General features: G+C 75.1%; 53 protein-coding genes and 2 tRNA genes (3 of these 55 only partly in view). 32 read left to right on the top strand and 23 right to left on the bottom strand.

What is annotated here, in order from left to right; genetic code table 11:
* Positions 1-22, top strand: partial view of a DUF222 domain-containing protein gene (locus tag ACQP04_RS09300; protein WP_433508336.1) — the end only. The gene continues 1,199 nt to the left of window position 1, outside the view; the window shows 22 of its 1,221 coding nt (coding positions 1,200-1,221); its start codon lies off the left edge, out of view; the stop codon is at positions 20-22.
* On the opposite strand, the gene ACQP04_RS09295 is transcribed toward ACQP04_RS09300, so the two are convergent.
* Positions 1-288: the 5' portion of a hypothetical protein gene (locus tag ACQP04_RS09295; RefSeq protein WP_433506651.1), read on the bottom strand. The gene continues 36 nt to the left of window position 1, outside the view; the window shows 288 of its 324 coding nt (coding positions 1-288); the start codon lies at positions 286-288; its stop codon lies off the left edge, out of view. The two genes, ACQP04_RS09300 and ACQP04_RS09295, sit on opposite strands and share 58 nt — an antisense overlap.
* Positions 289-785: 497 nt before the next feature.
* On the opposite strand from ACQP04_RS09295, the gene ACQP04_RS09290 reads away from it, so the two are divergent.
* Complete coding sequence (locus ACQP04_RS09290; protein WP_433506650.1) at positions 786-1,619, top strand: DUF427 domain-containing protein; 834 nt, start codon at positions 786-788, stop codon at positions 1,617-1,619.
* 19 nt (positions 1,620-1,638) lie between these two features.
* Here ACQP04_RS09290 and ACQP04_RS09285 read toward each other — a convergent pair whose 3' ends face one another.
* Positions 1,639-2,232 carry a hypothetical protein gene (locus ACQP04_RS09285; RefSeq protein ID WP_433506649.1) on the bottom strand — a complete coding sequence of 198 codons (594 nt, stop codon included), beginning with the start codon at positions 2,230-2,232 and terminating at the stop codon, positions 1,639-1,641.
* Positions 2,233-2,447: 215 nt separating this feature from the next.
* Between ACQP04_RS09285 and ACQP04_RS09280 the strand changes: the two genes are divergently transcribed.
* Entirely contained in the window at positions 2,448-3,365 is a 918-nt protein-coding gene (locus ACQP04_RS09280; protein ID WP_433506648.1) for an ABC transporter substrate-binding protein, read from the top strand.
* A 2-nt stretch (positions 3,366-3,367) separates the two neighbouring features.
* On the opposite strand, the gene ACQP04_RS09275 is transcribed toward ACQP04_RS09280, so the two are convergent.
* Complete coding sequence (locus tag ACQP04_RS09275) at positions 3,368-4,477, bottom strand: alpha/beta hydrolase (protein WP_433506647.1); 1,110 nt, start codon at positions 4,475-4,477, stop codon at positions 3,368-3,370.
* 50 nt (positions 4,478-4,527) lie between these two features.
* Positions 4,528-5,526: a CobW family GTP-binding protein gene (locus ACQP04_RS09270; RefSeq protein ID WP_433506646.1), complete on the bottom strand. Its 999-nt coding sequence runs from the start codon at positions 5,524-5,526 to the stop codon at positions 4,528-4,530.
* Between the two features lie 61 nt (positions 5,527-5,587).
* Between ACQP04_RS09270 and ACQP04_RS09265 the strand changes: the two genes are divergently transcribed.
* A complete protein-coding gene (locus ACQP04_RS09265; RefSeq protein WP_433506645.1) occupies positions 5,588-6,031 on the top strand; it encodes an SRPBCC family protein in 444 nt (147 codons plus the stop codon).
* Positions 6,032-6,077: 46 nt separating this feature from the next.
* Positions 6,078-7,034: a carbohydrate kinase family protein gene (locus ACQP04_RS09260; protein ID WP_433506644.1), complete on the top strand. Its 957-nt coding sequence runs from the start codon at positions 6,078-6,080 to the stop codon at positions 7,032-7,034.
* A gap of 120 nt (positions 7,035-7,154) precedes the next feature.
* On the opposite strand, the gene ACQP04_RS09255 is transcribed toward ACQP04_RS09260, so the two are convergent.
* Complete coding sequence (locus tag ACQP04_RS09255) at positions 7,155-8,108, bottom strand: glycoside hydrolase family 16 protein (RefSeq protein ID WP_433506643.1); 954 nt, start codon at positions 8,106-8,108, stop codon at positions 7,155-7,157.
* A 198-nt stretch (positions 8,109-8,306) separates the two neighbouring features.
* On the opposite strand from ACQP04_RS09255, the gene ACQP04_RS09250 reads away from it, so the two are divergent.
* On the top strand, positions 8,307-8,708 hold the full coding sequence (locus tag ACQP04_RS09250) for a cupin domain-containing protein (protein ID WP_433506642.1): 402 nt from the start codon (positions 8,307-8,309) through the stop codon (positions 8,706-8,708).
* 13 nt (positions 8,709-8,721) lie between these two features.
* Here ACQP04_RS09250 and ACQP04_RS09245 read toward each other — a convergent pair whose 3' ends face one another.
* The 7 genes from ACQP04_RS09245 to ACQP04_RS09215 all read right to left on the bottom strand — a co-directional run bounded on the left by ACQP04_RS09245 (position 8,722) and on the right by ACQP04_RS09215 (position 17,828).
* On the bottom strand, positions 8,722-9,741 hold the full coding sequence (locus ACQP04_RS09245; RefSeq protein WP_433506641.1) for a PHP domain-containing protein: 1,020 nt from the start codon (positions 9,739-9,741) through the stop codon (positions 8,722-8,724).
* Between the two features lie 64 nt (positions 9,742-9,805).
* Complete coding sequence (locus ACQP04_RS09240) at positions 9,806-11,344, bottom strand: CHAD domain-containing protein (RefSeq protein ID WP_433506640.1); 1,539 nt, start codon at positions 11,342-11,344, stop codon at positions 9,806-9,808.
* A gap of 65 nt (positions 11,345-11,409) precedes the next feature.
* Positions 11,410-12,840 carry an AMP-binding protein gene (locus ACQP04_RS09235; protein ID WP_433506639.1) on the bottom strand — a complete coding sequence of 477 codons (1,431 nt, stop codon included), beginning with the start codon at positions 12,838-12,840 and terminating at the stop codon, positions 11,410-11,412.
* 4 nt (positions 12,841-12,844) lie between these two features.
* Positions 12,845-14,242, bottom strand: a complete 1,398-nt coding sequence (locus tag ACQP04_RS09230) for an FAD-binding oxidoreductase (protein WP_433508335.1) — start codon at positions 14,240-14,242, stop codon at positions 12,845-12,847.
* 132 nt (positions 14,243-14,374) lie between these two features.
* Positions 14,375-15,316 (bottom strand): NAD(P)/FAD-dependent oxidoreductase, encoded by a 942-nt coding sequence (locus ACQP04_RS09225; protein WP_433506638.1) that lies wholly within the window; start codon positions 15,314-15,316, stop codon positions 14,375-14,377.
* A gap of 91 nt (positions 15,317-15,407) precedes the next feature.
* Positions 15,408-16,355 carry an o-succinylbenzoate synthase gene (locus ACQP04_RS09220; RefSeq protein ID WP_433506637.1) on the bottom strand — a complete coding sequence of 316 codons (948 nt, stop codon included), beginning with the start codon at positions 16,353-16,355 and terminating at the stop codon, positions 15,408-15,410.
* Between the two features lie 15 nt (positions 16,356-16,370).
* Positions 16,371-17,828 (bottom strand): flavin-containing monooxygenase, encoded by a 1,458-nt coding sequence (locus ACQP04_RS09215; protein ID WP_433506636.1) that lies wholly within the window; start codon positions 17,826-17,828, stop codon positions 16,371-16,373.
* A 74-nt stretch (positions 17,829-17,902) separates the two neighbouring features.
* On the opposite strand from ACQP04_RS09215, the gene ACQP04_RS09210 reads away from it, so the two are divergent.
* Positions 17,903-18,511 carry a TetR/AcrR family transcriptional regulator gene (locus ACQP04_RS09210; protein WP_433506635.1) on the top strand — a complete coding sequence of 203 codons (609 nt, stop codon included), beginning with the start codon at positions 17,903-17,905 and terminating at the stop codon, positions 18,509-18,511.
* A 24-nt stretch (positions 18,512-18,535) separates the two neighbouring features.
* The gene (locus ACQP04_RS09205; RefSeq protein WP_433506634.1) at positions 18,536-19,279 is read left to right on the top strand and encodes a siderophore-interacting protein; all 744 of its coding nucleotides are present in this window, start codon (positions 18,536-18,538) and stop codon (positions 19,277-19,279) included.
* 36 nt (positions 19,280-19,315) lie between these two features.
* Here ACQP04_RS09205 and ACQP04_RS09200 read toward each other — a convergent pair whose 3' ends face one another.
* The gene (locus ACQP04_RS09200) at positions 19,316-20,854 is read right to left on the bottom strand and encodes an acetyl-CoA acetyltransferase (protein ID WP_433506633.1); all 1,539 of its coding nucleotides are present in this window, start codon (positions 20,852-20,854) and stop codon (positions 19,316-19,318) included.
* A gap of 529 nt (positions 20,855-21,383) precedes the next feature.
* Here ACQP04_RS09200 and ACQP04_RS09195 point away from each other — a divergent pair.
* The 9 genes from ACQP04_RS09195 to ACQP04_RS09155 all read left to right on the top strand — a co-directional run bounded on the left by ACQP04_RS09195 (position 21,384) and on the right by ACQP04_RS09155 (position 33,817).
* Complete coding sequence (locus tag ACQP04_RS09195) at positions 21,384-22,121, top strand: response regulator transcription factor (RefSeq protein ID WP_433506632.1); 738 nt, start codon at positions 21,384-21,386, stop codon at positions 22,119-22,121.
* A gap of 10 nt (positions 22,122-22,131) precedes the next feature.
* Positions 22,132-23,625, top strand: a complete 1,494-nt coding sequence (locus tag ACQP04_RS09190; protein WP_433506631.1) for a sensor histidine kinase — start codon at positions 22,132-22,134, stop codon at positions 23,623-23,625.
* The gene (locus ACQP04_RS09185) at positions 23,622-24,764 is read left to right on the top strand and encodes a hypothetical protein (RefSeq protein WP_433506630.1); all 1,143 of its coding nucleotides are present in this window, start codon (positions 23,622-23,624) and stop codon (positions 24,762-24,764) included. Before ACQP04_RS09190 ends, ACQP04_RS09185 begins: the two co-directional genes overlap by 4 nt.
* Before the next feature lie 130 nt (positions 24,765-24,894).
* Positions 24,895-26,469 carry an AMP-binding protein gene (locus ACQP04_RS09180; RefSeq protein ID WP_433506629.1) on the top strand — a complete coding sequence of 525 codons (1,575 nt, stop codon included), beginning with the start codon at positions 24,895-24,897 and terminating at the stop codon, positions 26,467-26,469.
* Between the two features lie 192 nt (positions 26,470-26,661).
* The gene (locus ACQP04_RS09175) at positions 26,662-27,945 is read left to right on the top strand and encodes a glycosyltransferase (protein ID WP_433506628.1); all 1,284 of its coding nucleotides are present in this window, start codon (positions 26,662-26,664) and stop codon (positions 27,943-27,945) included.
* Positions 27,946-27,971: 26 nt separating this feature from the next.
* Positions 27,972-30,101, top strand: coding sequence for an ArnT family glycosyltransferase (locus tag ACQP04_RS09170; RefSeq protein ID WP_433506627.1), 2,130 nt, complete (start codon positions 27,972-27,974; stop codon positions 30,099-30,101).
* 92 nt (positions 30,102-30,193) lie between these two features.
* Positions 30,194-31,822 (top strand): AMP-binding protein, encoded by a 1,629-nt coding sequence (locus tag ACQP04_RS09165; RefSeq protein WP_433506626.1) that lies wholly within the window; start codon positions 30,194-30,196, stop codon positions 31,820-31,822.
* A 56-nt stretch (positions 31,823-31,878) separates the two neighbouring features.
* Positions 31,879-32,757 (top strand): sucrase ferredoxin, encoded by an 879-nt coding sequence (locus tag ACQP04_RS09160; protein ID WP_433506625.1) that lies wholly within the window; start codon positions 31,879-31,881, stop codon positions 32,755-32,757.
* Positions 32,758-32,875: 118 nt separating this feature from the next.
* Positions 32,876-33,817 carry an acyl-CoA dehydrogenase family protein gene (locus tag ACQP04_RS09155; protein WP_433506624.1) on the top strand — a complete coding sequence of 314 codons (942 nt, stop codon included), beginning with the start codon at positions 32,876-32,878 and terminating at the stop codon, positions 33,815-33,817.
* Positions 33,818-34,070: 253 nt separating this feature from the next.
* Here the strand turns inward: ACQP04_RS09155 and ACQP04_RS09150 are convergent, their stop codons facing one another.
* On the bottom strand, positions 34,071-34,895 hold the full coding sequence (locus ACQP04_RS09150) for an HAD family hydrolase (protein ID WP_433506623.1): 825 nt from the start codon (positions 34,893-34,895) through the stop codon (positions 34,071-34,073).
* A gap of 98 nt (positions 34,896-34,993) precedes the next feature.
* Here ACQP04_RS09150 and ACQP04_RS09145 point away from each other — a divergent pair, with 98 nt between their 5' ends.
* Both ACQP04_RS09145 and ACQP04_RS09140 read left to right on the top strand, forming a co-directional pair.
* Positions 34,994-35,503 (top strand): PH domain-containing protein, encoded by a 510-nt coding sequence (locus tag ACQP04_RS09145; protein ID WP_433506622.1) that lies wholly within the window; start codon positions 34,994-34,996, stop codon positions 35,501-35,503.
* The gene (locus ACQP04_RS09140) at positions 35,500-37,023 is read left to right on the top strand and encodes a PH domain-containing protein (protein WP_433506621.1); all 1,524 of its coding nucleotides are present in this window, start codon (positions 35,500-35,502) and stop codon (positions 37,021-37,023) included. Before ACQP04_RS09145 ends, ACQP04_RS09140 begins: the two co-directional genes overlap by 4 nt.
* On the opposite strand, the gene ACQP04_RS09135 is transcribed toward ACQP04_RS09140, so the two are convergent.
* From ACQP04_RS09135 to ACQP04_RS09125, 3 genes are read right to left on the bottom strand one after another with little or no spacing between them, the layout of a single operon-like run.
* Positions 37,020-37,250, bottom strand: a complete 231-nt coding sequence (locus ACQP04_RS09135; protein WP_433506620.1) for a helix-turn-helix domain-containing protein — start codon at positions 37,248-37,250, stop codon at positions 37,020-37,022. The genes ACQP04_RS09140 and ACQP04_RS09135 overlap by 4 nt on opposite strands.
* On the bottom strand, positions 37,250-37,729 hold the full coding sequence (locus ACQP04_RS09130) for a DUF2975 domain-containing protein (protein ID WP_433506619.1): 480 nt from the start codon (positions 37,727-37,729) through the stop codon (positions 37,250-37,252). The genes ACQP04_RS09135 and ACQP04_RS09130 overlap by 1 nt, the downstream gene beginning before the upstream one ends.
* Before the next feature lie 56 nt (positions 37,730-37,785).
* A complete protein-coding gene (locus tag ACQP04_RS09125; RefSeq protein WP_433506618.1) occupies positions 37,786-39,330 on the bottom strand; it encodes a helicase HerA-like domain-containing protein in 1,545 nt (514 codons plus the stop codon).
* Positions 39,331-39,390: 60 nt separating this feature from the next.
* Between ACQP04_RS09125 and orn the strand changes: the two genes are divergently transcribed.
* From orn to ACQP04_RS09100, 5 genes are all read left to right on the top strand, one after another.
* A complete protein-coding gene (gene orn / locus ACQP04_RS09120; protein ID WP_037045533.1) occupies positions 39,391-39,993 on the top strand; it encodes an oligoribonuclease in 603 nt (200 codons plus the stop codon).
* Positions 39,994-40,056: 63 nt separating this feature from the next.
* Positions 40,057-40,129, top strand: a tRNA-His gene (locus ACQP04_RS09115).
* Positions 40,130-40,231: 102 nt separating this feature from the next.
* A tRNA-Lys gene (locus tag ACQP04_RS09110) sits at positions 40,232-40,304 on the top strand.
* A 117-nt stretch (positions 40,305-40,421) separates the two neighbouring features.
* The gene (locus ACQP04_RS09105) at positions 40,422-41,243 is read left to right on the top strand and encodes a DUF5602 domain-containing protein (protein ID WP_433506617.1); all 822 of its coding nucleotides are present in this window, start codon (positions 40,422-40,424) and stop codon (positions 41,241-41,243) included.
* Between the two features lie 140 nt (positions 41,244-41,383).
* Positions 41,384-41,566, top strand: coding sequence for a hypothetical protein (locus tag ACQP04_RS09100; RefSeq protein WP_433506616.1), 183 nt, complete (start codon positions 41,384-41,386; stop codon positions 41,564-41,566).
* A 3-nt stretch (positions 41,567-41,569) separates the two neighbouring features.
* Here ACQP04_RS09100 and ACQP04_RS09095 read toward each other — a convergent pair whose 3' ends face one another.
* A complete protein-coding gene (locus tag ACQP04_RS09095) occupies positions 41,570-42,790 on the bottom strand; it encodes a low temperature requirement protein A (RefSeq protein ID WP_433506615.1) in 1,221 nt (406 codons plus the stop codon).
* A gap of 97 nt (positions 42,791-42,887) precedes the next feature.
* Between ACQP04_RS09095 and ACQP04_RS09090 the strand changes: the two genes are divergently transcribed.
* The 3 genes from ACQP04_RS09090 to ACQP04_RS09080 are packed head-to-tail and all read left to right on the top strand — an operon-like array spanning position 42,888 to position 45,556.
* On the top strand, positions 42,888-43,331 hold the full coding sequence (locus tag ACQP04_RS09090) for a nitroreductase family deazaflavin-dependent oxidoreductase (protein ID WP_433506614.1): 444 nt from the start codon (positions 42,888-42,890) through the stop codon (positions 43,329-43,331).
* Positions 43,328-44,539 (top strand): FAD-dependent oxidoreductase, encoded by a 1,212-nt coding sequence (locus ACQP04_RS09085; protein ID WP_433506613.1) that lies wholly within the window; start codon positions 43,328-43,330, stop codon positions 44,537-44,539. Before ACQP04_RS09090 ends, ACQP04_RS09085 begins: the two co-directional genes overlap by 4 nt.
* Before the next feature lie 36 nt (positions 44,540-44,575).
* The gene (locus ACQP04_RS09080; RefSeq protein WP_433506612.1) at positions 44,576-45,556 is read left to right on the top strand and encodes an asparaginase; all 981 of its coding nucleotides are present in this window, start codon (positions 44,576-44,578) and stop codon (positions 45,554-45,556) included.
* Here ACQP04_RS09080 and ACQP04_RS09075 read toward each other — a convergent pair.
* Positions 45,490-46,182 (bottom strand): DedA family protein, encoded by a 693-nt coding sequence (locus tag ACQP04_RS09075; RefSeq protein ID WP_433508334.1) that lies wholly within the window; start codon positions 46,180-46,182, stop codon positions 45,490-45,492. The two genes, ACQP04_RS09080 and ACQP04_RS09075, sit on opposite strands and share 67 nt — an antisense overlap.
* A gap of 155 nt (positions 46,183-46,337) precedes the next feature.
* Between ACQP04_RS09075 and ACQP04_RS09070 the strand changes: the two genes are divergently transcribed.
* Genes ACQP04_RS09070 through ACQP04_RS09060 form a run of 3 tightly spaced genes read left to right on the top strand, consistent with a single transcriptional unit; the run spans position 46,338 to position 49,334 of the window.
* Positions 46,338-47,468, top strand: coding sequence for a PQQ-dependent sugar dehydrogenase (locus ACQP04_RS09070; protein WP_433506611.1), 1,131 nt, complete (start codon positions 46,338-46,340; stop codon positions 47,466-47,468).
* A gap of 18 nt (positions 47,469-47,486) precedes the next feature.
* Positions 47,487-48,998, top strand: a complete 1,512-nt coding sequence (locus ACQP04_RS09065) for a carboxylesterase/lipase family protein (protein ID WP_433506610.1) — start codon at positions 47,487-47,489, stop codon at positions 48,996-48,998.
* A 24-nt stretch (positions 48,999-49,022) separates the two neighbouring features.
* The gene (locus tag ACQP04_RS09060; protein WP_433506609.1) at positions 49,023-49,334 is read left to right on the top strand and encodes a putative quinol monooxygenase; all 312 of its coding nucleotides are present in this window, start codon (positions 49,023-49,025) and stop codon (positions 49,332-49,334) included.
* A gap of 6 nt (positions 49,335-49,340) precedes the next feature.
* Here ACQP04_RS09060 and ACQP04_RS09055 read toward each other — a convergent pair whose 3' ends face one another.
* The 3 genes from ACQP04_RS09055 to ACQP04_RS09045 form a co-directional block, all read right to left on the bottom strand.
* Positions 49,341-49,622 (bottom strand): hypothetical protein, encoded by a 282-nt coding sequence (locus ACQP04_RS09055; RefSeq protein ID WP_433506608.1) that lies wholly within the window; start codon positions 49,620-49,622, stop codon positions 49,341-49,343.
* A 139-nt stretch (positions 49,623-49,761) separates the two neighbouring features.
* Entirely contained in the window at positions 49,762-50,790 is a 1,029-nt protein-coding gene (locus ACQP04_RS09050; protein WP_433506607.1) for a TerC family protein, read from the bottom strand.
* Between the two features lie 116 nt (positions 50,791-50,906).
* Complete coding sequence (locus ACQP04_RS09045; RefSeq protein ID WP_433506606.1) at positions 50,907-51,899, bottom strand: hypothetical protein; 993 nt, start codon at positions 51,897-51,899, stop codon at positions 50,907-50,909.
* A 173-nt stretch (positions 51,900-52,072) separates the two neighbouring features.
* Here ACQP04_RS09045 and ACQP04_RS09040 point away from each other — a divergent pair, with 173 nt between their 5' ends.
* Positions 52,073-54,259 (top strand): tetratricopeptide repeat protein, encoded by a 2,187-nt coding sequence (locus tag ACQP04_RS09040; RefSeq protein ID WP_433506605.1) that lies wholly within the window; start codon positions 52,073-52,075, stop codon positions 54,257-54,259.
* A gap of 26 nt (positions 54,260-54,285) precedes the next feature.
* Here the strand turns inward: ACQP04_RS09040 and ACQP04_RS09035 are convergent, their stop codons facing one another.
* Positions 54,286-55,014, bottom strand: coding sequence for a Crp/Fnr family transcriptional regulator (locus ACQP04_RS09035; RefSeq protein ID WP_433506604.1), 729 nt, complete (start codon positions 55,012-55,014; stop codon positions 54,286-54,288).
* 117 nt (positions 55,015-55,131) lie between these two features.
* On the opposite strand from ACQP04_RS09035, the gene ACQP04_RS09030 reads away from it, so the two are divergent.
* Positions 55,132-55,710 carry the 5' portion of a hypothetical protein gene (locus ACQP04_RS09030; protein ID WP_433506603.1) on the top strand. 159 nt of this gene lie beyond the right edge of the window, so the window shows 579 of its 738 coding nt (coding positions 1-579); the start codon lies at positions 55,132-55,134; its stop codon lies off the right edge, out of view.

Here is a 55,710-nt window from a genome sequence, read left to right as displayed (position 1 = left end):
GCCGGTCTGCTCGCGCGTCTGACCGGCCCCGACAGCGAGCTGCCACCATCGTGGCGGCCCGTCCTGGCCGAGATCCTGGCCGCTCGCGGCCGCGACCTCGACGACGACCCGGCCGCCCGGTTCCCGCACACCGGCTTGCGCCGCCACGTCGAGTTCCGCGACCGGCACTGCACCTTCGTCGGGTGTCTGACGCCGGCCCGAAAGGCCGACCTGGACCACACGCACGACCACGCCCGTGGCGGCCGCACCACCGCCGACGACCTGGGCCCCGCCTGCCGTCACGATCACGGCCTGAAGCACCGTGGCTGGACGCTCACCCAGCCCGAGCCCGGCGTCTTCGTCTGGCGGAGCCCGCTCGGCCGCATCTACCGGACGCGCGCCGAACCGCTCCTGCCACCGCTGCCGCCACCCCTCCCCCGAACGCCGGGCGAGGACCTCTGCTGCCCGTCCGACACTGACGAGGACCCCGACGAGGCCGGAACCGACTCGCTGTTCGTGGTCTGGCGCCCTCCACCGCCCGAGGAGCCTCGGCCTCCGCCGCCACCGGTCACCGATCTCGATGAGCCGGCGCCGTTCTGACACGGCGGGCAACCCCCGCGGACCCGTCGGTCGGCAGTGCCCCTGACGCAGCGAGCGGAATCCCCAGCGGGGGCGGGCCGGCTCGCCCTGGCGCGCGGCCTGAACGGGTTCGGGAGTGGCGGTCGTCGATCGCCTGCTGCCCACCCCGGACGCGGCGGGTGACCACCACCGGCTTTCATCGGCTTTCCCGAGGAGGATGGTCGGGCATGAGCGTCCTGCAGCACACCGCCCTGTTCGCCGCGCTCGACGAGACCCGCCACGAGCCCGTGGCGAAGCGCATCCGGGCACAGCTGGGCGGCGAAACGGTCGTGGACTCCATGCGCGCGCTGCTGCTGTGGGAGCCGCGGCGGGTCGTGCCGAGCTACGCCGTGCCGGAGGAGGACATCGCGGGGCACCTCGCGCCCGACGACGTGCCGAAGAGCGAGATCCCGCAGGGCGTCACCCTGGCCTCGGTCTCCGAGCGGCCGGTGCTGGACCCGTCCGTGCCCTTCGCCGTGCACACCGCCGACGGCCGGCCGGTCGACGTGGTCACGGACTCCGGCAGCCGGCCCGCTGCGGGGCTCCGGCTCGCCGACCCCGATCTTGCCGGATACGTGGTCCTCGACTTCGACGCGTTCGACGCCTGGTTCGAGGAGGACGAGCCGAACGTCTCGCACCCCCGCGACCCGTTCCACCGCGTGGACGTCCTGACCTCGTCGCGGCACGTCCGCCTCGAGCTCGACGGCGTGCTGCTCGCCGAGTCGCGACGGCCGGTGCTGCTGTTCGAGACCATGCTCCCCACCCGGTACTACCTGCACCGCGAGGACGTCGTCGCGCCGCTGGAGCCGACCGCGACCCGCACGCGCTGCGCGTACAAGGGCGAGGCGTCCTACTGGACGGTGACCGTGGGCGACCGCCCCGTGCCCGACCTGGCCTGGACCTACCCCGACCCGCTGCACGAGGCCGCGCACGTGCGCGACCTCGTGTGCTTCTTCACCGAGCGGACCGACGTCGTGGTCGACGGGCGCCGTCAGGAACGCCCCGTCACCCCGTGGTCGTGATCAGGCCCCATGGCCGTGATCAAGCAGGGGCGCGCAGGTCCGGCCCGGTCGACGGATTGGCCATGCGACCGATCTCCTCGGCCGCCCAGCCCGAGCCCAGCACGCCCGCCCAGAGCAGCTCGGGCAGCTGGCGCTCGCGGTCGACCCGGCCGGCCACCCACGACCTGGTCGCGGCCAGGCGCTCGGCCTGCACGCACAGTTCCCAGGCGCGCGACCCGCGGTCCGTCACGTCCTGCGAGAACGGGGCGCCGCAGGTGCGGTGGCGGTAGCGGCGCTCGGGACTGTCGATCGTGTGGACGAGCGTGAGCGCGAGCCCGGCGAAGCCGGTGCCCACCAGGACGCCGACGGCGGCCCACAGCAGCGTGAGGAGCCAGCCGTCGCCCAGCAGCAGCCCGGACACGGCCCCGACCGCGAGGACGGCGAGGGCCGTCGAGCCGGCGGGTAGCCGAGTCCAGACGAGGGTGCCGGTGTCGTCGATCTGGTAATGCGTTCCGGCGATCAGCGCCGGATCGAAGACGCGGTAACCCGATCGGGTGCGGACGAGGGTGGGCAGGCGGTCGGCCGGGGCCTGCTTGACGAAGTCGACGGACGCGTCGCCGGGGAACGTGCTCATTGCCTCTTGCTCTTGCTGGTCGCACCGGGGAGGAGGGCGGCGTTCGCGCCGGGGTAGAGCGCCGCCACGCCATTCATCGGAACTGAGGAGCGGCCTGTTACGACGCGGAAACGTGACCGACCCCTCACCGGAACGTGAGAGTGCTCGGTCACAGCGCGGGACGTCCGATCGGCCCGGTAAGGTCAGCCAAACCTTCACGACCTGAGGAGCTGTGGGTGCGCCGCCTTCTGTCCGTCCTGGCCGGGCTCGTCCTGGCCTGTTCGCTCGCCGCGTGCGGATCGTCCGCCGACGCCCCCGCCGGGTCCGCCGGCGCCCGGACCGTCACCCACGCCATGGGCACCACCGAGGTGCCCGCGGCCCCGCAGCGCGTCGTCGTGCTCGACACCGGCGAGCTGGACAGCGTCCTCGCCCTCGGCGTCACGCCGGTGGGGGCGACCTCGCCCGTCGCGAACGGCCCGCTGCCGAGCTATCTCGACGACCGGACGGCCGGCGTCACGAACATCGGCACCCAGTCCGACCTGAACCTCGAGACGATCGCCGGCCTGAAGCCGGACCTCATCCTGTCGAACAAGGTGCGGCACGAGGCCCTCTACCCGCAGCTCAGCGCGATCGCGCCGACGGTGTTCGCGGAGCGCGTCGGCGTGGCGTGGCGGGAGAACCTGCAGGTCGCCGGGCAGGCGCTGGGCCGGGAGGCCGAGGCGGAGCGGATCCTGGCCGAGTACCGGGCCAAGGCGAAGGAGGTCGGCGCGACCTTCGCGCCGGGCACCACGATCAGCATGGTCCGCTTCACCGGCGGCTCGGTCCGGCTGTACGGCGAGGGCTCCTTCATCGGCACGATCCTCGCCGACGCCGGTCTGGCCCGGCCCGCGAGCCAGCGCGTCCCGGGGACGTTCGCCGAGGTCTCGGCGGAACAGATCGGGCAGGCCGACGGCGACCGCCTCTTCTTCGCCTCCTACGGGGAGGCCGGCGGGAAGGACAAGGCGAGCGTGCTCGGCGGTCCGCTGTGGCGGGGCATCCCGGCGGTGGCCGAGGGCCGGGCGCACGAGGTGTCCGACGATCTGTGGTACTCGGGCATCGGCCCGATCGCGGCGGACAAGGTGCTCGACGAGCTGGGCACGCACGCCACCGCCTGAGCTCAGACCGTCCGGAGCGGGGCGGGCTCGCGGTCGGCCAGCGCGAGCCCGGCCCGCAGGGCGCTGGCGGCGTCGAAGGTGGCGTCGTGGGCGGCCCGGCTGATCGCGGTGAAGCTGGCGTAGCCGTGGATGAGCCCGGGGAACCGCCGCGCGACCACCGGGACACCGGCCTCACGCAGCCGCTCGGCCAGCTCCTCCCCCTCGTCACGCAGCGGGTCGAAGCCGGCGGTCGCGAGGTAGACCGGCGGCATGCCGGACAGGTCGTCGGCGCGCAGGATGGCGCCGCGGTCGTCGTCGGCGGGCACGCCGTCGGGCAGGTACATCTGCTCCATCGCGGCGAGCACCTCGGCGCTGATCCCGAACCCGGAGCCGAACGCGACGCGCGAGCCGCCGGTCCGGTCGGCGTCCGTCGCCGGGTAGAGGGCCACGACGAAGGCGGGCACGGGCTCGCCGCGGACCGCCTGCTCGTGCGCGACGACCAGCGCCAGGTTCGCGCCCGCGCTGTCGCCGCCCACCGCGACCAGCGTCTTCTCCGCGTCGAGGTCCTCGGCGTGGGCGAGGGTGTGCCGGTAGGCGGCGAGGGCGTCGTCGAGCGCGGCGGGGTACGGGTGCTCGGGCGCGAGCCGGTACTCCACCGACAGCACCCGGACGCCGGCCTGCGCCGCGAGCAGCCGGCAGAGCGGGTCGGCGGAGGCGATGCTGCCCAGCACGAACCCGCCGCCGTGGAAGTAGACGAGCAGGCCGGAGCGGCCGGCCGGACCGTGCGGGCCCGGTGGCGTGTAGAGCCGGGCCGGGATCGGGCCCTCGGCGCCCGCGACCTCCAGGTCCCGGGTCACGACGTCGTCGAACGGGCCCTCGGCGGCCAGCTCGGCGGCGTCGTCCGCCTGCCGGCGCTGCTCGGCCAGGGCCGCCGCGCCCAGCTGCCCGCTCGCGGCGGTGAGCCGCGCGAGGCACTCCCCGGCGCGGTTGAGCAGCTGCAGGTCGAGATCGAGGAGCTGTCCCTCGAGGCACACCTCGGACCCCGCGAGCAGCCTCTTCAGCGGCCGCGGGAGTCCGAAGAGGAACCGGAACGCGAGTCGCAGACCGAGGACCCGCACGGAGCGCGCGATCACACACCGATGTTACGCCCGGGTAGCCTTCCGCCGCGGGGACCGCGCGCGGCTCACGCCCCGAACGTGAACCGCAGCACCGGGAGCATGGCGTCGGCGTCCGTGCGGGACGAGTCGTCCGCCACGCAGGCCGCCAGCTCGGCCTCGACGGCGGCGGTGTCGATCCCCGCGCCGATCAGCACCAGGCTCGTGCGCCGGGGCTCGCCGGGCTCCCAGCGGGCGCGGCGGAACCGGACGTACCGACCGACCGTGTGCAGCACGTACTTCTGCCGGTGCCCCGGCACGCCGAACGCCACGAACCCCTTGATCCGGTAGACGCCGGCGGGCCGCCGGTCGAGCAGGTCCCGCAGCCGCTGCGGGTCCATCGGGGCGTCGGAGGTGAAGGAGACGCTGTCGTACGCGGCATGGATGTGGTCGGCGTGGTCGCCGACCTGCTCGCCGAGCAGCAGCTGCCGACCGGGCACGACCTCGATGTCGAACAGCAGCCGGGGATCGACGACGCCGTGCTCGGCCGGGACGATCGGGGCCGGCCCGTTGGCCTCGCGGAGCAGCCGCCGGACCCGCCACACCTTCCCCGGGTCCACCCGGTCGACCTTGTTGAGCACCAGCAGGTCCGCCAGCCCGACGTGCATGTCGACCTGCGGGTGCCGCCGGCGCGTGGCCTCGAACTCGACGGCGTCGATCACCTCGATCAGCCCGCCGAAGACCAGGTGCGGGTTGGCCGCCTCGAGGATCAGCTGCACGAGCGTGCCGGGCTCGGCGATCCCGCTGGCCTCGATCACGATCACGTCGATCTCGTCCCGCCGGCGGGTCAGCCGGTCGAGCAGCGGCCCGACGCCGTCCTCCCCCACCGCGCAGCAGAGGCAGCCGTTGCCGAGCGAGACCATCGCGTCCGACCCGCCGACCAGCATGGCGTCGATCCCGATGGCGCCGAAGTCGTTGACCACCACCCCGATCCGGGCGTCGAGCGAGTGCGCGAGGAGGTGGTTGAGCAGGGTGGTCTTGCCCGCGCCGAGGAAACCGGCGACGACCACGACCGGGATCCTCCGCATCCAGAAGAGTTACCAGGCGCCCCTGCGGCCGCGCCCCGCGGGTCCGGGGCAGGATGGGCACATGGCACAGGTGACCGCGACCGCCGAGCGAACCGTCCCCGCCCCCGTCGAGGCCGTCCGCGCGGCCGTCGCCGACTACACGCAGACCCGTCCCGAGATCCTGACCGAGCAGTTCACGGACTACGCGGTGCTGACCGGCGGCCAGGGCGAGGGCACCTCGGCCACCTGGAAGCTGCACGCCACCAAGAAGCGCGTGCGTCACGTGAAGGCCGACGTCACGCAGCCGACCCCGGACACCGTGGTGGAGACGGACGCGAACTCCTCGCTGGTCACGACGTGGCGGGTCGCGCCGGCCGGTGAGGGCGCCAGCCTGGTCACGATCACCACGACGTGGAACGGCGCGGGCGGCATCGGCGGGTTCTTCGAGCGGACCTTCGCCCCGAAGGGCCTGACCCGGATCTACGACGGCGTGCTGGCCAACCTGGCCTCCAAGGTCGGCGGCTGAGCATCGGGAGCTGAGATCGGGCCCCGACCTCTGGCACGCTGTCGGCGTGGCTGACAACGGTGTGATCGCGGTCGCGGGCGAGGCGCTGGTCGACGTCGTCCCCGCCCCCGCCGAGGGGTACTTCGAGTTCGCTCCCGGCGGCAGCCCCGCCAACGTCGCGGTCGGCCTGGCGCGCCTCGGCGTGCCCGCCCGGATGCTCGCCCGGCTCGGGTCGGACTTCCTGGGCCGCCGGCTGCGTGCGCACCTGGAGGGCAACGGCGTCGACCTGTCCCACGTGATCGACGCGCCCGAGCAGTCCTCGCTGGCGCTGGTCGAGGTCGGGCCGGACGGGGTCGCGGACTACGACTTCCGCATCGCCGGCACCTCGGACTGGCAGTGGACGCCCGACGAGCTGACCGGCGCGCTCGACGGGATCGTCGCCCTGCACTCCGGCTCGCTGGCGCTGACCGTCGAGCCCGGCGCCGCGGTGCTGCGCGAGCTCCTGGCCAAGGCCGCGGGCTCGGCGACCGTGAGCTACGACCCGAACTGCCGGCCGCGGCTCATGGGCGATCCTGCCGAGGTGCTGCGCGGCGTGCACGAGATGCTCGCGATCGCCGACCTCGTCAAGGTCAGCGACGAGGACCTCCGCTGGCTGCTGCCCGACGTCCCACCCGGCGAGGTGCTCGACGACTGGGCGGGCCGCGGGCCGGCGGTGGTCGCCGTGACCCTGGGCGGCGACGGCGTGCTCGCGGCGACGGCGGCCGGGATCCGGACGTCGATGCCGGGCCGGGCCGTCGAGGTCGTCGACACCGTGGGCGCCGGGGACAGCTTCTCCGCCGCCCTGCTGGCCGCCCTGCACGCGCGGGACCTGCTCGGACCCGCCCGGCGCGAGGTCCTGCGCTCGGTGCCCGCGCTCACCCTCGACGAGGTGCTCGAGGAGTGTGTGACCGCGGCCTCGATCACCTGCTCGCGGCGGGGCGCCCAGCCGCCGACGACGGACGAGCTGCGGGCCGCCCTGCACTGAGCGGCGGCACGATCCAGCGTGGACGGCGGCGAGGGCTCCCCAGCACCGCCGCCGTCCACGAGGCCGTAGGTGGCGGGACGGCCCCAGTACCTTTCGCCCCGCCACCCACGAGTCCAGGGGTCAGCCGCCCTGCCGCGGCGTGTTCGTGCCCTGCGTCGTCCCTTGCCGCGGCGACGCCGGCAGTTCGGACACGGGCTTGGGGGTGCGCTCGGGGTGCAGCTCGGGCTGGCCGGTGGCCGGCGCACCCGGCGCCAGCGACAGCTCGGCCGGCACGCTCTCCGGCAGCGACCACTGCTTCGCCCAGTCCAGGTGCATCGCCGTGCTGCCGCCGGCGGGCGGGAACAGGTCCAGCTGCACGGTCATGTTCATCGCGCCGGGCGGGAAGTGGCTGGTCTCCGTGGTGGAGTACCACTCCCTGCCGTTGAGGTAGGCGGTCATCTTCTCCGGCGTCCACTCCAGTGCGTAGGCGGTCCACTCGGTGGCGTCGTGCCGCACCGAGCCGCTCTCCTGGGAGTTGTCGGCGCCGTAGTGCAGGAAGAAGTCCGTGCTCTGCCGGTCGTCGGCGCTGATCTCCATCCAGTCGATCTCGCCGCCCACCGGCCAGTCCTCCTTCACCGGCCACAGCAGCAGCACCGGGTGGTAGCCGCCGGGGCCCGGGTCGGACTTCACGCACACCTCCCAGCGGCCGTACCGCTGCCCGGGGTGCCAGCTCATGGCGCCGGTGTTGCCCTGCTCGTCGCCGCTCACCGTGACCTGGCCGTTCGCGACGGTGATCGCCTCGGGTGTCCGGGTGCCCTTCTCGTCGTGGCCCGGCTCGGGTCCGTAGGGGTGCCAGTCCGGCGGCAGCGCGGTGCCCTCGAAGTCCGCCTGCCGGGTCGGGGTGCCCCAGCCCAAGGCGTCCGCGGCGGTCTGCGGGCACTGCGACGCCGCGGCCTGGGCCGCCGTGCCCCGCGACGACGGCCCGCCCGGGACCTCCGGGGCCTGCGAGGCGCTGGCGGGACACGCGGTGAGGGTCAGCAGCGCCGCACCACTCACCGCGACGGCCAGGGTTCGCACCAGACCGGACGACCGCATCGCCAGCACCTCTCGTCACTCGTGCATCAGGACTGCGCTCATTTCACCGCAGATCGTGAGCAACGCGAGCCCTGCCACCCGGTCGGGTACCGCCCGTTCGTGCACCCACCGCAGCCGCGGCCCGACATCCGTCACGGCAGGTGACGGTTCGTGATCACCGGACGTGACAGGGCCGGCGGGGACCGCGAGACTCGAGCCGTGTCGCCACCCGCCCTCGCCACCGCCCTCGACCTGGCTCCCCACCCGGAGGGCGGCTGGTACCGCCGCACCTGGACCTCGCCGGTGACCGTCGAGACCGACCACGGTCCGCGACCGACGGCCACGGCGATCCTGTACCTGCTCGACGGGGAGTCACGGTGGCACCGGGTGCGGTCGAGCGAGCTCTGGCTGTGGCACTCGGGCTCGGCCGTCGACCTCCGGATCGGGCAGCAGCCCGAGGCCGGGGCCTCCTGGACGTTGCAGGCGCACGCCCCGCAGCAGCTCGTCCCGGCCGGTGCGTGGCAGTCCGCGCGGCTGCTCGGGACCGAGCCGGCGCTCGTCTCCTGCGTGGTCTCCCCCGGCTTCGACTTCGACGACTTCGAGCTGGCCGATCCCGGCTGAGCCCGGGGCCGGGTCAGGCGCGGGCCGCGAGCAGGTCCTGCAGCCCCCAGGTGTTGCGGATCTTCTCGGTCGGCACGCCGCACTGCACCGCCCGGGTGCAGCCGTAGTCGAGCCAGTCGAGCTGGCCGGGGGCGTGCGCGTCCGTGTCGACGGTGAACTCGCAGCCCGCCTCGACCGCGAGCCGCAGCAACCGCTTCGGCGGGTCCAGGCGCTCCGGCCGGGAGTTGATCTCGACGGCCACGCCGTGCTCGGCGCAGGCGGCGAACACCGCGTCGGCGTCGAACTCGGACTCGGGGCGCTTGCGGTTCCCGGTGACCATCCGGCCGGTGCAGTGGCCCAGGACGTCGACGTACGGGTTCGCGACGGCGGTGAGCATCCGCTCGGTCATCTCGTCCCGCGGCATCCGCAGCTTGGAGTGCACGCTCGCGACCACGACGTCGAGCTCGGCGAGCAGGTCCTCCTCCTGGTCGAGCGCGCCGTCCTCGAGGATGTCGACCTCGATCCCGGTGAGCACCCGGAAGCCCGAGAGCCCGGCGTTGAGCTCCGCGATCTGCTCCAGCTGGCGCCGCAGCCGCTCCGGGGACAGCCCGTTCGCCACGGTGAGCCGCGGTGAGTGGTCGGTGACGACGAGGTAGTCGTGCCCGAGGGTGATCGCGGTCTCGACCATCTCCCACAGCGGGGAGCCCCCGTCGGACTGGTCGGTGTGGCTGTGGCAGTCGCCGCGCAGCGCCTCCCGCAGGTCGGCGGCCGCCGTGTCCAGCTCGACACCCTCGGTGGCCTCCAGCCGCCGCAGGTAGACCGGCACCTCGCCGCGCAGGGACTCGGCGACGCACCGGGCGGTGACGTCGCCGACCCCCTTGAGCTTCCGCAGCTCCCCCGATCGCTCGAGCGCGGCGAGCTGCTCGACGTCCTTGCCGCGCAGCGCCGCGGCCGCGGTGCGGAAGGCCCGGACGCGGTAGGTCGACTCGTGCGCGCGCTCCAGAAGGAACGCGATCCGCCGGAGGTCGCCCACCGGGTCCCGTGCGTCGCTCACGGCCGCGATTCTGGCAGCTCCGTCGCCGGCCCGCCGTCACCGTCGCGCCGTCGACCGCTCGTCGTCACCTCCGGCGCAGCTCCGGCAGCTGCGCCTCGACCCGCTCGGCCTCCGCCTGCGCGCGGCCGTAGAGGATGCCGAAGGTGAAGCCGTTCTCGCCCTCCGAGTACGCCTGGGCGCCCAGCTCGCGCAGCAGCTGCCGCTCGACGACGACGTCCTGGTGCTCGCCGAGCGCCTTGGTGATCGTCTTCAGCTTCTTGGCCTGCTCGGGGGTGCCGGCCAGCTCGGTGGCGTAGCGCAGCCGCTTGCCGGCCTTGCGGGCGTCGTGGATCGCGGTGTCCGAGTCCTCGCCCGCGGCCAGGGCGTCGAGCGCGGCGGCGACCCGCTTGTCGAACCGCTTGTCCGCCTTCTTCAGCGCCGCCGACAGCAGCTTCTTGCCCGCCTTCTTCGACCCGGCCGCCGACGCCAGCGGCGGGTCCTGCAGGAAGCGCTCGATCGCACCGCGCAGGGCCGCGTAGCGCTCGCTGTCGAGCGCGGCGACCGCGGCGGCCTTGGCCTCCGCGCCGGAGCGCGCGAAGTGCCGGGTGACCTGCGCCTGCACCGGGCCGAGCACCAGCTCCGGCGGCAGCGCCCGCAGCGACTCCGTGATCAGCTCCTCCTGGACCTCCAGGTCGCGGGCGGGGGCGAGGGCGCGACCGAGCCAGCGCAGCTCCTCGATCAGCGCCTCGGCGCGGGGGCCGTCGAAGACCGGGGCGAAGGCCTGCAGGGCGCTGCGCATCCGGCGGGCGGCGACCCGCAGCTGGTGGACGGCGTCCTCCTCGTCCCGGCGGGCCCGCAGGTCCTCGGCGGCGAGCCGGTCCGCGTGCTCGGCGAGGTAGCCGAGGACGCCGGTGGCGGGAGCGCCCTTCTTGCCCTTCCAACGGGCCGGGGGCGGCGGGGCGGCCTCGCGCAGCAGCCGGTCGAGCTCGGCCTCGGCGGTCGCCTCCGCGGGGGCGGCACCGGTCTGGGCCAGCCGCTCGGCCAGCACGTCGAGCAGCCCGACCGGGCCGCCCGAGATCGTCACCGCGGCCTCGGTCCAGTTCTCCAGCGTGGTGGCGTCGCCGAAGGTGGCGAGCTGCACCTCGTCCCGCCGGATCTCGGCGATCTCACGGCGCCGGCCGTCGCGCAGCGAGTCGACGGCGCGGACGCGGCGGATCCGGCCGACCGGCGCGATGTCCGCGCCGCGGAGCACGCCCTGCACCAGCTCGCGCAGCTCGGCGGGCACCTCCGGGTCGAGGCCCTCGACCTCCGGCGGCGCGACCGGGATGCGCAGCTGCTCGCCCTCGACGGCATCGGGCAGGTCGAGGCGCCAGTACGCCTCGGGGTGCGCCGGGTCGTCCGTGCGGTGGATCGCGAGGACGATGCCGGAGGTCGCGAGCCGCAGGTCCGGCGAGTCGTAGCGTTCGAACTCCAGCACGACCCGGTCACCGGCGACGGTCGAGCGCACCCCCTCGACCCCGGTGAGGTTCGGGGCGCCCGCCGCGGCGGGTCCGCGGTAGCCGGCCGTCGGCCGGTCGGTGTCGGTCGTCCTGACTGTCCTGGTCGTCGGGGTGCCGGTAGCCATGGGAGAAGGATGCCCGATCCGGGTGATCCACAACCATGATCGCCGCCCGAATCGTCACGGTGCGCTCACAGGAGCTTCTTCTGCACCTTCCCCATCGCGTTGCGCGGCAGCGACTCCACGAACCGGACCTCGCGCGGCCGCTTGTGCGGGGACAGCAGGGCGGCCACGTGGTCGACGAGCTCCCGCGCCTCGGGTGCCTCGCCCGCCGGCACGACGTGCGCGACGATCTTCTCCCCCAGGTCCGGGTCCGGCACCCCGACGACGGCGACCTCGGCCACCGAGGGGTGCTCGAGCAGCGCGTTCTCGATCTCCCCGGCGCCGATCTTGTAGCCGCCGGACTTGATCAGGTCCGTGGCCTGCCGGCCGACCAGGGCGAGCAGCCCGGACTCCGTCCAACGGCCGATGTCGCCGGTGCGGAACCAGCCGTCGTCCGTCCGGGAGGCGGCCGTGGCCTCGGGGAGGTCGAGGTAGCCGGAGAACAGCTGCGGCCCGCGGACCTCGACGGCCCCCAACCCGTCGTCGGGCTGCTCGCCGTCCACGGCGGGCAGCGGCGCCAGCCGCACCTCGGTGTTCGCGAGCGGCCGGCCGACCGTGCCGACCTCGGGCTCCTCGTCCGCGCGCGCGGCGGTGAGGATCAGCGTCTCGGTGAGCCCGTAGCGCTCCCGGACCGCGAGCCCCGTCGCCTTCTCGATACGGGCGTGGTCGACGGCGGTGAGCGCGGCCGAGCCGGAGATCAGCAGCCGGGCGCCGCCGACCGTCCGTGCGGTGTCCGGGTCGGCCTCGAAGTCCGCGGCCAGCCGGTGGTAGTGCGTGGGGACGCCGAACACCATCGTCGCGCCGTCGGCGACGGCGGCGGCGAGCTTCCGCCCGTCGATCGCGCCGAGGTGGTGCAGCGAGCCGCCGCGGCGCAGCGGGCCGATCGTGCCCAGGACCAGCCCGTGCACGTGGAAGATCGGCAGCGCGTGGGCGAGCCGGTCGGCGCCGGTCCAGGCCCAGGCGTCGGCCAGGGCGTCGAGGTCGGCGGCGACCGCCCCGCGGGAGAGCACCGCGCCCTTGGGCGGGCCGGTGGTGCCCGAGGTGTAGACGACGAGCGCCGTGGCGTCCGCGGGCGGCTCGGCGGGCAACGGCTGCGGGTCGGGCCGCGCGGCGACGTCGACGTCGATCCGCGGCAGCCCGGCGATCGCCGCGGGCAGCTCGACGCCGGGCGCGACCAGCACCACCTCGGGGGCGGAGTTCGCGACGATGTGCGCGAGCTCCCGCTCCCCCGCCTTCGGGTTCACCGGCACCACCGGCACGCCGGCCAGCAGCCCGGCCGTGATGCCCGTGGCGGCGGCCAGGGTCGGGGTGGCCCAGACGGCGACGCGGGAGCGACCGGTGACCCGGGCGCCCAGGTCCGAGGCCAGGGCGGCGAGCTCGCGGTAGGTGACCGCGCCGTCGGGGAAACGCAGGGCGGGCCCGTCCGTCGGGTCGGCGAGCGCGGGCAACAAGCGGTTCATGGTTCTACAGCACCTTGCCGGGGTTCAGGATCCCGTCCGGATCCAACGCCTTCTTGATCGCCTCCTGCATCGCCAGCGAGCCCGGGTCGAGCTCGCGGCGCATGCCGGCGCGCTTGAGCAGGCCCACGCCGTGCTCGCCGGTCACCGTGCCGCCCAGCGCGATCGCCGCGTCGACGATCTCGTCGAACGCCCGCTGGGCCCGCGCCTTCGCCTCCGGGTCGCCCGGCGGCACCATGATCAGCGGGTGCAGGTTGCCGTCGCCGGCGTGCGCGACCGTGCCGATGAAGGTGTCGTGCCGGGCGGAGATCTCCTCGATCCGCTCCAGCATCTCGGCGAGCCGGTTGCGGGGCAGGCAGACGTCCTCGGTGAGCTGGGCGTCGCCGCGCTGCTCGAAGGCCGGGTAGGCGAGCCGGCGGGCGGCGAACAGCGCGTCGGCCTCGACGGGGTCGGTCGAGATCAGAGCATCGCGGGCGCCGTGCGCCTCGAACGCGGCGAGGATGCCGTCGGCCTCGGCGGTGGCGGCGGGCTCGGGCAGGTCGGTCTGGGCCAGCAGGAGCGCGGCGGCGTCCTCGGGCAGGCCCATGTGCTTCCAGTCGTTGACGGCCTTGAGGCAGTGCCGGTCGACCAGCTCGAAGATCGCGGGCTGCAGACCGGCGGCCGTCACCGCGGCCACGGCGGCGCCGCAGTCGGCGAGGGTGTCGAAGAACCCGACGACGGTGCGCGGCGGCGCGGTCCGGGCCGGCCGGAGCCGCACGGTCACCTCGGTGATCACGCCGAGGGTGCCCTCGGAGCCCACCAGCAGCCCGGCGAGGTCGTAGCCGGCCACGCCCTTCGCGGTCCGCCGGCCGACCCGCACGATCTCGCCCGCCGCCGTGACGACCTCCAGGGCGAGCACGTAGTCACGCGTCACGCCGTACTTCACGCAGCACAGGCCGCCCGCGTTGGTCGCGACGTTCCCGCCGATGGTCGACCAGGGCGCGCTCGCGGGGTCCGGCGGGTACCAGAGCCCCTCCTTCGCGGCGGCCGCGCGCAGGTCGTCGTTGATCACCCCGGGCTGGACGACGGCGAGCCGCTCTCCGGCGTCGATCTCCAGGATGTCGCGCATCCGCTCCAGCGACAGGACCAGCCCGCCGTCGACGGCGTTGGCCCCGCCGGACAGGCCGGTGCCGGCCCCGCGCGGCACGACCGGGACGCGGTGGCGCGCCGCTGCCCGCACGACCTCGGCGACCTCCGCGGTGGACCGCGGCCGGACGACGGCGAGCGGGGCGCCGTACTCGGCCCACTCCGCCTCGTCGTGCACGTAGGGGCGGGCGGTGTCGGCGTCGGTGAGCACCCGGTCCGCGGGCAGGGCCGCGGCCAGCTCGGCGAGCACGGCACGGCCCGCCTCGCCCGGCTCCGCCATCCGGGCCACCGAGGTGCCGCGGTCCCAGCCGAAGGGCCGCTCCGGGGTGGGGGTCTGCGGCGTGGCGGTCCGGGTCTCGCTCATTCCCCAGACGCTACGTCCTGCCTCCCGGCGATCGCCAACGAGAGCGGGTCAGCGCTGCAGGCGCTTCACGATCTCGCGGCCGAGCAGGGTGCCGGAGCGCCAGGCCGTCTCGATCCGCGAGCTGCCCCAGCCGTCGCCGGCGAGCCCGATGCCGTCGTCGCCGAGGTGGAAGGGCTCGGCCCGGTCCAGCTCCGGGGCGGCGAACCGCCAGCGGTGCGCGTCCGTCCACACCGGCTCCTCGGACAGCCCGAGCAGCTCGCGCACGGCCTCGATCACCATCGGGACCGCACCTGCCGGGTCCGCGTCGTAGGTCCGCGCGACGGCGGAGGTAGTGTGCGCCACCAGGACCGGGACGCCGTCCCCACGCCGGGCGCCGTCGTCGGCGACGAGGGTGAGCACGGGATGGTCGTTGACGAACGCGGCCGAGAGCTCCGGCCACTCGCGGGTGGGGAAGCCGGCGGCGACCGTGAGCACCGGGCGCCACGGGCGGTCCGAGGTGAGGGCGACGGCGCCGAGGCCGGGGGCGAGCACGCGCAGCGCCTGCGGGTCCGGCATGGCGAGCACGACGACGTCGGCGGCCTCGCCGTCGACCCGCGGCCCCGCCTCGACCCGTTTCACCTCGTGGTCCAGCTCGACGTCGAGGTCCTCGGCGAGGGCGGCGACGAGGCTGCGCAGCCCCTTCGGCGCCGCCCAGCGCATCGGGCCGGCCGACCGCGACCGGTCCCCGTGCTCGAGCACCGCCATCTCGGCGGTCCACGGCCGGGCGAGCCCGGCGCTGCGCCAGCCCGCGACGACCTCGGCGAACTCCGGGTCCCGCACCGTGAAGTAGGCCGCGCCCATGTCGACCGGGCGCCCGTCGTGCGGCGAGCTGGCCATCCGGCCGCCGACGGTGTGGGCGCGGTCGAGGACCTTCACCGGCAGGCCCGCCCGTGCGACCTCGCGGGCGCATGCCACGCCCGACAGCCCGGCCCCGACCACGACGACGCTCATGACGAGGCCAGCCTAGAGCGGCGGGACCCCGGCCGCCGCCCGCCGGCGCCGACACGTCCGGGTGTGCCGGCCCGTGCGCGGCCGACCGTCCTCACAGGAGGGACACCCGCCCGGCGCGGGCCCGCCACCACGCCTCCCGCTCCGGCCCGGCGGCGACCTCGGCGCGGCGCACCGGCTCGGGGGCGGTGCGCAGCACGGGCAGCACCCCGTCGCGCGGGATCAGCCGGTCCGCGTCGGCCACGACGTCGGTGGTGAAGAGCCGCCCGGTCCCGAGCCCGCAGGCGAACTCGAGCTCGGGCAGCGCCGCGGCCAGCGCGATCTCGGCCGCCAGCCCGACGCTCGACTCCAGCGCCGACGACACGACGCAGGGCAGCCCGCACGCCTCGGCGACCTGCAACGCCCGGCGCACCCCGCCGAGCGGCAGGCACTTGAGGATCGCGACGTCCGCCGCACCGGCCACCGCCACCCGCAGCGGGTCCTCGGCGCGCCGGATCGACTCGTCGGCGGCGATCCGGACGTCGACGCGCCGGCGCACCGCGGCCAGTTCCTCGACCGACGGGCAGGGCTGCTCGACGTACTGCAGCCCACCGGCCGCCGCGTCGAGCGCGCGGATCTCGCGGACGGCGGTGTCGACGTCCCAGCGGGCGTTGGCGTCGACCCGGACGTGCCCCGCCGGCCCCAGCGCGTCCCGCACCGCGGCGACCCGCTCGAGGTCCTCGCCCGCGGAGTCCGGGTGGTCGGCCACCTTCACCTTGGCCGTGGCGCAGCCGGAGGCGCGCACCATCTCCGCCGCCCGCTCCGGTCCCACGGCCGGGACGATGCAGTTCACGGGCACGGTGTCGCGCACCGGCTCCGGCCAGCCCTCCTCCGCCGCCTCGCGCGCCGCGGCGAACCAGGCCGCGGCCTCGGCGTCGCCGTACTCCGGGAAGGCGCAGAACTCACCCCAGCCCGCGGGACCCTGCAGGAGCATCCCCTCCCGCACCGTGATCCCGCGGAACCGGGTGGTCATCGGGATCGCGTAGACCGCGGCGGGCTGCATACCCGGGGAGGGTACTCAGGCCACGAGCTCGTGGTGCCCGGGGTCGAGCTTCCGCGTGCGGCGGCGGAAGTCGAAGGTGTACCCGGGCCACAGCGTGCGGTTGCGGCCGTGCTCGTCGAGGTACCAGCTCGCGCAGCCGCCCTTGGCCCACACGGCCCTGCCGAGCCTGCGCTGGATCTCGGCGTTGAACTCGGCCTGCGACTCGCTGCGGGTGTCGATCGCGACCGCGCGGTGCCTGTCGACGGTCCGCATGGCGTCGAGCACGTAGTTCAGCTGCGACTCGACCATGAACACCATCGAGCTGTGCCCGAGCCCGGTGTTGGGTCCGACGATCGTGAACAGGTTCGGGAACCCGGCGACCATGGTGCCGAGCAGGGCCTCGGGACCCTCCGCCCAGGCGTCGGCCAGCTTGACGCCGTCCCGCCCGGTGACGTTCATCCGGGCCAGACCGTCGGCGACCTTGAAGCCGGTGCCGAAGATGATCGTGTCGACCTCGTGCTCGGTCTCCCGGCCCGCGGCGTCGACCGTGACCACGCCGGTCTCGGTCACGCGCGCGATCCGGTCGGTTTCCACGGCGACGTTGTCGCGGCGCAGGGCCGGGTAGTAGTCGTTGCTCATCAGGATCCGCTTGCAGCCCATGATGAAGGTCGGGGTGACCTTCTTGCGGAGCTCGGGGTCGCCGGCGAACACCGTGTGCAGGTAGGCGAGGCCGAGGCGCTGTACCACCCTCATGACCACGGGGTGCAGGAAGCCGAGCACCAGCGCCTCGTGCCGCCAGTAGAGCGAGAGCCGCTGGAGCAGCTGCAGCATCGGGAACCGGCGGAACGCCCGGCGGGTGCGCTCCGGGATGGGGCGGTCCGGCTTGGGCAGCACCCAGGGGGCGGTGCGCTGGAAGAGCATGAGCCGCCCGACCTCCGGCGCGATCGCCGGCACGAACTGGATCGCGCTGGCCCCCGTGCCGATCACGGCGACGCGCTTGCCGGCCAGGTCGTGCCCGTGGTCCCACTGCGCCGAGTGGAAGGCGGTGCCGCGGAAGCGGTCCAGGCCCTCGATCTCGGGGACCGCGGGGTCGTGCAGCGCACCGGTGCCGAAGAGGACGTAGCGGGCACGCAGGCTCTCGCCGTCGCTGGTGCGGACGTCCCAGGCGCCGCCGTCCCACTCCGCGCCGGTCACGTGCACGCCGAACCGGATACGGTCGCGCAGCCGGTACCGGTCGGCCGTGGCCTCCAGGTAGGCGCGGATCTCGGGCTGGCGCGCGAAGGTGCGGGTCCACTCGGGGTTCGGGAAGAACGAGAAGGAGTAGAGGTGCGACTCCACGTCGCAGGCGCAGCCCGGGTAGACGTTGTCCCGCCAGGTGCCGCCGAGGGTGTCGCCCTTCTCCAGGATCAGGAAGTCCCGGCGACCCGCCTCGTCCAGCTTCACCGCGGCGCCCAGGCCGGCGAACCCGCTGCCGACGATCAGGGTGTCCAGCATCTCCGCTCCCCTCCGGTGGGTGTTACCGCCGGTAACTTACCACGGGTAACTTAGCTCCGGGTAGGGTCTGCGGCATGGAGACGAGCCCGCACGCACCGTCTCCGCGGCGCCGGGTCTCCCGGGCCGAGCGGGAGCGCCAGATCCTCGACGCCGCCGTGGCGGTCTTCGCCGAACGGGGCTACGCCAACGCGTCGATGGACGCCGTGGCCGAGCGCGTCGGCGTCACGAAACCGGTGCTGTACACGCACTTCGGGTCCAAGGAGGGCCTGCTGCTGGCGTGCGTCGCGCGGGCGCGGACCGAACTGCTCGACGTCACCTCCGAAGCCGCGTTCGCCGCCGAGAGCCCCGAGGACATGCTGCGCCGCGGCACCCTCGCCTTCTTCCGGTTCCTCGACGACCGCGCCCCGGCCTTCACCCTGCTCTACTCGGAGGCGAGCATCGCGGCGGAGGCGGTCGAGGCGATCCGCGCGCAGCAGACGGACTTCATCGCCGGGCTGCTCGGCGTCGCCGCGCCGGAGGCCGACCCGCTGCAGCTGCAGGGCTGGGCGCAGGTGATCGTCGGGGCCTGCGAGCGGCTCGCGGTGTGGCGCAAGCGGGACCCGCGGGTCACGGCCGAGCAGGCCACGGAGTACCTGATGGACCTGGCGTGGAGCGGGTTGGCGGGGCGCACCGACCGGCCCTGACGGGCAGTGGTTCCATAGTTCGCCGTGACCACGACCGCCCCCCGGCTGCTGCAGGTCAGCCGCAGCACCCGGGTGACCCCGAAGATGATCCGCGTGACCCTGACCGGCGAGGAGCTGGCCGGGTTCCCGGGCGAGGGGCCGGACCGGCGGATCAAGATGTTCTTCCCGGTCGAGGGGCAGGACCGGCCGGCCGTGCCGCGCGCGAGCACCGGCGGCCCCGTCTGGCCCGCGGGCGAGCCGCGGCCCACGATCCGGACCTACACCGTCCGCCGCTTCGACCCGGCCGCCGGGGAGCTCGACGTCGACTTCGTGCTGCACGACGGGTACGGCCCGGCAGCGGCGTGGGCGCAGGCCGCCGGGCCGGGGTCCTGGGTCGGGGTCTCCGAGCCGGGCGGGCGCTGGGTGCCCGACCCGTCGTCGGCCTTCCACGTGGTGATCGGCGACGAGTCCGCGCTGCCCGCCGTCGCGACGGTGCTGGAGGCCCTTCCCGCCGGCGTGCCCGCGCTCGCGATCCTCGAGGTCGCCGACGCCGCCGAGGAGCAGGAGCTGCCGGGCCACGCCGCCGTCACCTGGGTGCACCGCGGCGCCTCCCCGGCCGGCGAGCCGCTGGTGGCGGCCGTGCAGGCCGCCGCCTTCCCCGAGGGCGAGGGGCAGGCCTGGCTCGCCGGCGAGTCCGCCGCGGTCAAGGAGATCCGCGCGCACCTGCTCGGCGACCGGAAGCTGAACCGGCGGGCCGTCTACGCCACCGGGTACTGGCGGGCGCGTTAGGCGGAGTCGATCAGTTCCGGGGCGACCGGGCGCCGATCAGGCAGGGTCCACCTGGATCCGGTCCCCGACCGCGCGTACCCGCACCTCGCGCCCGACGACGGCGGGCCCCGCCAGCCGGCCGGGACCCTCCGGGAACACCGTGAGCTCCCGGGCGCTGGCCGCGTCGCCCTCGGCGGTGCAGCCCGCGAGGCGGCGGCCGTCGGCGGTCCGGGCGACCAGGAACCCCTGCGCCGGGCGGCCGTCGCGGTCGTACTCGACCGTCGCGGCCTCGACGCGCACCGGCTCCTCCGGCACCTCGGCGAGCGGGCACGGCGCCGGCCCGGGCTCGGCGGTGTCGTGCGGTTCCGGATCGCCGATGTAGCCGTCGACGTGCGCCCCCCGCCCGAGGACGACGGCGTGCTGGCGGGTCAGGTAGCCCCCGTTGGCGTGCACGAGCGCGACGCCCGCCCCGCTGCGGATGCGCTCGGCGCAGGCGGCGAGCGAGTGCAGGGTGTAGGTCGAGAGCGGGCCGCCGAAGGACGAGTGGCCGCCGGTCGCGCCCGCGAGCGCCTTGGTGGGCAGCCCGAGGTAGCGGCTCGCGAGCCGGGGCACCACGGGGAAGCAGGAGTAGACGTCGACGACGTCGACCGCCTCGGCGGCCAGCCCCGCGGAGGCGAGCGCCCGGTCGAGCACCGAGCACAGCGCCGGCGAGCCGGTCAACGCGGGCCGCGCGAGGACGTCGGCGGCGTCGGCGGCCCCGGCCCCGCCCCAGACGTGCACCAGCCGCTCCTCCGGCACGCCGTGCTCGAGGGCGACCTCGCGCGAGGTCAGCAGCAGCGCCGCAGCCTGGTCGACCAGCGGGAACGCGTTGACCGCGAGCGGGTAGGGCTCGCAGATCATCCGGTTGTCCGGTCCGACGCGCAGGATCTCCGCCGGGTCCCGCGGGGCCGGGTTCCAGGCGATCGGGTTCATGGCGGCGACCTCGCTGAGCGCCGCGAACACCGCCGCGCCGGAGGCCATGGTCTCGGCCGGCGTCTCGCCGACGGAGTGTCCGAAGGCGGTGTCCACCATCGGGTAGACCCGGGTCGGCAGCACCAAGCCCGCGGCCTGCATGGCGGGACTGCCCAGGTCGTCGGCGTCGATCGGGGCCGGCCCGCCGGGCTCGGTCGTCCAGCCGAGGTCGGTGCCCGGGTCGACGCCCGCGCGCTGCAGCACACCGAGCGACGCCGAGGCCTCGCCGCCCGCCACCAGCTCGATGTGGGACTCCCCCGCCGCGATCCGCGCCGCGGCCGCGTCCACGAGCGCCGCCGGCCACTGCCCGCCGACCGGCGCCGAGAAGGTGCGCGCCGGGCTCGCCGCGAGCCGCTCCGCGAGCAGGGCGGGCAGGTCGGCGTAGGCCCAGCTGGCGACGTGCGGGACGGTGATCGCGTCGACGACCCGGAGCAGCCGGGTGCCGGTGCCGCAGGCGTCGGCGGCGGCCGCGTGCACGGCGTCGGCGATCAGCCGCAGCGGCTCGCGGGCCGCCGCGACGGTCCGGTCCCGGTTGGCCAGGACCTGCCCGACGCCGACGACGACCGGCGATCTCTCCGCGTGCACCGGCGAGAAACTAGTACAGGGCGGTCCGGCCGACCGGGCCGGGACCGCCCCGTGATCGAACCGTGCCCGGACGTCAGCCGGTCGTCGCCGCGGCGCCCGGTGCGGGGGCGAGGTCGGCGCAGGCCTCCATGGCCTTCGTCCAGGTCGCCGAGTCGACACCGGGCGGGGCCTGCATCGTGCCGGCCCCATCCACTCCGCTCCCCGTCTGCGGCGGGGTGCCCCCGGCCGCCGGCGCGCCGCTCGGCGGCGTGCTCCCGGCCTCCGGGGCGCCCGACGGCGGGGTGCCGCCATCCGGTCGGCCGCCCGGTCCTCCGGCCGGCGCGTCGACTCCGTTCTCGGAGAGGCAGGCCTGGTGTGAGAAGGAGGTGAAGCGGAGATCCGCGACCGGCGCCCACCGTCGCGACGGACCCTGTCCGCGCGCTGTGCGACGGACCTGCGGAGCGTGTGCGGGTCGGCCCCGGCTCGCGCACAGGGAACGCACAGGACGCGCCCACCGGCGGCACAGCCGCGCGGGCGAGGCTCTCCTACCATGACCGAGGTGACCGAACAGTCCGCACCACTCCGTCGCGCCGACGGCAGCCCCGTCCGCGTCCTGGTGGTCGACGACGAGGCCACCCTGTCGGACCTGCTCTCGATGGCGCTGCGCTACGAGGGCTGGGAGGTGCGCAGTGCGGGCGACGGGCTCACCGCGGTCCGGACCGCGCGGGACTTCAACCCCGACGCCGTCGTCCTCGACATCATGCTGCCGGACCTCGACGGGCTCGAGGTGCTGCGCCGGCTGCGCGCGGACAATCCCGAGGTCCCGGTCCTGTTCCTCACCGCGAAGGACGCCGTGGAGGACCGGGTCGCGGGCCTGACCGCGGGCGGCGACGACTACGTCACCAAGCCGTTCAGCCTGGAGGAGCTGGTCGCGCGGCTGCGCGGGCTGCTGCGCCGGGCCGGGATGACGGCGGCGCGGCAGGGCTCCGAGCTCGTCGTCGGCGACCTGGTGCTCGACGAGGACAGCCACGAGGTCCGCCGCGGCGACACCGACGTCGAGCTCACCGCCACCGAGTTCGAGCTGCTGCGCTTCCTGATGCGCAACCCCAAGCGGGTGCTGTCCAAGGCGCAGATCCTCGACCGGGTGTGGCACTACGACTTCGGCGGCCAGTCCAACGTGGTCGAGCTGTACGTCTCCTACCTGCGCAAGAAGATCGACGCCGGCCGGGCGCCGATGATCCACACCGTCCGCGGGGCCGGGTACGTGCTCAAGCCCGCCGCGGGGTGATGACGGGCGCATGGCCGCACGGGTGACCGACCGGGTCGTGGCGCGGAGCCGGACGCTGCGTGCCCGGCTCGTCGTCACCGTGCTGCTGCTGATCGCGCTGGCCTGCGCCGTCATCGGGGTCGCGACCGCGATCGCGTTGCGCAGCTTCCTCTACCACCGCCTCGACGAGGACGTGCTCGGCGGCGCAGCCCGCTTCCAGTTCTCCCGCTACGAGCCCGCTCCGCCGGGCCTCAGCCGGGCGGACTCCTTCCTCGGCCCCGCGCAGAAGCCCGGCACGCTCGGCGCGGTGGTGCGCGCGGGCGTCGTCGAGGAGGCGGCGGTCACCGACCGCCGCGGCTCCTCCCGGACGGTGCCCGAGGCCGACGTCGCCCAGCTCGCCGCGTTGCGGCCCGGCGACCACCCGCAGACCGTGTCGCTCTCGCTCGGCGAGTACCGCGCCGTGGCCGTGCCCGCGCCCGACGGCACCGTCCTCGTGCTCGGCCAGCCGGCGCAGGAGGTCGCGGACATCGTCAACGGGCTGGTCGTGATCGAGCTGATCGTGATCGGGGCCGCCCTCGGCGGCGCGGCGATCGCGGCGACGGTGCTGGTCCGGCGCGAGCTGCGGCCCCTCGAGGAGGTCGCGGGCATCGCCGCGAAGGTCTCCGCGATGCCCCTCGACCGGGGCGAGGTCGAGCTGGCCACCCGGGTTCCCGAGCCCGACGAGCGCACCGAGGTCGGGCAGGTCGGGGCCGCGCTGAACCGCATGCTGGACAACGTCGAGGGCGCCCTCGAGGCCCGCCAGGACAGCGAGACCCGGCTGCGCCAGTTCGTCGCCGACGCCAGCCACGAGCTGCGCACCCCGCTCGCCGCGATCCGCGGCTACGCCGAGCTCACCCGCCGGGACGGCGCCGCCCTGCCCGACGGCACCGCGCACGCGCTGACCCGCATCTCGTCGCAGGCCGAGCGGATGAGCACGCTGGTCGAGGACCTGCTGCTGCTCGCCCGCCTCGACGCCGGCCGCCCGCTCGAACGCGCACCCGTCGACCTCACCCGGCTGGTGCTCGACGCCGTCTCCGACGCCCACGCCGCCGGCCCCGGCCACCGCTGGCGGCTCCACCTGCCCGAGGAGCCGGTCACGGTCCCCGGCGACGCCTCGCGGCTCACCCAGGTCCTCACGAACCTGCTGGCCAACGCCCGTACCCACACCCCCGAGGGCACCGAGGTGACCGTGGGCCTCGGGGTGTCCGACGCCTCGGCGCTGCTCAGCGTGCTCGACACCGGCCCGGGCATCCCCGCCGAGCTGCAGCCGCACGTCTTCGAGCGCTTCGCCCGAGGCTCCGCCGGCCGCGCCCGTGCGGTCAACAACACGGCCAGCACCGGCCTCGGCCTGGCGATCGTCGACGCCGTCGTCGCCGCCCACGGCGGGCGGGTCGGGCTGGAGAGCCGCCCGGGCCGCACCGAGTTCCGGGTGACCCTCCCCCTCACCCCCGCAGCCGTGCCCGCCGAGGCGCCCGCGCGGGTGTGAGGGGCGCTCACAGGCGGCGCACAGGTGCGGCACCGGGCGGCGCAGCGGGCCCGACCAGCCTCGGGCAGCGTGACGAGCACCCTGACCGAACCGTCGCCCTGGCCCCGGCGATCGGCGCGCTCGCCGGGACGAACGCGGCCGAGCTGTGGCGTCTCCGCTCCACCGCGACGGCACGGGTCTACCTGGGCCTCGCCGTCGCGGCGAGCGCTGTCTGGGCCTTCGTGCTGCTCGGCTCGTGGCTGCCCTGGCTGCGCTGGACGGTCCTCGCGCTCGGCGTGGTCGCGGCCGGGGCGCTGCTCGGGGTGCACAGGTTCCCGCGGCTGCTCTCCGCCGGTGTCGTGACGGCGGCGGTGCTGGCCTCGCTGGGCGGCACGGCCGCGTGGTCGGTGGCGACCGCCGCCCAGCCGCACAGCGGCGCGATCCCGAGCTCCGGGCCGTCGGGAGTCGGGCGGGGGCCGGGCGGCACGGGCGGGCCCGGCGGGCCGCGCGGCGGCTTCGGTGGCGCAGGCATGCGCGGCGGGTTCCGCACCGGGCAGGTGCCGGGCGGCACGGGCGGGCCCGGCGGGCCGCGCGGCGGCTTCGGTGGCGCAGGCATGCGCGGCGGGTTCCGCACCGGGCAGGTGCCGGGCGGGCAGGCCGGGGTCCCCGGCGCTCCCGGCGGCACCCCGGCACCGGGCGTCTCCCCGGGCACGGTTCCGGGCCCGATCGGGACCGGCGGCACCGGCTTCGGCGGGATGCGCGGCGGCATGGGCGGCGTCGGCTCCCTGCTCGGCACCACCACCCCGCCCGCCGCGGTGACCACGCCGCTGCAGGAGAACGCGTCCGACTACACGTGGGTCGCGGCCGCCGTCGGCTCCAACGCCGCCGCGGGGTACCAGCTCGCGGCCGAGGACCCGGTCATGGCGGTCGGCGGCTTCAACGGCACCGACCCCGCCCCGACGCTCGCGCAGTTCCAGCAGTACGCGGCCGAGGGGAAGATCCACTGGTTCGTCGGCGGCGCGGGGTCGGACGCCCGCGGCTCGGACACGGGCGGCAGCGACGCGGCCGCCGAGATCGCGGAGTGGGTGCAGCAGCACTTCACCGCGCAGACCGTCGACGGCGTCACGCTCTACGACCTCACGGGCGGCACGGCGGTCTGATCCGAAAGCCCGAGGAGCCGTAGGGGCGTGATCCGGGAGCCGGGGGGCGGGATCCCTTGCGGGACCCGCCCTCCCCCCGCAGACTGAACGCGCGTTCAGTGAGGGGACACCGCCGTCACCGGGAGGCCGCATGCAGGAGGTCGTGTTCCGCGACCTGATCGACCGCTGGGCGGCGGAGACGCCGGACCGCGTCGTCGCCGTGTTCGACACCGGCGAGCCCGAGTGGACCTTCGCCGACCTGCGGCACCAGGTGCGGGTGACCGCCTGCGCCCTACAGCGAGCGGGCGTGCGGCAGGGCGACCACGTGGCGTCCTGGCTCGAGAACGGGCCGCTGGCGGTGCGGGTGTGGCTCGCCGTGGCCTACCTGGGAGCGGTGCACGTCCCGTTCAACACCGCGTACAAGGGCGGGCTTCTCGAGCACGCGGTGGAGCTCTCCGAGGTCCGGACCATGGTCACGCACGCCGGGCTCGCCGAGCGCCTCGCCGCCGTCGACACGGCCCGGCTGAGCACGGTCTTCACCGAGGGCGGGGAGCCGGAGCTCGCGGGCCTCGACGTGCGGCCCGTGGCGGACCTGCTCGACGGGACGGAAGACCTGGACCCGCTCGACCGCCCGCTGCAGCCCTGGGACACCGCCGCCCTGCTCTTCACCTCCGGCACCACCGGCCCGTCGAAGGCCGTGCTGTCGTCGGCGATGCACCTGGCCACCATGGGCCGGGTCTCCTACCCCGACACCGGTCCGGACGACCGCGGCCTGATCTTCACCCCGCTCTTCCACATCACCGGCATGTCGGCCGTCTGCTGGGCGCTGGTGCACGGCGGGTCCTTCGGCGTGATCACCCGGTACAGCACGGCCACGTTCTGGGAGGACGTGCTGCAGGTCGGCGGCACCTTCCTCGTGATGATGGGGTCGATCGGGACCATGCTGAACGCGTTGCCGCCGTCGGACGCCGAACGGGACACCACGCTGCGGATGGCGCTGCTCGCCCCGATGACGCCCGACGCGATGGCGGTCTGCCGGCGGGCGGGGATGCGCTACTACAGCGTGTTCAACATGAGCGAGACCTCGGTGCCGCTGCGCACCGGATTCGACCCGGAGACGCCGTACAGCTGCGGCGTCCCGCGGGAGGGCGTCGAGGCCCGGCTCGTCGACGAGCACGACATGCCGGTCCCGCCCGGCGCGGTGGGCGAGCTCGTGCTGCGCTGCGCCGATCCCTGGGTGATGACCACGGGCTACTTCCGCAACCCGGAGGCGACCGCGGAGGCCTGGCGCAACGCCTGGTTCCACACCGGCGACGCCCTGCGGCAGGAGCCCTCCGGCGAGTACTTCTACGTCGACCGGGTCAAGGACTCGATCCGCCGGCGAGGCGAGAACATCTCCTCCTACGAGGTCGAGGTGGAGGTCCAGGCGCACCCGGCCGTCGACGAGGCCGCCGCGATCGCGGTGCCGAGCGAGCTGGGCGAGGACGACGTGCTGGTCGTCGTGGTCCCCCGCGCGGGCGCCGAGATCGACCCGGCCGAGCTGCTGGCCTTCCTGGTCGACCGGATGCCGCACTACATGGTGCCGCGGTACGTCCGGGTCGCCGACGCCCTGCCGCGCACACCCACGATGAAGGTGCAGAAGGCGCGGCTGCGGGCCGAGGGCTCGACGGCCGCCTGGGACCGCGAGGCGGCCGGCATCCGGGTGCGGCGCGAGGCCGTCCGGTAGCGCCCACAGCTCGCGCACAGGTCCGGCACACGATCACGACAGCCGGCGGCGGGATCGTCGGGGCCCATGAGGCCTGCTCCCCGCCCCGACGGCGACCGTGTGACGGGCGCGACACCGGATCGGGGACGCTCCACAGCGGAGCCACAGGCCGACCACAATCCCACGACAGGCCCGGCCCCGATCGTCGTCGGCATGAGCCCCGTAGTCGTCGATCACGCGACCGAGTACGCCGCCCGCGGCGGCCGGCGCGACCGCACCGTGCTGGACATCGTCGTCCCCGTCTACAACGAGGAGGACGACCTCGAGCCGTCGGTCCGGCGGCTGCGCGAGCACCTCCTGCGCAGCTTCCCGTACTCGTTCCGCATCACCATCGCCGACAACGCCAGCGTCGACGCCACGCCGTTGATCGGCGCCCGGCTGGAGGCCGAGCTCCCCGAGGTCCGGCTGGTGCGGCTGGAGCAGAAGGGCCGCGGGCGGGCCCTGCACACCGTGTGGTCGGCGTCCGACGCGTCCGTCCTCGCCTACTGCGACGTCGACCTGTCCACCGACCTCAACGCCGTCCTCCCGCTCGTCGCCCCGCTGATCTCGGGGCACTCCGACCTCGCCATCGGCACCCGGCTGGGCCGCGGCTCCCGGGTGGTGCGCGGGGCCAAGCGCGAGTTCATCTCCCGCTGCTACAACCTGATCCTCCGCAGCACGCTGCAGGCCGGGTTCTCCGACGCGCAGTGCGGGTTCAAGGCCGTCCGCGGCGACGTCGCGCGGCGGCTGCTCCCGCTCGTCGAGGACACCGGCTGGTTCTTCGACACCGAGCTGCTGGTCCTGGCCGAGCGCGCGGGGCTGCGGATCCACGAGGTCCCCGTGGACTGGGTGGACGACCCCGACTCCACCGTGGACATCGTCGCGACGGCCACGGCGGACCTGAAGGGCGTCTGGCGCGTCGGGCGGGCGCTGGCGACAGGCGCGCTGCCGATCGCCGAGGTCCGCGCCCAGCTCGGTCGCGCGCCGCTGCAGGCGGACGTCGCCGGTGTCCCCCGGGGCCTGCCCACCCAGCTGGTCCGCTTCGCCGCGATCGGGATCGCCAGCACGCTCGCGAACCTGCTGCTGTTCCTGCTGTTCCGGACCTTCATGGGGCCGATCTGGGCGAACGTCACGGCCCTGCTGCTCACGACGATCGCCAACACGGCGGCCAACCGGCGGCTGACCTTCGGCGTCCGCGGGCGGCAGGACGCGGCCAAGCACCAGTTCCAGGGCCTCATCGTGTTCGGCCTCGGGCTGGGCCTCACCACGGGGGCCCTCGCCCTGCTCGGCGCGCTCGTGCCCGGCGCCCACCAGAGCCTGGAGGTGGTGACGATCATCGTCGCCAACCTGGTCGCGACCGTCCTGCGCTTCGTCCTCTTCCGGGCCTGGGTGTTCCGCAGCCGCGCCCGCACCGCGGCCGCCGCGCCGGCCGAGGTGCCCTCCGAGATCGCCGCCTGACACTCCCGCCGCACCGAGAGGCCGCCGTGACCACGACGCTCCACACCGACACCGGAGCCACCCGCCCCTCCGCGGGCGGCTCCGGCCCCCGGCCCACCGCCGTTGCTCCCCGGCGGCGGTGGCACCGCCCGGCGTACGTGCTGCTGCTGGTCGGCACCGCGGTGCTGTACCTGCAGAACATCGCGATCTCGGGCTGGGGGAACTCCTTCTACGCCGCGGCCGTGCAGGCCGGGACGCAGAGCTGGACCGCCCTGTTCTTCGGCTCCCTGGACAGCGGCAACGCGATCACGGTGGACAAGCCGCCGGCGTCGCTCTGGATCATGGCGCTCTCCGGGCGGATCTTCGGGTTCTCCTCGTGGAGCATGCTGGTGCCGCAGGCGCTGATGGCGGTCGCGTCGGTCGCGTTGCTGTACGCGGCGGTGAAACGGGGCGCCGGCCGCGGCGCCGGGCTGCTCGCCGGGCTGGTCCTGGCGCTCACGCCCGTGGCGGTGACGATGTTCCGCTTCAACAACCCCGACGCGTTCCTCGTCCTGCTGCTGGTCGTCGCGGCGTACTGCACGGTCCGGGCGCTGGAGAAGGCGTCGTGGAAGTGGCTGCTGCTCACCGGGCTCGTCCTGGGCTTCGCGTTCCTGGCGAAGATGCTGCAGGCATTCCTGGTGGTGCCCGGCTTCGCGGTGGCGTACCTGTGGGCGGCCCCGACGACCGTCGGCAGGCGGATCCGCGACGTCCTGGTGGCCGGCGTGGGCATCGTCGTCGGCGCGGGCTGGTGGCTGGTCGCGGTGGCGCTGTGGCCGGTCGACGCGCGGCCGTACATCGGCGGCTCCACGAACAACACCCCGCTCGAGCTGGCGTTCGGCTACAACGGCCTCGGCCGGATCTTCGGCGGCGAGGGCAACGGCGGGGGCGGAGGCGACGGCCGCGGGTTCGAGGCGGGCGCCGGCGGGTTCCCCGGGGGCGCCGAGGCGGCAGGCGGCGTCCCCGGGGCACCCGGCGGTGGTGGTCCCGGTGGCGGCATGTTCGGCGGCGAGGCGGGCCTCGGCCGGCTCTTCGGCACGTCGTTCGGTACGCAGATCTCCTGGCTGCTCCCCGCGGCGCTGATCCTGCTCATCGCGGCGCTGTGGTTCACCCGGCGCGCGCCCCGGACCGATCGGATGCGCGGCTCGCTGCTCGTGTGGGGCGGCTGGACCGTCGTGACCGGGCTGGTGTTCAGCTTCATGAGCGGCACCATCCACCCCTACTACTCGGTGGCGCTGGCCCCGGGCATCGCGGCGCTGGTCGCCCTCGGTGGGCGGGAGGCCTGGTCGGCCCGCGACACCTGGACCGGGCGGGCGATCCTGGCTCTGACCGCGGCGGTCACCGCGGTGTGGGCGTTCGTGATGCTGGGCTGGTCGCCGACCTTCCTGCCATGGCTGCGGTGGGTGGTCCTGGTCGTCGGGCTGCTCGCGGCGGCGGCCTTTCTGATCCCGGCCGGGCGTCGGCGCTGGGGGGTCGCGGTGGCGGGTGCGGCCGTGCTCGCCGGCATCGCCGCTCCGACCGCGTCCGCGGCGGTGACCGCGGGTACCGCGCACACCGGGTCCATCCCGACCGCGGGTCCCGCGGTGGAGGGCGCCGAGGGCATCGGCGGGATGCGGGGCGCGGGCGCACGTTTCGGCGACCGCACGGACGGGCGGTCGGTGGAGGGCACGCAGGGAGCCGTTCCGGACGGCACGCAGGGCGGAGTGCCGGGTAGTGCCGCGGGCGGCGCGTCGCCCGGGGTCGCCGCGGGCCCGGGCGCATTCGGCAGCGGTTTCAGTGGCGGGGGCCCGGATGAGGAGTCGGTCGACGCCGAACTCGTCACGCTGCTGCGGAACGCCGGCACCCGCTGGGCCGCGGCGACCACCGGTTCCCAGAGCGCGGCGTCGATGGAGCTGGCCTCGGGCGCGTCGGTGATGGCGATGGGCGGCTTCATCGGCTCCGACCCCTACCCCACGCTCCAGCAGTTCCAGCAGTACGTGGCCAACGGCGAGATCCGCTACTTCGTCACCGGCGGCATGGGCGGCGGCCCCGGCGGGCGCGGCGGCGCGACCTCGGAGATCACCACCTGGGTCGAGCAGCACTACACCGCGACGCCCGTCGGCGGCCGCACCGTCTACGACCTCGCGGCCCCGACGAGCTGAGCTGCGGCTTCGCCGCCCGTGCGCGGTGGGTGGTGCCGGTGCACTACTCACCGCGCACGGCGACCCGGCGGCGGGCACGGTTGAATGGCGCCGTGAGCGACCGCCGGACCCCCTCCCTCACCGACACCCTCGGCCCGGCCGCCGCCGGCCTGCGGCACGCGGCCACCACCACCCTCGGCACCGGGCGCGCGCTGGTCGCGCTGGCCCGCTCCGGCGTCGTCCGGCCGATGCGGCCGGACCGGCTGGCCGGGGCGCTCGCCGGGCTGGTCCGGTACCGGTTCACCGTCGCCGGCGGCTACGCGGTCGGCGCCGCCCGGCACCCCGACCGGCCCGCGATCGTCGACGACTCCGGCACGCTCACCTACGCCGAGGTCCACACCCGCACGGACGGGCTCGCGCGGGCGTTCAAGGACCGCGGCGCGGCCGAACGCACCCGGGTCGGCGTGCTGTGCCGCAACCACCACGGCGCGATCGAGGCGATGGTGGCGTGCGCGAAGCTGGGCGCGGACGTCGTGCTGCTCAACACCGGCCTGCCCGCCGGCCAGCTCGCGGAGATCGCCGAGGAGCTCAGGCTGCGGATCGTCGTGGTCGACGACGAGTTCCGCGGCCGGCTCCCCGACGGCCTCACCGTGATCGGCGAGGGCGAGCTCGACGGGCTCGCCGAGACCCCCGGCCCGCCGCCCGGGCGTCCCGCCGAGGAGGGCCGGGTGATCGTGCTGACCTCCGGCACCACCGGCACTCCCAAGGGCGCACAGCGCCCGCCGATCTCGAACCTCGCGCCGGCTGCGTCGATCCTCTCGGTCATCCCGTTGCGGGCGGGCGAGCCGACGCTGCTCGCCGCGCCGCTCTTCCACACCTGGGGCAACGCGGGACTGCTGCTCACGCTGCTGCACGGCGGCACGGTCGTGCTGCGCCGGCAGTTGGACCCCGAGGACCTCCTGAACACCGTGGCGGCCGAGAAGATCGAGGTCGTCATCGCCGTGCCCGTCATGGTGCAGCGGGTCCACGAGACCGGGCAGGCGTGGCGCGACGGGCACCGGCCCCGGATCGTCGCGGTCTCGGGCTCCGCGCTGCCGACCGGGCTCGCCCAGGACTTCATGGATCGCTACGGCGACTGCCTCTACAACCTCTACGGCTCCACCGAGGTCTCGTGGGTGAGCATCGCCTCGCCGCGCGACCTGCGGGAGGCGCCGGGCACCGCGGGCCGCGCGCCCGTCGGGACGGTCCTGCGGATCCTCGACGACGACGGCCGCGGGGTCCCGCCGAACACCGACGGCCGCGTCTTCGTCGGCAACGACCTGCCCTTCGAGGGCTACACGCGCGAGGGCCAGGACATCGAGCGGCAGGACGGGCTGATCGGCACCGGGGACGTCGGGCACCTCGACGACGCGGGCCGGCTCTTCCTCACCGGCCGGGGCGACGACATGATCGTCTCGGGCGGGGAGAACGTCCACCCCGGACCGGTCGAGGACCTCATCGCGGCCGACGACGCGGTGCGCGAGGTCGCCGTCGTCGCGGTGCCGGACGAGAAGTTCGGTCAGCGGCTCGCCGCCTACGTCGTGCTGCGCGAGGGCGCCACCCTGGACGAGGACGGCGTGCGCGCACTGGTCAAGGAGAAGGCCGCCCGGTTCGCCGTCCCCCGGGACGTGGTCTTCCTCGACGAGCTCCCGCGCAACCAGACCGGCAAGGTGGTCACCAGAGAGTTACCGGGTGTGGACTGAGCGCATCATCCGAGGTCACCCGTGCGATTTAGGGTGACCTAAGGTAGGGTCCCGGAATGGCCGGGAAGACCGACGCGCGCTGCTCCGCACTCGCGCGTGCGCTCGCCGAGCCCCTCCCCGGCACCGCCCCCGTGGGCGACCGGCTCGTGTGCGTCGAGCACCTCGGCGCGTGGCCGCGGACCGTCGACAAGCACCCCGATCCCGCCGTCGCCGGGCTTGCCGAGCGGGCCCGCGCAGCCGGCCGGCGACTGCTGCTGATCAGGCGGCCCGGGCGCCGTCCGCCGTCGGACTCACCGCGCACCGTGCTGCTCGCCGACACCGGCCCCGGGGCGGTCCGCGTCGGACGGCTGGTGGTCGAGGGACCGTCGGAGCTCGCCTCGATCCCCCTCGACGACGCCCGCGCAGGCGAACCCGTCACCCGGCCGTTGATGCTCGTCTGCACGCACGGCACCCGGGACCTGTGCTGCGCGGTCGACGGGCTCGCGCTCGCCCGCGGGCTCGCCGAGACCGAGACGGACGGGATCTGGGAGTGCTCGCACCTCGGCGGGCACCGCTTCGCCCCGACCGCGCTCGTGCTGCCCACCGGCTACCTCTACGGCCGCCTCGACCTCGCCGCCGCCATCGAGGCACGCAAGGCCGCCGGGCAGGGCGAGGTGGAGCACGGGCACTGCCGCGGCCGGGCCGCCTGGGAGCCGGCCGGGCAGGTCGCCGAGCTCGCCGTGCGCGCGCAGACCGGGCTGCGGGACATCGACGCCCTCCTCGTCGCCCGCATCGACGGCCCCGACGTGCTGGTCACCGGCCCGGACGGCGCCGCCTGGGCCGTGCGGGTCGAACCGGTCCCCGGCCCCGAACGCCCGACCTCCTGCGGCGGCACCCTCGAACGCATGGCCCCCCTCGTCGCCACCGAGATCCGGGAGCTCGCCCCGGTGCGGTGAGGTGGGGCGGCGGCACACAGCTCCGACGTCGGATCCGGCCGTCTCCAGGCCGATCGGGTGTGCGAGCGCGGTCGTGCAATGCCGAGCGCCTGCGCCGACACCGCCTACCGTCTTCCCCGTGATCGCTCCCGTCCCCGTGCCACCCGAGGAGCCCGTCGAGCGGGCGCGCCGACTGGCCGTCGAGCTGCTTGAGCCGCACGCTGCGGCGGCCGACGATCCCGCACGCGGGGTGCGCCGAGATCACATCCGGGCGCTCGCGGAGGCGGGTCTGCTCAGTGTGCGGATCCCGGAGGACGAGGGCGGGCTCGGCGCCCGCGCGGTCGCGGACGTCGAGGTCACGGAGGTCCTCGCCGGGGCGTGTGCGGCGACCTGGTTCGTGGTCAATCAGCACCGCACCCCGCAGATGCTCGCGCGCGGCGGGGTGGCCGGCCTCGACCCGGCGCACTTCACCCCCGGAGAGGCAGGCCCGGAGCACCGCGCGGCCCTGTCGACGGCACACGAGCAGGCGGGGCTCGCGATCGCACACCTGCGCCGCCCCGGTCCGCCCGCCGTCCGCGCGGAGCCCGACGGCGCGGGGTGGCGGCTGCAGGGGCGCGCCGACTGGTGCACCGGCTGGGGTCTGATCGACCACGTGATGATCGCCGCCACCGTGCCCGGCGACCGGTACCTGTTCACGCTGCTCCCGGCCCGCGAGTCGCCGGGACTGGAAGCCGGCGAGTCGCTGCCGCTGGCGGTCATGGGCGGCACCCGGACCGTCGCACTGGAGATCGACGGGCTCGCCGTCGGCCCCGACGCCGTCCTCGGTCTCGCCGACGGCCCGGCCTACCGCGAGCTCGACGCCGCCCGCACAGCGAACCCCACGGCCGCGACCACCGGGCTGCTGCGCCGCGTCCTGGCGCGCTCGCCGCGCTCGACCGGCCCGGGGCGGCGGAGCTCGCGGCGACGCTCTCCGACCGGGCCGAGGAACTGCGCGCCGAGGCCCTCGCCCTCCTCCTCGAGGTACCGCTGCGGGAACGGATCCCGGAACGGCTGGCCCTGCGCGGCGAGCTGGGCGCGCTGACCGTCCGCGCCGCGAACGCCCTGGTCGCGGCCCGTTCGGGCGCGGCGATGCTGCTCGACAGCCCGGAGCAGCGGTGGGCGCGGGAGGCGAGCTTCCACCTCGTCAGGCGCAGACCGCGCCGGTGCGCGCGGCCCAACTCACCGCCCTCGGTCGACTACCGGACCGTGCGAGGTAGCGCTCGAACACGGCAGTAGACCCGGGCCGCCCGGAACCGTCCGAGGTAGCGACCGCCGCCCCGCCCTCGGCCCACCCCTCAGAGGTAGCGCTCGAGCACGGCGGCGAGGCCGTCCTCCTCGACCGTGCCGGTGACCTCGTCGGCGTCGGCCTTCACCTCGGGCGGGGCCTGGCCCATCGCCACGCCGAGCCCGGCCCAGCGGAGCATGGCGCGGTCGTTGTCGCCGTCGCCCACCGCGAGGACGTCCGCCTGCGCCACCCCGAGCACCTGCGCGACCTCGGCCAGCGCCGACGCCTTGGACACCCCTTCCGGCACCATCGACACCCACGGCAGCTCGTGGTCCAGGGTCACCTCGGCGCCGGGGACCTCGACGCCCTCCATCCGCTCGGCGACGTCCGCGGGCGTGCCGTGCGGCCAGTACGCGACGACCTTCGGCGTCGGCTCCCCGAGGAGCTCGGCCTCGTCGACGACCCGGACCCGGCCGGCCAGGATGCCGCCGGGGAAGGGCGCGCCGACCCGCTGCCCGCGGCCGACCTCCTCGCACCCGAACACCGCCCCGGGCAGGGCCTCGCGGACCGCCGCGACGACGGGACCCGGCTCGAACCGGATCGCGTACCGCACCTCCCGCGAGCCCGTGTCGAGCACGACGGCGCCGTTTGAGCAGACGGTCGTGTGCTCGAAGTCGGCGTACCGGTCGGCACGGGGGCGGGCGCCCAGTTCGAGCTGGTCGAGCACGTGCCCGACACCGAGCACGGTCCGCCCCGTGCACAGGGTGACGACGGCGTGCCGCCCGATCTCCCGGACGGCGGCGAGGACCCGGGGGCTGGGCGGATTCTTCGCGTGGACCGTGGTGCCGTCGATGTCGAGGGCGATCAGTCGCGGCTGCCATCCCGGGGGGAGCACAGCCCGACCCTACGGTGCGGGTCGCCCGGCCGAGGGCGCGGCGGCTGCTTCCGGAGGGTCCCGCGACACGGACCGGGACGTTTCGGCAGCATGAACCCATGCAGACCGGGTCCACCGTGCCGACCGCGCTCCCGCTCCGCCCGCCCGCCCACCGGGTGGACCCGCGCGCGCGGAGCTGGTGGCGGCTGCGCGGGCTCGGCGGCACCGGGATCGTCGCGCTCCCCCAGCTGGTGGTGGCGCTGGTCCTCGGCGGGCCGGGCTGGCTGTGGGGGACCCTCGCGGCGACGGTGGTCGCCGGGCTGGTCTACGCCGCCGTCGTCCCCGGGATCCTTTTCCGCATCCACCGCTGGGAGGTCACGGACGAGGCGGTCTACACGCTCTCCGGCTGGCTGGTCCGCGAGTGGCGGATCGCGCCGATCTCGCGCGTGCAGACCGTCGACACCGAGCACGGGCCGCTGCAGCAGCTGCTCGGGCTGGCCAGCGTGACCGTGACGACGGCGTCGGCGCGCGGGCCCGTCACCATCCGCGGCCTGGCCACGACGCACGCCCAGGAGCTCGCCCGCCAGCTCACCGAGACCACCCAGGCCACACCCGGCGACGCGACATGACGGTCTCGGCCGAGCAGGTCGACCCGGCCGTCGACTCCGGGGTCCCGTGGCGGCGGCTCGACGCGCGGATGGTGGTGGTCGAGCCGGTCCGGACCCTGTTCAAGCTCGTCCCGGTGCTGATCGTCGTGCTGATCACCGGGAGCAACGGCGACCCCGTCCGGCCGTGGATCACGCTCGGCATCGGCGTGCTGGTGGTCCTCGCCGGTGTGGTCCGCTGGCGCACGACCCGGTACCGGATCACGGCCGAACGGGTCGAGCTGCACAGCGGTTGGCTCCGCCGACAGCGGCGTTCGGTGCCCCGCGACCGGATCCGCACCGTCGACCTCACCGCCTCGCCCCTGCACCGCGCCTTCCGGCTCAGCGTGGTGGCGGTGCGAGCGGCCGACTCGGGCGGGGAGCACCGGAACGGCGGCCTCACGCTCGACGCCGTCAGCACGGCCGAGGCCGAGACCCTGCGGCGGGAGCTGCTGGACCGGCGGCCGGCGGAGCCCCGGCCCGTTTCGCAGCCGGTCGAGCCGGACGCCGACGTGCTGGCCCGGCTCCACTGGGCCTGGCTGCGGTTCGCCCCGCTCACCTTCTCCTCGCTGGCCGGCGTCGGCGCGATCGCGGCGGCCGCGTTCAACGTGCTCAACGAGCTGGGCGTCAGCCCCACGGAGGTCGACGGCGTCGACGACGCCGCCGAGCGGCTCGCGGCGGCCCCGCTCTGGCTGGCCGTCGGGCTGGTGGGTCTGGCGTTGCTGGTGATCGCCGTGGTCGGGTCGGTGGTGCTGTTCACCGAGCGCTGGTGGGGCTACCGGCTGACCCGCGAGGCCGACGGCACCCTGCGCGTGCGGCGCGGGCTGCTCACCACCCGGTCGCTGTCGGTCGCGGAGGAGCGGCTGCGCGGCGTGGGCGTGCACGAGCCGTTGCTGCTGCGCGCCGGCGGCGGGGCCCAGACGCGCGCCCTGTCCACCGGGCTCGGGCGTGAGGCGCAGGGCGGGGTGCTGCAACCGCCCGCGCCGCGGGCCGAGGCGCACCGGGTCGCCGGGGCGGCCCTGCGCCGGACCGGGACGGAGATCGACCCGACGCTCACCCCGCTCGTCCCGCACCCGGCGGCCGCGCGGCGACGCCGGTACACCCGCGCCCTCGTGCCGGTGCTGGTGCTCGTCGCGGCGGCGGTCGTCGTCGGGCGGGTGTGGCCCGGGCTGGGCTGGATCTGGCCGGGCACGGCGGTGCTCGTGCCGCTCGCGGCGCTGCTGGCCGCCGACCGGTACCGGGCGCTCGGCCACGCGCTCACCCCGCAGTACCTGGTCAGCCGGCTCGGGGGCCTGTCCCGCCGGACGGTCGCGTTGCAACGGTCCGGCGTGATCGGCTGGACGGTCCGGCAGAGCCCCTTCCAGCGCCGCGCCGGCCTGGTGACGCTGCAGGCCGTGACGGCAGCGGGCGAGGGCGGCTACCGCATCCTCGACGTGGACGCCGCCGACGCCGTCGCGCTGGCCGACGCGACCACCCCGGGGCTGCTCCGCCGGTTGCTCGGCTAGAGCAACCGTTCCGCCGCCTCCTCCGCGGGAACCCACTCCAGCAGGTCTCCGGGCTGGCAGTCGAGCACCCGGCACATGGCGTCCAGGGTGCTGAACCGGACCGCCTTGGCCCGCCCGTTCTTCAGGACCGCGACGTTGGCCGGCGTGAGCCCGACCTTCTCGGCGAACTCCCCGACGCTCATCTTGCGCCGGGCCAGCTCGACGTCGATCCGCACGACGATCGGCATCAGATGACCGCCTCCATGTCGGTGCGCAGGGCCGTGGCCTGCCGCAGCAGCGCCCGCATCACCACCATCAGCAGCCCCAGCACGGCGACGCCGACGACCATGAGGAACAGCACCATCGGCACCCCCGGGTCGTCCGCCCGGAACCCGACGTAGAGGAACACCCCGACCAGCACCACCCACGCCGCGGCGATCGCCCACACGATGGCGTCGACCCACCTCAGCGAGGCCGGGTCGAAGATGCGGTCCTTCTTCACGCGGGAGAGCAGCATCCAGGTCGCGACGACCACGACCTGGACGCACAGCACCCAGAACACGGCAAGGGCGGTCAACGGCCAGCGGAGGTACGCGTCCTCCGGGGACTCCTTCGCCATGTGCGCGAACTGCCCGGGCAGCGACATGGTCTGGAACACGACCAGCACCGCGAACAACACGACGAGGAACACCCGGAGCGGCGCGACCGCTCGATGCTCGGCAATCATGAGCCGAGTATCGAGCGGTATCTATCGAAAGTCAATCGGTCCTAGGTTCAACGGTCCTAACGGCGCCGCGTGCCGAACAGCCCGCGCGTGATCTCCCGGCCCAGCTGCGTGGCCATCGACCGCATGAAGGACTTGGCGGCGGGCGAGTTGAGGATCTGCGTGACCATCCCCGGCTCCTCCCGCTCCTCGCGGCGCCGCTCCGGCTCGGGAGCGGGGGCGGCCTCCGGCGCGGGCGGCGGGGCCGCCTCGGCGATCTTCGCCGTGAGCTTCTCGTAGGCCGACTCGCGGTCGATCGTCACGCCGTACTTGCCGTAGAGCGGCGAGGCCTTGGCCGCCTCGGTCACGGCCTGCCCGCCGATCGCGGCCATCAGCGACCGCGGGGCCCGCATCCGCGACCAGGCCACCGGCGTGGGCGCGCCCCGCTCGGACAGCACCGTGACGACCGCCTCGCCGGTGCCCAGCGTGGTGAGCGCCTCCTCCAGGTCGTAGACCTTCGACGTGGGGTAGGTCTTGACCGTCTTCGCCAGCGCCTTCTGGTCCTCCGGGGTGAAGGCGCGCAGGGCGTGCTGGACGCGCGCACCGAGCTGGGACAGCACGGCGTTGGGCACGTCCGTGGGCAGCTGCGTGCAGAAGAAGACGCCCACGCCCTTCGACCGGATCAGCTTCACGGTCTGCTCGATGCGCTCGAGGAATGCCTTCGAGGCGTCGGTGAACAGCAGGTGTGCCTCGTCGAAGAAGAACACCAGCTTGGGCTTGTCGAGGTCGCCCGCCTCGGGCAGGTCCTCGTAGAGCTCGGCGAGCAGCCACATCAGGAACGTGGAGAAGAGCTTCGGGTTCGCCGCCTGGTCGGCGAGCTCGACCAGCGTGACGACGCCCTTGCCGTCGACCTGGCGGAGCAGGTCGGCCGGCTCGAACTCGGGCTCGCCGAAGAAGTCCTCGCCGCCCTGGGCCTCGAGGTTCACCAGCGCCCGGAGGATGACGCCGGCCGTGGCGGCCGAGACGCCGCCGATCCCCTTGAGGTCGGCCTTGCCCTCGTCGCTCGTGAGGTGCTGGATGACAGCACGGAGGTCCTTGGTGTCGAGCAGCGGGAGGCTGCGCTGGTCGGCCCAGTGGAAGATCAGCCCGAGCGTGGACTCCTGGGTGTCGTTGAGGTCGAGGACCTTCGACAGCAGGATCGGCCCGAACTGGGTGATCGTGGCCCGGATCGGGACCGCGGAGGACTCCCCACCCAGGGAGAGGAACTCGACGGGGAACCCGGTGCCCACCCAGTCGTCCCCGGTGTCCTTCGCCCGCGACCGGATCTTCGGCCCGTCCTCCCCCGGGCGCGCGAGCCCGGAGAGGTCGCCCTTGACGTCCGCCAGCAGGACGGGGACCCCGGCGGCGGAGAGCTGCTCGGCCAGGCCCTGCAGGGTCTTGGTCTTGCCGGTGCCCGTGGCGCCCGCGACCAGCCCGTGCCGGTTGAGCGTGGCGAACGGGATCCGGACCCGCGCCGACGGGTCCACCTGCCCGTCGACCACGACCGCGCCCAGCTCGAGGGCGGCACCCTCGGTGGCGTAGCCGGCGGCGATCTCCTGGGCGGCGCTCTGCGTGTTCTCCCCCACGTCGGCGGAGCCTAGACCAGCGGTACGACAACCGGCGGGCCAGCGCATACGCTGCGGGCCATGAACGACCGGTTGGTGTGGATCGACTGTGAGATGACCGGTCTCGACCTGCGCCGCGACGCGCTCATCGAGATCGCCGTGCTGGTCACGGACGGGGACCTGAACGTGCTCGGCGAGGGCGTGGACCTCGTGATCCACGCCGACGACGACGCGCTGGCCGGGATGCCCGAGGTCGTCCGCGAGATGCACGCGCGGTCCGGGCTGACCGAGGAGGTCCGGGCGTCGACGATCACGGTGCGGGAGGCCGAGGAGGCCGTGCTCGCCTACATCCGCGAGCACGTGCCCGATCCCGGCACGGCGCCACTGGCCGGCAACTCCATCGCCACCGACCGCGGCTACCTCGCCCGGGACATGCCGGAGCTCGACGCCCACCTGCACTACCGGATGATCGACGTCAGCTCGGTCAAGGAGCTGGCCCGCCGCTGGTTCCCGCGGGTCTTCTACGCCAAGCCGGAGAAGGGCCTCGCCCACCGCGCGCTCGCGGACATCAAGGAGTCGATCCGCGAGCTCGAGTACTACCGCCGGACCCTGTTCGTGCAGCCCCCGGGCCCGACCTCCGACGAGGCGAGGGCCGCCGCGGCCGCCCTGGCACCCCCGCGGTGACGGCGCTCGACACGACCTTGTAGAGTTCACGTCAGAACGCCGGGGCGGCCCGGATGTTCGATGGTGGGTGTAGCTCAGCTGGTAGAGCACCTGGTTGTGGTCCAGGAAGTCGCGGGTTCAAGTCCCGTCACTCACCCGGGGTCGCGGACCCCCTCGCACGGCCCGGGGAACGCCTCTGATAGCGTTTCGCCTGTCGCGCAAGGGACACCGCAGCACCAAGCAGGACAACTGAACACATGCGCCGCTAGCTCAATCGGCAGAGCAGCTGACTCTTAATCAGCGGGTTGGGGGTTCGATTCCCTCGCGGCGCACACCCTGAAGGCGGCTCCCACCGGGAGCCGCCTTCGTCGTTTCCCCGTCACGTATCCGGCGCCCCTCCGCGAGCCTCTGTGGCGTAGGTCACGTCAGACCGAGTCGAGGAGGCGATCATGGACGGTCGACGGTTGCTGCGAGGGATGGGGCTCGCGGCTGCGGCCTGCACGGCCGCGGCGGTCCTCTCCGGATGCGGAGGCGGAACCGCCCAGGCGGGGAGCGACGGCACCTTCTTCGGCCCCTCCCAGCCGCTCGGGAACGAGACCGCCAAGACCTACGCGGTGCTCGACGGGAGCGGGAACCCCACCGAGATCGGGCTGCGGCTCAGCCCCGGCGCCCTCGACGGGCTGCCGACGACCACCACGCCGGCGGGCACGCTGATGCTCGACCTGCCGGACCAGGCGTCCGCCACCGCGTTCGACCACGTCATGCTGAACTGGAACCCGCAGGGGCACGACCCGGTCCCCCTGTTCGGCAAGCCGCACTTCGACTTCCACTTCGACATGGTCGACATGGCGACCATCGAGGGCATCCAGCCGACGGACCCGAACTACGCCGCTGCGGCGGACCGCCTGCCGGATGCGCGGTACGTGCCGCAGGGGTACGCCGTGCCGCCGGGCGGGACCGCCGCCCAGCAGGCCGTGCCCGGCATGGGCGTGCACCTGGTCGACTCCACCGACAGCAGCCTGGTGCCCGGCTCCTACGACTTCACCCAGATCATCATCAACGGGACCTGGGACGGCCGGTACACGTTCGTCGAGCCGATGGTCACGCGCGACTGGCTGCTGACGAAGCCGACCCTGGAGCAGCCGCTCAAGCTGCCCGAGGCCTACCAGAAGAACGGCTACTACCCGACCGACTACGTCGTCCGGGTCGACGACCAGAGCGGCGACTACGTCGTCGCCCTGACCGGGATGACGATGCGCCGGGCCTCGTGACCGCAGGTTGACGGCGGCGACTCCCCCGGGAAGCCGCCGTCGTCGCGCGGGGTGCGTTCGTCCCGGGCGAGGAGCGGGCACCGCCCGGGTCTCGCCGGAGGACCAGGAGCGACGGGGTGGGCGCGAGGAGCAGGGCTCGGATGCTGGTCACCGGGGGGACGGGTGGCCGGCCGTTGCGAACGCCGAGGAGCAGGGCGCTGGAGGCGGAGGCCGAGAGCCTGGAACGCCGTCTCGAGCGGCGCCTGGACACCCTGGACGGACGGTTGGCCCGCATCGAGGAGCGCCTCGCCACGCTCGGGGAGGACGACCGGAGCGGACGGTGACCGTCAGTGCGCCGCGTGCCCCGCCTGCCCGTGCCGCACCTGGTGGCGGAGCTCGCGGAAGCGGTGCGTCTCGTACGCGACGAGGCCGCAGAGGATCACGGCCAGGACGAGCAGCGCGACGACGGCCGGGACCAGCGCGACCAGCGGCGTGATCGCCAGCAGCACCACGCCGACGACGATCCGCTCGACGTTGAGGGTGCCGATCAGGTAGCGCTTGAACCACACGTGCGCGAAGAGGTAGATCGCGGCGCCGCCGTAGAGCGCGGCGAGCGGGATGCCGTAGAGCGGGTCGCTCAGCGCGTGCCCCTCGCCGCCGCCGATGTAGAGCAGGGCCTTCTTGAGCCCGAGCGACATCAGGATGATCCCGATGATCATGGGCAGGTGCAGGAACGTGTAGCCGTTACGGGCCATCCTGATCTGCCGCTCGCCGGTCGCCTCGGCGAGGGCGTGCTCGGTGAGGATGGAGGTCACGTCGAAGTAGGCCCACCACATCGCACCCGCGATCGCGAGCCCGAGCACGCTGCCGGCGATGATCGGCCACGAGACCGGCAGCGCGGCCACGCCGATGCCGATGGACACGATCGACTCGCCGAGCGCCACGATGATGATCAGCCCGTGGCGCTCGGCGAAGTGGCTCGCCGAGTTCAGCCGCCAGGAGGCGCCGGCCAGGGCCGTGCCCACGTAGTCGCCGAGCAGGGCGCCCGCCCACAGCGCGGTCTGCACCCAGCCCTCGGTCTGGGACGCGAGGAGCAGCAGCACCGTGCCCAGCACCACGGACGGGATCCAGCGCACGATCTGGCCGCGCAGCTGCGGGTCGTCGCGGCTGCAGATCCAGAACATGCCGAGGTGCACGATCCGCACGACGAAGTACGCCACCGCGAAGACCACGGGGCCGGACAGGCCCCCGGGCAGGTCGTCGAACGCCTCGGGGATGGTGATCGAGGCGATGAAGACCCCGGCCATCGCGACGAGCATGCCGACCCGGATCAGGCCCTCGTCGGCCTTGGCGACGTTGCCCAGCCACGAGTAACCGACCCACGACCACCACATGACGACGAGGATCAGCATGCCGCGGAGCACGACCTCGGCCGTCGGGTCGTCGGCCATCCAGTCCGTGACGCGGGTGAGCGCGAAGACGAACACGAGGTCGAAGAAGAGCTCCAGGGTGGTGACGGCCGCGCCCTCGCCGACCGCCTCGACCCTCGTCCGCCGGGGGGTGACCATGGCGGGCATCGTGCCAGGCCGCGGACACACCCGACAGCCACCTCAGTTCTCTCGATTACCGAGACGATTGACGGTAGAGAGAGTAGTGTCGGACAGCGTGAGCGCGCCCGACATCGCGGCCCTCAACGCCGCCATGACGACCCGCATCCTCGAGCAGCCGGCCCAGCCGGCGGTGGAAGGCGGCTATGCGCTGCGCGTGCTGCGCAGCACCGGCCGCCGCTCCGGCCGCGTCCGGGAGACCCCGCTCGGCGTCGTGTGCCTGGACGGGCGGTCCTACCTGGTCTCCCCCGACCCGGCCCGGGCCTGGGTCCGCAACCTCGACGCCGACCCGGCCGCCGGGATCGCCTCGGCCGACGGCACCGAGGCCGTCACCGCCCGGCGCGCGCCCGCCGCGGAGGCCGCACCCGTGGTGTCGGCGTACCTGCGGGCCATGACGGTGCCATGGGCGCTGCAGGCCTTCCCCGTCCCGGCCGACGCCTCGCTCGAGGAGATCACCGCCCACCTCGACACGATCGCCGTGTTCCGGCTGGATCCCCGGTGACCCCCGTCCGCGTGGTCGGCGGCGGGCCCGGCGGGATGCTGCTGGCCTACCTGCTCGCCCGGGCCGGCGTGCCGGTGACGCTGCTGGAGGCCCACCGCGACTTCGACCGCCGCTTCCGCGGCGACTCGCTGCACCCGTGGACCCTCGAGCTGCTCGACGAGCTGGGGCTGGCCGACGAGCTGCTCCGGTTGCCCCACTTCCCCGCCCGGTACTTCCGCTTCCACACCCCCGCCGGCACGCTCACCCCGGCCGACTACGGCGCGCTCGACAGCCGCTTCCCGTACGTCGCGCTCATGCCGCAGGCCCGCTTCCTCGACTTCCTCGCCGCGAAGGCCGCCGAGCTGCCGGCGTTCGAGCTGCGGACCTCGGCCCGGGTGTCCGGGCTGGTCGAGGAGCACGGCGTGGTGACGGGTGTGCGCGTCGGCGACGAGGAGCTCCCGGCGAGCCTGGTCGTCGGCGCCGACGGCCGGTTCTCGAAGGTGCGGGCGCTGGCCGGGCTGCCGGCCCGCTCGCTGGGCGCGCAGACGGACATCCTCTGGTTCTCCCTGCCCCGGCGCCCGGACGACCCGCCCGAGGCCGACGTCGACCTCTACTTCGGGGCGGACCACTACGTCGGGCTGCTCGGCGGGCCGGAGGACTGGCAGGTCGGCTGGTCGCTGCCGAAGGGCGGGTTCGCGGCGGCGCGGGAGGCGGGCGTCGAGCCGATCCGCTCCTTCCTCCGCACGCACGTGCCCTGGCTGGCCGACCGCGCGGACCTGCTCACCGACCTGCGGCAGACGACGCTGCTGTCGGTCGACATTGCGCGCGTGGACCGCTGGTGGCGGCCCGGCCTGCTGCTGATCGGCGACGCCGCGCACGTCATCTCCCCGGTCGGCGGCAACGGGATCCTCATGGCCCTGCAGGACGCCGTCGCCGCGGCGAACCGGCTGGTGCCTGCCCTGCGCGCGGGCGGGGTCCACGAGACCGACCTGATCGCGGTGCAGGCCGACCGGGAGGCCGCGATCCGCACGGTGCAGGCGCAGCAGGTCCGCACCGAGCAGCGGGTGGTGAAGGCACGGCAGCGGGACCGCGCGATCGCCCCGCCCCCGGCGCTGCGCTGGGTCTTCGCGCTGCCCGGCGTGCGCGCCCGGGCCGCGCGCGGCAACGCCTACGGGCCGAACCCGCCTGCCCTGGAGCCGGGCGTCCTGGCGGTCCGACCGACACCGTGACCCGGCTCCGATCGGCGGCGGCTACCGTCGCCGTCCGTGGGTGAGGCGAGCAGCAGCGTCGCGACGGGAGCCGGGGTCCTGGCCACCGTCGTCCGGTCCGGGGTGGTCGAGTCGGTGCACCTAGGGCACCTGGCGACGGTCGGCGGCCCGCAGGTCGGCCGGCCCGGCACCGTCTTCCTCCCGCGCTCGTCCCTCAAGCCGGTGCAGGCCGCGGCGATGCTGCGAGCCGGCCTGGACCTCGACGACGAGCTGCTCGCGCTCGCGGCCGCCAGCCACGCCGGCCTGCCGATGCACCGCGAGGGCGCGGCCCGGATCCTCGCCGGCGCGGGGCTCGGCACCACCTCGCTGCAGAACACCCCGGACCTCCCGCTCGACCCCGACGCCGCCGCGGCCTGGCGCGCGTCCGGCTCGCCACCGGAGCCGGTCGCCCAGAACTGCTCCGGCAAGCACGCCGCCATGCTCGCGACGTGCGTGGCCGCGGGCTGGGACACGGCCTCGTACCTCGACCCCGCGCACCCGCTGCAGCAGGTGATCCGCCGGCACGTCGAGGCGCTGACCGCCGACGAGGTGCGCCATGTGGCCGTCGACGGCTGCGGCGCACCGCTCTTCTCCTGCACCGTCGCGGGCCTGGCCCGTGCCTTCTCGACGATCGCCACGGCGGAGCCGGGCAGCCCGGAGGGCCGGGTCGCCGCGGCGATCCGGGCGTACCCGGAGTGGCTCGGCGGCCCCGCCCGCCCGGTGACCCGCATCCTGCGGGCCGTGCCCGGGCTCGTCGCGAAGGACGGGGCGGAGGGGGTGTTCGCCGCGGCGCTACCCGACGGGCGGGCGCTGGCCCTGACCGTGCTCGACGGCGCCGCGCGGCCCGTTCCCGCTGTGGTCGCCGCCGCGCTGCGCGCCCTGGGGGTGCGCTCCGCGGAGCTCGCCGCCGCCGGCCACGTGCCGGTCCTCGGTCACGGGGCCGAGGTGGGGGCCGTGGAACCGGCCGTGCCCTCGGCCGTCGACACCGGCGCCGCCTGATCCGGCAGCTCGACCTCGTCGAGCATCCGGTGGGTGCGCCGCCGCACCACCAGGGCGACGGCGAGGCCGGCGACGACCGCGACGCCGAGCCCGACCCAGGAGAACCGGGACAGCCACTTCTCGGCGACGATCCCCAGGTAGTAGACGGCCGCGGTGGTCCCGCCGGCCCACACGATCGCGCCGCCGACGTTCGCGGCCAGGAACCGCGGGTAGTGCATCCGCAGCGCCCCGGCGAGCGGGCCGGCGAAGATCCGCAGCAGCGCCACGAACCGGCCGAAGAACACCGCCCACGTCCCCCAGCTGCCGAAGATCCGCTCCGCGAGGGCGACGTGCCGCGGCCCGAAGTGCTTCGGGAAGCGGCGGCCGAGCCGGTCGAACAGCGGGAGGCCGAAGCGTCGGCCGATCAGGTAGCCGATCGAGTCCCCGACGACGGCGCCGACGATCGCGGCGACGCCGACCGCGACCGGGTCGACCGCGACCTCGTGGTGCGAGGCCAGCAGCGCCGCGCTGACCAGCACGATCTCGCCCGGCAACGGGATGCCGAGGCTCTCCACACCCACCACGAGCCCGACGATCAGGTACACCGCCAGCGGCGGGATCGCCAGCAGGATGTGGTCCACGGTCATGGTCACCAGGGTGCCCGACGCCCCGGCCGGGCGGAGCGGGGCCACCCACCGCTCCGCCCGGGTGCAGGCCCCACCTCCGCCGTGGGCTGCCGTGTTCCTCCCGTTCCGTCGGGTTCGGCGCGCCCGGTCCGACCGGCCCGGATAGGTTCACCGGCGTGCGCTCCCTCACCGCCCTCCCCCTCCGGACCGGCGCCGCGCTACTGCTCGCGGGCACCCTGGCCGTCACCACGGCCTGCGCCGGCCCCGCCCCTGCACCCACGGCGGCCACCCCGGCCGGTACCCCGTCCGCCACCCCGCAGAGCGCGCCCGCCGACGGCGCGCCGCGGGTGCTCGCGACGGGCCTCGAGGTGCCGTGGGGCATCGCCTTCCTCCCGGACGGCTCCGCGCTGGTCACCGAACGGATCCCGGCGACGATCTCGCGGGTCGCCCCGGACGGCGCGGTGACCCGGCTGGGCACCGTCGACGGCGTGACGCCCACCGGCGAGGGCGGGCTGCTCGGCGTGGCGCTCTCCCCCGACTACGCGACCGACCGCGGCGTCTACGTCATGTTCACGACGGCGGACGACAACCGGGTCGTCCGGTTGACGGCCAACCCGGACGGCACGATCGACGGGTCGCGGCAGCAGGAGATCCTCACCGGGATCCCCAAGGGCGGCAACCACGACGGCGGCCAGATCAAGTTCGGGCCGGACGGCTTCCTGTACGTCGCGACCGGGGAGGCGGGCCGCGGCGAGCCGGCCCAGGACCGCGACGACCTCGGCGGGAAGATCCTGCGGCTCACGAAGGACGGTCGGCCCGCGCCCGGCAACCCGTTCGGCACCGCGGTCTACAGCCTCGGCCACCGCAACCCGCAGGGCCTGGCCTGGGACCCGGCCGGGCGGCTGTACTCCGCGGAGTTCGGGCAGAGCACGTGGGACGAGATCAACCTGATCACCCCGGGCGGCAACTACGGCTGGCCCGAGGTGGAGGGCCGCGAGGGCCGGGACGGCTTCGTCGACCCGCTGGCCCAGCAGGGCACGGACGACGCCTCGTGGAGCGGACTGGCCTACGCGGACGGGGCGCTCTACGCGGGCGCGCTGCGCGGTGAGCGGCTCTTCCGCTACCCGGTGGACCCGGACGGGTCGCTGGGCGAGCCGCAGGTGCTGTTCGAGGGCACGTACGGCCGGATCCGCGCCGTCGCGGTCAGCCCGGACGGGAAGTCGCTGTGGTTCACCAGCAGCAACCGCGACGGCCGCGGCGACCCCGGGGCCGACGACGACCGCATCCTCGTGCTTCCGCTGGCGTGATCCGGTAGACCGGAGACCGTGCAGGCGAGCGAGCGGTCGGTTCAGGAGTCGGGTGGCCAGGCGCCGGAGGCGGTCACCGGCGCGGGTCGGGTCCGGGGCGTCGAGAAGGACGGGGTGGCCCGCTTCCTGGGCGTGCCCTACGCCGCGCCGCCGGTCGGCCCGCTCCGGTTCACCGCGCCCGCACCGGTGCCGGCGTGGGAGGGCGTGCGGGACTGCACCGCCCCCGGCCCGAACGCCCCGCAGCCGCCGCGCACCTTCGGCCCCCTGGACCTCTCCCCCGTCATCGGGCAGGGCTGGCGGCCGGGCGACGACCACCTGACCGTCGACGTCTGGACGCCGGACCCCGGCGGCTCCGGGCTGCCCGTGATGGTGTTCGTGCACGGCGGTGCGTTCGTGGCCGGCGAGCCCGGCGCCCCGGTCTACGACGGGACCGCGCTGGCCCGCGCCGGCGTCGTGCTGGTGTCGGTGACCTACCGGCTGGGGATCGAGGGCTTCCTCCCGCTCGCCGGCGGGGCCACCAACATCGGGTTGCGCGACCAGCTCGCCGCGCTGGCGTGGGTGCAGGAGAACGCGGCCGCGTTCGGCGGCGACCCCGGGAACGTCACGGTGTTCGGCGAGTCCGCGGGGGCGATGAGCGTGGGCTGCCTGCTCGGCTCGCCGCTCGCGGCCGGGCTGTTCCGCCGCGCGATCGTGCAGAGCGGCGGGGCGGAGATGGTGCACAGCGAGGGGCCGCTGCGCGGGTTCGCCGCACGGGTCGCCGCCGAGCTCGGCGTGGAGCCCTCCGCCGAGGCCTTCCGGGAGCGGCCGCTCGCCGAGACCCTGGCCGCGCAGGACCGCATGTCGGACCCGCTGAAGCGCGGCGACCTGCGCGAACCCGACGGTGTCGATCCCGGCTTCGGGCTCGGCGGCTTCTGTCCGGTGGTGGGCGACGACGTCCTGCCGCGCTCCCCGCTCGCGGCCGTCGCCGAGGGCTCCGCGGCAGGCGTCGACCTGATCACCGGGTTCAACGCCGAGGAGATGAACCTCTACCTCGTCCCCACCGGCCTGCTCGGCGCCCTGACCGACGCCCAGACCCTCGCCGGGCTCGGCGCGGTGCACCCGCGCGCCGCGGAGCTGCTGGCCGCGCGCACCGAGGCCACGCCCGGCGAGCGGTACGCCGCCCTGCTCACCGACCTCGTGTTCCGCGGCCCGGCGCTGCGCCTCGCCCTGGCGCACGCCGGGACCGGGTCCGGCTCCACGCACGTCTACGAGTTCGCCTGGCGCTCCCCCGCCTTCGGCGGCGGCCTCGGCGCCTGCCACGCCCTCGAGCTGCCGTTCGTGTTCGGCACGCCCGAGCACGCGACGGGGCCGGACGCGCTGGCGGGCGAGGACCCGCCCCGCGCGCTGACGGACGAGATGGTCGCCGGGTGGACCGGCTTCGCGCGGACCGGCGACCCGGGCTGGCCGGCGTTCACGGCCGAGGGCCGCGCGCTGCGGCGCTTCGACACCCGGTCGGTCGACGCCGCCGCGGACCCGGTCACCGCCGCCTGATCCCGGCGCGGCTACCGTCGCCGCATGAGCGCCCGCGTCGGCAGGTACGTCCGGATGATCGCGACCCCCGGCGAGGGGACCGCGCTGGCCGAGGGGATGCTGCGGGTCGCCGAGGGCATGCGTTCCGCACCGGGGTGCGAGCTGTACATCGTCAACCGCACCCCGGACGAGGAGGACGCCGTCTGGGTCACCGAGGTGTGGTCGGACGAGGCGGCCTCGGAGGCCGCGCTCGAGCGCGACCTCGGCGAGGCCGGCCTGGGCGCGGTGCTGCCGCTGCTCGCGGCCCCGCCGGAGTACATCGAGCTCACCCCGGTGGGCGGGCCCGGCCTCGGCTGACCCGGGTCAGCCGAGCGTCGCGTGCAGCACCGCCGGGAGGCGGTGCAGGCGCGCGACCAGCAGCTCGGCCTCCTCGGCCGTGAGCGGCAGACGCACCCCGAGGGCGCCCGTGTCGTCGTCGGCGAGGTCGGCGGTGAGCCCGCGGACCGGGTAGCCGCGGCCGCGCAGCAGGGTCACGACGCGCTGGACGCCGTCGAGGCCGCCGGTCACGGCGACGGTGACGGACACGTGGTCCGACATCTCCGGGACGTCCGGGGCGGCGGGGGCAGGGAGCAGGGCGGCGGTCATCGGATCTCCTTCGGAAGACGGGGATCCGGGCCAGGTCCCGGGCGGGCGCACGTGAAGGGCGCGCCGGCGACCTGGCTCAGCCGGCGCGCCGGGTAATGATCTCCCGCGGGGAGGTCAACGCGTGGCGCACGCCACCATCCTAGCGGTCCCGCTCCTGCTCCGACGCGGAGACCGCGCCCGGAGCCTTCTTGCTGGCCCGCAGCGAGCCCGCGTGGGCCTTCTGATCCGGGTCGTTGCGCGTCTTGATCAGGCTCGCGACCGTGACGATCGCCAGGATGCCGATGATCACGCCGAGGCTCAGCGTGGTCGGGATCTCCGGCACCGACGGGCTGATGTCGACGTGCAGCCAGTGCAGGATCAGCTTCACGCCGATGAAGGCGAGGATGATCGCGAGCCCGGTCGAGAGGTACACCAGCCGATCGAGCAGGCCCTTGACCAGGAAGAACAGCGCACGCAGGCCGAGCAGGGCGAAGGCGTTGGCCGCGAAGACGATGTAGGCCTCGCTGGTCACGCCGAACACGGCGGGGATGGAGTCGAGCGCGAACAGCAGGTCGATGCCGCCGATCGCGACCAGCACGATGAACAGCGGGGTGGCCAGGCGCTTGCCGTCGACCTTCGCGAACAGCCTGCCGCCGTGGTAGTCGTCGCTGACCGGGAAGAGCCGCCGCGCGCCCTTGACCACGGCGTTGTCCTCGACGTCCGGGTCCTCGTCGCGGTGCCGGAACAGCTGGACCGCGGTGTAGAGCAGCAGCAGGCCGAACACCAGGAACATGAACGAGAAGGCGTTGAGCAGCGTGGCGCCCACGGCGATGAAGATGCCGCGCATGATCAGCGCGAGCACGATCCCGAAGGTCAGAACCTTGTGCTGGTGTTCCTCGGGGACCGCGAACGTCGTCATGATGATCACGAAGACGAACAGGTTGTCGACCGAGAGGCTCTTCTCGACGATGTAGCCGCTGAAGTACTCGATGCCGAACTGGCTGCCTGCGTAGTTCCAGAAGATCACGCCGAACAGCACGGCGACGGCGATGTAGAAGACCGACCAGAGCACGGCCTCGCGGAACCCGACCCGATGGGGTTTCAGCGCCGCCACGATCAGGTCCAGCGCGAGCAGCAGGACGACCGCCCCGATCGTCACGCCCCACGCCAGCCCGGTGACCTCGAGCACCCGTCCTCCTCGGTCGATGTCCGTTTCGCACCCTTCGGGAGAAGGCTACCGATACCCGGGCATTCGCGCCCCGATCCGGGCGGAAGCGACAACCATCACGTCCTCCGGCCGGCCGGTCAACGGGTGCGCTCGACGCGGCAGGTGCCGGAGACGATGTCGGTGCCCGGCGGCAGCGCACCGCGCTTCTGCGCCCAGCCGCTGTCGCCGTCGTGCTCGTGGCTCTCCCGGAGCCACTGTCCCGCACCCGCGTCCGCCTCCACCACGAAGAGGTCGCGGACCGACCCGATCGGGGAGTCGAAGGCGAGCTCGAACGAGGCCGGGCCGGAGTCGGTCCGCACGGGCGCCTTGGCGAAGAACGGCATGCCCTCGGTGAACAGCCGCAACATGAGCCAGTAGGTGTGGTCCGGGTCGGCGGGCTTCACGATCTCCAGGTCGGCGCGGATCCGGATCGGGATGCCGGGCCGGCCGTCGTCGGAGGCGACGGAGAGGAACCGGACGTCGCCGCCCTCGCCGCCGACGTCGCAGTTCACCCCGCTCGGGCCGGCCGGCTCGACGGTCTCCACCGCGCCGGGCAGCGCCGGCGGCGACACCGCCACGGCCTGCGGTTCGGGGGTCCCGCGGCCGAGGAGCAGGCCGAACGCCGTACCGGCGCCGAACAGGGCGAGCCCGGCGAGCGCGAGCGCCACGAACTGGGAGCGGCGGGCGGGGGCCGAGGTGCCGGTGGCGCCGCCGTCCGCGGGATCGGCGGCGCGGTCGGCGCTCTCCTCCGGCTCCTCCCCGGCCGCCCACGCGTCTCGGGCCGCCGTCCACCGCGCCTCGTACGGCTCCGGGTCCACGCCGTGCACGACCAGGAAGGCCTTCACCGAGGGCCATCGCGGCAGGGCGCTGCGGCCGTCGGGCGTGCGGCGCGGGCCGAGCATCCGGGAGCAGGTGGCGGACGAGACCGTGACCAGGCCGGGACGGTCGGCGCGGGCGCGCACGATCGCCTCCTCGACCTGGCGCAGCCGGTCGAAGGGCCCCTCGGTGTAGATCGTGCGCAGGTCCGTGACGACCTCGCGGACCGGCCCGGGCAGGTCCTCCTGCAGGGGGTCCAACCCCTTCTGCGGCATCGCCGACGCCTCCTCCTCGGCCGCTGTCGCGCGCTGATCGGCACTGATCGGCTCGGTGCGACGTTGCCGTTGGTTACACCTGTCCGCAGCACGACCACGGAACGCGACGGGTTCCCGGAGCATCGGCCGATCGACGACACTGCTCGGAACGACCGGCAGGAGGTGATCACGGGGTGGGTCGACCCGCGCGCCCGGCGGGGCGTCTGGCGCTGCGCCTCGACGCTCCCGTCGGCACCGCCGTCCAGGTCGGCACCGTGGCCGTCCCCCTGGCCGGAAGCCCTGTCCCGGGCGCTGTCCCGGGTGCCCTCCCGCCGCGGCCGTACGGCTTCGTCGGGCGCCGCCGCGAGCTCGCGGAGATCACCCGGGCCGTCCGCGGGCCCGTGCGCGCGGTGCTGCTGACCGGCCGACCGGGCGCGGGCACCACGGCGCTGGCCGTCGAGGCCGCGCACCGCCTCGCCCCGCTCTTCCCCGACGGCGTCCTCGCCGACGACCTGCGCGACCGCCTCCCGGGCCCGGCCGCGCCCGCGGGCCGGCTGCTCGCCGGGCTGGGGCTGCCCGTGCCCGCCCGGGCCGCCGACGCCCGGGCCGCGCTGCGGGCCGCCCTGGCCGAGCGGCGCGTCCTGCTCCTGCTCGACGACGTCGTCGACGCCGGTGTGGTCGCCGGGCTCCTGCCCGCGCGGTCCGGCTCGTTCGCCCTGCTCACCGCGACCTCCCCGCTCGCGCTGCCCGAGGATGCCGCGGTCCGCGTCGAGGTCGGCGACCTCGAGCCCGACGACGCCCGCACCCTCCTCGGCGACCCCGGCCCCGGCGTCGACGAGCTCGTCGCGGTCTGCGACGGGCTGCCGCTCGCGCTGCGGATCGCCGCCGCGCGACTGGCCGCCGAGCCGGACCTCACGCCCGACCGGCTCGCCGCCGCGCTGCGCGACCGGCACCGCACGCTCGCCGGCCTGCAGATCGGGGACCGGACGCTGCGCGCGTCGTTCGCCGCGGCCTACGCGCACCTCGGGCCGACCGAGCGCCGGGTGCTGCGCACGCTCGGGGCGATGCCGCTCGCCGACGTCACACCCGCGACGGCCGCAGCGCTGGCCGGGGTGGACGCCGAGTACGTCGCGCCGGCGCTGGACGTGCTGGCCGCGGCCCACCTCGTCGATCGGCGGCCGGGCACCCCTCCGCGGTACGCGCTGCGCGGCCCCACCCGGAGGTTCGCGGAGGAGGCATTGCGCGACACCGGCGGCGAGCGCATGGCCACGGCCGGCCGGGAGCGGGTCGCCCACACCTACCTCCGCGCGCTCGACCTGGCCCGCCCCACCCCCGGCCGCGCCGCGGACCACGGCTGGTTCGCCGCCGAGTGGGACAACCTCGTCGTGGTGGCCGAGGACCTCGAGCGGTACGACCGGACCGGTCTCGACCAGGTCGCCGACGTCCTCGCGGACCGCCGCGCGCTCCGGGCGCCGTGGGCGCACTGGTATCGCGTCCAGACGGCGGCGCTGCGCTGCGCGGAGGCGGAGGGCCCGCCGGGGCGACGCGCGGAGCTGCAGGTGCGGGTCGCCGTCGCCCAGCACGGGCGCGGCCGTCCGGACCTCGCGCTCGGCACCCTCGACGGCGCGGAGCAGCGCTTCCTCGCCGCCGGCGACCCGGTCGGGGCGGCCGGGGCGGTGCGGGCGCGGGCCGAGGTGCACCGCGAGATCGGCGACCCGGGCCGCGCCGGGCGGCTCTACCTGCGGGTGATCGAGCTGCTGCGCACCCACCGGGGCGCCGAGGCCGTGGAGACCACGGCGTGGGCCCTGCACGGGCTCGGGACGGTCGCGTGCGCGCGGGGTCGCACGGACCGCGCGCTGCACTGCGAGGCGGGGGCGCTCGAACGGTTCCGGGTGCTCGACCACGGGCCGGGGCAGGCCGCCGTGTGGCAGGGACTCGGCGACGCGCGGCGCGCCGCCGGCGACGCCGACGGTGCGGTCGAGGCCTACCGCCGCAGCTGCGCGCTGTTCGCGGAGCAGGACGGGCCGCAGCCGGTGGCCCCGCGGCAGGGACTGGGCGAGGCGCTGGACGCTGCGGGCCGGACGGTCGCGGCGACCGTCGAGCTGGGGGCGGCGCTGCGGGCCGCCGTGGCCGCGGGCGACCGGACGGCCGAGGCGAAGGCGCGCCGCTGGCTCGCCGTCCTGGGTCACCAGGAGTCGAACGGGTGCTCCGTCGGCAGTGCGGCGCCGTCGTGGCCGAGCAGCGCGAGCACGTCCTCGTCCACCCCGAACCCGGTCGGGCCCGACACCGTCCCCTCCTCGGGTTCCGGTTCAGCGCTCACCGCGGGTCCTTCCCGTCGCCGGTCGTCGGGCACCGATGATCGCCGGGATGCCGCCCGCTGATGTCGCACCCGTGCCACCTGCGGCGGTCAGTGTGCGGGCTCCGCCAGCCGGCGTTCCAGTCCCTCGGGGTCCAGCACCCGCAGCTTCCGCGGCGAGGACCGGTACCCCGTGTCGACCAGCCCGGCCTCCTGCAGCCGGGCAAGCTCCAGCCCGACGATCCGCGGCTTCGCGCCGACCAGGTCGGCGATCCGCGGCTGGGCCAGCGGCACGTCGACCACCACGGAGCGGCCGGGGCCCGGGACACCGAACTCGCGTGCGTGGTCGAGGAGGACCCGCCCGATCCGCGTGCCGATGCGGCCCTGCGTGTACCGGACCCGCCGGTCGGTGACCGCCCGCATCTTGGCGACCACGGCGGTCGTCACCGCCCGTTGCGCCTCGGGGTCGGCGCCGAGGAACCGGTCCAGCGCCGGGCGGGGCAGGACCCGGCACAGGGTGGGGACGGCGGCACGGACCATGGCCGAGCGCGGCCTGCGGTCGACGTAGCCGAACTCGCCGAGCAGGGAGCCGGGCCCGCGGAAGGCGAGGAACACCTCGGCCCCGTCCGCGGCCGTGGCGCTCACCGTGGCGAGGCCCCTCTCCAGCAGCAGCATCGACTCCGAGGGGGAGCCCTGGAACAGGATCGTGGCGCCGGGGACGAACTCGGCGAGGTGCCCGAGGGCGCGCAGCGCCTCCCAGAGCGCGGGGTCCAGGGCAGGCTCGGGTCCGGCGCCGCCCTGCGGGCCCTGCGCCGCCTCCGTCCGCTCCTGGGTCGTCACCGACCGGTCACCCCCGGGTGCCGCGCGGACCGGCCGGCCCGCACGGCGAACCTACCCGCCGGGCGCCCCCACCTCGTAGGCTCCCCGTCGGCGGCGGTTCGGGGTACGGGGGGACGGGTGGTCGGACGCCGGGGTGACACGGGCGACCGGTTGTGCGTCGCGGTCGACCTGGAGGGCTACGGCAGGCGCTCGGACGCGGGGCAGGAGCGGGCCCAGGAGGCCCTCGCCGGGCTGCTCGACGCGGCCTGGCGGGCGGCGGGGACCGCCCCGCTGCGCCAGCCCAACGGGGACGGCGAGGTGGCCCTGCTCGGGCCGGCGGCGGAGTCCGCGGCGGTCGTCGCGATGCTGGTGGCGCTGCGCGCCGGGGTCGAGGCGGTCAACCGGGAGGCCCCGCGCGAGCGGCTGCGGCTGCGCGCGGCCGCGCACCGCGGCCCGGGCCGGCCGGCGCGCAACGGCTTCGCGGGCAACGGCGTCGTGCGGACCTGCCGGTTCCTCGGGTCGCGGGCGCTGCGGTCCGACCTGGCCCGGCGGCCCGGCACCGACCTCGCGGTCGCCGTCTCCGACCCGCTGTTCGACGAGCTGCGCGGCCTGGTCCGGCTGCGCGACTTCCGGCGGGTGCTCGTCCTCGAGCCCGCGAAGGTGTTCTCCGGTCACGCCTGGCTGCACACCGGCGGCCCGCTCCCGGCACCGCTGACG

Source organism: Pseudonocardia halophobica (assembly GCF_050948485.1).
In the GTDB taxonomy this organism is placed as follows: domain Bacteria; phylum Actinomycetota; class Actinomycetes; order Mycobacteriales; family Pseudonocardiaceae; genus Pseudonocardia; species Pseudonocardia halophobica.
This window is presented reverse-complemented; position numbering and strand designations above follow the sequence as displayed.

What these genes read in the sequence shown, in the direction of transcription:
- ACQP04_RS09215 (WP_433506636.1), bottom strand. Translation starts at nt 17,828, where the DNA reads ATGCTGGACACCCTGATCGTCGGCAGCGGGTTCGCCGGCCTGGGCGCC.
- ACQP04_RS09045 (WP_433506606.1), bottom strand. Translation starts at nt 51,899, where the DNA reads ATGCCGCAGAAGGGGTTGGACCCCCTGCAGGAGGACCTGCCCGGGCCG.
- ACQP04_RS09105 (WP_433506617.1), top strand. Translation starts at nt 40,422, where the DNA reads ATGGACGGTCGACGGTTGCTGCGAGGGATGGGGCTCGCGGCTGCGGCC.
- ACQP04_RS09100 (WP_433506616.1), top strand. Translation starts at nt 41,384, where the DNA reads ATGCTGGTCACCGGGGGGACGGGTGGCCGGCCGTTGCGAACGCCGAGG.
- ACQP04_RS09230 (WP_433508335.1), bottom strand. Translation starts at nt 14,242, where the DNA reads ATGGCGGAGCCGGGCGAGGCGGGCCGTGCCGTGCTCGCCGAGCTGGCC.
- ACQP04_RS09220 (WP_433506637.1), bottom strand. Translation starts at nt 16,355, where the DNA reads ATGCAGCCCGCCGCGGTCTACGCGATCCCGATGACCACCCGGTTCCGC.
- ACQP04_RS09060 (WP_433506609.1), top strand. Translation starts at nt 49,023, where the DNA reads ATGAGCGCCCGCGTCGGCAGGTACGTCCGGATGATCGCGACCCCCGGC.
- ACQP04_RS09255 (WP_433506643.1), bottom strand. Translation starts at nt 8,108, where the DNA reads ATGCGGTCGTCCGGTCTGGTGCGAACCCTGGCCGTCGCGGTGAGTGGT.
- ACQP04_RS09240 (WP_433506640.1), bottom strand. Translation starts at nt 11,344, where the DNA reads ATGGCTACCGGCACCCCGACGACCAGGACAGTCAGGACGACCGACACC.
- orn (WP_037045533.1), top strand. Translation starts at nt 39,391, where the DNA reads ATGAACGACCGGTTGGTGTGGATCGACTGTGAGATGACCGGTCTCGAC.
- ACQP04_RS09210 (WP_433506635.1), top strand. Translation starts at nt 17,903, where the DNA reads ATGGAGACGAGCCCGCACGCACCGTCTCCGCGGCGCCGGGTCTCCCGG.
- ACQP04_RS09195 (WP_433506632.1), top strand. Translation starts at nt 21,384, where the DNA reads ATGACCGAGGTGACCGAACAGTCCGCACCACTCCGTCGCGCCGACGGC.
- ACQP04_RS09095 (WP_433506615.1), bottom strand. Translation starts at nt 42,790, where the DNA reads ATGGTCACCCCCCGGCGGACGAGGGTCGAGGCGGTCGGCGAGGGCGCG.
- ACQP04_RS09145 (WP_433506622.1), top strand. Translation starts at nt 34,994, where the DNA reads ATGCAGACCGGGTCCACCGTGCCGACCGCGCTCCCGCTCCGCCCGCCC.
- ACQP04_RS09235 (WP_433506639.1), bottom strand. Translation starts at nt 12,840, where the DNA reads ATGAACCGCTTGTTGCCCGCGCTCGCCGACCCGACGGACGGGCCCGCC.
- ACQP04_RS09160 (WP_433506625.1), top strand. Translation starts at nt 31,879, where the DNA reads ATGGCCGGGAAGACCGACGCGCGCTGCTCCGCACTCGCGCGTGCGCTC.
- ACQP04_RS09075 (WP_433508334.1), bottom strand. Translation starts at nt 46,182, where the DNA reads ATGACCGTGGACCACATCCTGCTGGCGATCCCGCCGCTGGCGGTGTAC.
- ACQP04_RS09265 (WP_433506645.1), top strand. Translation starts at nt 5,588, where the DNA reads ATGGCACAGGTGACCGCGACCGCCGAGCGAACCGTCCCCGCCCCCGTC.
- ACQP04_RS09285 (WP_433506649.1), bottom strand. Translation starts at nt 2,232, where the DNA reads ATGAGCACGTTCCCCGGCGACGCGTCCGTCGACTTCGTCAAGCAGGCC.
- ACQP04_RS09290 (WP_433506650.1), top strand. Translation starts at nt 786, where the DNA reads ATGAGCGTCCTGCAGCACACCGCCCTGTTCGCCGCGCTCGACGAGACC.
- ACQP04_RS09225 (WP_433506638.1), bottom strand. Translation starts at nt 15,316, where the DNA reads ATGAGCGTCGTCGTGGTCGGGGCCGGGCTGTCGGGCGTGGCATGCGCC.
- ACQP04_RS09055 (WP_433506608.1), bottom strand. Translation starts at nt 49,622, where the DNA reads ATGACCGCCGCCCTGCTCCCTGCCCCCGCCGCCCCGGACGTCCCGGAG.
- ACQP04_RS09175 (WP_433506628.1), top strand. Translation starts at nt 26,662, where the DNA reads ATGAGCCCCGTAGTCGTCGATCACGCGACCGAGTACGCCGCCCGCGGC.
- ACQP04_RS09190 (WP_433506631.1), top strand. Translation starts at nt 22,132, where the DNA reads ATGGCCGCACGGGTGACCGACCGGGTCGTGGCGCGGAGCCGGACGCTG.
- ACQP04_RS09270 (WP_433506646.1), bottom strand. Translation starts at nt 5,526, where the DNA reads ATGCGGAGGATCCCGGTCGTGGTCGTCGCCGGTTTCCTCGGCGCGGGC.
- ACQP04_RS09135 (WP_433506620.1), bottom strand. Translation starts at nt 37,250, where the DNA reads ATGCCGATCGTCGTGCGGATCGACGTCGAGCTGGCCCGGCGCAAGATG.
- ACQP04_RS09130 (WP_433506619.1), bottom strand. Translation starts at nt 37,729, where the DNA reads ATGATTGCCGAGCATCGAGCGGTCGCGCCGCTCCGGGTGTTCCTCGTC.
- ACQP04_RS09180 (WP_433506629.1), top strand. Translation starts at nt 24,895, where the DNA reads ATGCAGGAGGTCGTGTTCCGCGACCTGATCGACCGCTGGGCGGCGGAG.
- ACQP04_RS09140 (WP_433506621.1), top strand. Translation starts at nt 35,500, where the DNA reads ATGACGGTCTCGGCCGAGCAGGTCGACCCGGCCGTCGACTCCGGGGTC.